We start from the raw sequence: 57095 nt of genomic DNA, 5'->3' as shown, positions 1-57095 counted from the left end.
TCGCCCCCCTCCACAAGGACGATAAGGGAACATTGCGGCTCCGGTACCCCGTGACCGGGCTGGCGGGAATGAGCATGGGTCCTGCCACCGTGCGGCTCGTTCTCGTCGTCATAGGCGCTACCACCTTCGACGGCTTCTCGCGTAGCTCCTTCTGGCTCGACATCGTCTCCAACCGATCCGGATGGGAACTGACCGCCGTGAACACCGGCGGGTTGGTCTTCGGGATCGGCGTGGTGATGGCGCTGTACCGCGTGGCCATCGCGGCCATGGCCCGGATGACCGGCGAGCCCGAACACGAGTTGGGCGACCTCTTCGGCCCCTCCCTGGTCCCGATCATGGTGGCCTACACCGTGGCCCACTACTTCAGCTTCCTGGTCTTCGAGGGTCAGAACCTGATCAGGCTGGCATCGGATCCATACGGGCTCGGATGGAACCTGTTCGGCACGGCCGGATGGCGTGTCGACTACACGATCCTGTCGACCGGCGCCATCGCATGGACCCAGACATCAGCCATCGCGGTGGGTCACATGGTGGCGGTGCTGGTGGCCCATGACCGGGCCCTGGAGAGATTCCCCCCGGAGATGGCGATCCGGTCCCAGTATCCGATGCTGGCGGCGATGATCGTCTTCACGATCGGGGGCCTGCTCCTACTATTGGGATGATGGAGCCGTGGTCCGGCATCCGTCCGGGCTAGTGGCCGGCCGGATCGGTGATGACGTACTCCAGTGCGTGGTCGGCAGGATCGCCGGCTTCCTCCTCATGACCGTCGCCCGAGACCGCGGCGGCGATCAGCGCCAGCATCGTCAGGACCACCCCGACCCCGGCCGCCGCCACCAAGAACTCTCCCTTGGTGACCCGGAGGTTGGGACGGGACGACATCAGCGCCGCGAACCCGATCGTCCCGATGGAAACGAGGATGGCTATCAGCGGGGCGAACCCGGAATAGCGAAGGAGCAGGGACCCGAAGGAGACGACGATCACCGCGATGACCAGCGTCGCGAGCACCGGCATGGCCAACCCGTCGGTGAGGCGCTTCCGGACCTCGCGGGCCTCCTCCGCCTCGGTACCGACCAGGGCGGCCGGCTGCGCCATGGCCTGGCCGAGCCCGCCGATCAGCGCGCCCAGCACCGTCCAGCCCAACCAGATCCACATGATCGAGAGAGGGCTGACGGCGAGTAGTTGCGTCCCCGACAGGGAGGCCTCGCCGGTGGCATACAGAACGCCCCCGAAGGCGGCGCCGACCACCAGACCCACGAAACCCCCCGAGAACACCGAACCGACCCAACTGGTCTCCGTGTCGTAGGCCGGCGACCTGAACCGGCCCATCCCCCGTGAGGCCACGTTGATTATGGCGCCCGCCACGAGCCAGACCACGCCGGTGGCGGCTACGTAGGTCCAGGTGACCTCACCGGCCGGGGCGCCGTCCGCGGTGGCCTCCGACAGTCGGGGCAGCATCAGCGGAGCCATCGCCACGAACGACACCAAGCCGAGGACTGCGCCGAAAGCAGCTCCCACCTTGGCGCCCAGGCGAACCCGATCTGCCAACGGCGCCGGATCTATCGGCTCGATCTCTTCTACTTCTTCCTCGACAACTTCAAACGCCGCAACGGCTACCGGTTCGAATGCAGCCTGCGGTGCCTCTTGAGGGGTCGGATCAGCCGGCGCCGGAGGCGCTTCGGCCTCCATCGCGACCGGGTCGGATGCCGGAGGTGGAACCGCAGGGGCCAATGCCGCCCCACCGGACCAGGCACTCAGCACCTCGTCGACCGTTGTCCCCTGTGCCGCCGCGCGAGCCTCCGCCGATCGCTCCACCAGATGGTCGGGAGCGCCTCCGAGTATCTCGCCGATAGCGGCCACACGTGCGTCGGACATCGGCGGGGATGTTAGTGGCCTGTCTGCGAAACAACCGGGTGCTCTGGCGGCCAGCGGCGCCCCGTCGCTGCGTTCCGCTTCCTCAACGTACCGCTGCGGGTACGCCTTCGTCAGCGGGCCTGGCGAGAAACACCGCTGCCGACGCCACACCACACCGCCAATCCGCAGACAGACCACAGTGGCCTGTCTGCTAAGCAACCATGTGCGTGCTAGTCCGCCGGTGGCCGGGACCCGCCGGTGGCCGGTTGACGATCCGGAGGCGCGGGTCGGCGGTCCTCGTCCTGGCGCCGCGCCCTTGCCCTCCTCTCGGCCCACATGATCAGGACTATCCCCACGAGCGCGATCGAAAAGCCCAGAACGGTGTCGTAGGGGTGGTGGGCCAGCAAGGTCACGAGGGGCACGATCACAACGCTCTCGAATCGATCTCCGCTGAGCCTGAGGGGGTCGCACGCGGCCCCATTAGCTCCTCCCGGTCGTCTGTCTGCCAAACAACCAGGCGTGCTCTAACGCCGTTACATAGACAGACGCGAAAGTGGTCTGTCTGCCAAACAACCAGCCGTTACGTAGACAGACCACTAGCGTAGAATACCCAGACGGCGTCTTACGGCGAGGACAGCAAGACCCATGAAAGCGCACTCGAGGATCGCGATCCTTGTACTGGTCGGGGCCATGCTGCTGGCCGCGTGCGGCGGGGGCGATCCCGACATCACCGTCTACCGGGACGCGGAGAATCGGTCCCTCTTCGAATTGCCCAGGAATTGGAACCTCTACCGGGCCGACGAGTTGTCCCAGATCGCTCCGGTGCCGTTCGTGCCGGACATCGGTGGTTACCGGCCGATCAGCTTCGTGGCGTTCGACGGCGCCGCAGGACGCGACCTGAACAACCTGTCCCTCGATGCGGCAACCTCCCCGTTCCCGGTGGGAGCCCAGATAATCCGCCAGATCAGCCCGGAGGAGAAGGACCTGCTCTCACGCCGCTTGATGGCGGTCTCGGCCTACGACGTCACCAACCCGGGCCAGGGAGTGGAGATCGACACGTGGGACTTCACGTTCGGGAGGGATTTCGAGGGCATCGGCGCCACGGTAGGGCTCACCGCCCAGGACGGGCAGAGCCAGGGGCTCGTCTACGTGCTGGCAGTCACCAATCCGCAGGCCACCGAGCTGTACTCGATGGCAGCGGGCTGCTCCCTGGAGTGCTTCGCCCGGGAGGGTGAGCACATCGTGGCGGCGGTCGAGTCGTGGATCGTGAACACCCGGCGATAAGGAAGCCGATTATGAAGACAGACGTCCGCAGGCGCTCCCCTACGTGGGATCGCATCAAGTTCGTGGTGCTGATCCTGTTCTTCCTCGGCATCCTGATCAGCGCCAAGGTCACCGCCCCGTTCACCACTTTCGGCCAGGCCTTCGGGGACACCTGGAACGAGACATTCGGTCGGGTGCTGATGATCGCCCTGCCCATCGAGTTGCTCCGCCAGATCCACTACTACGTCTCGGAGAAGTGGGCCCGCTACAACCGGTTCTGGGCCCAAGGGTTCTTCGGGGGGATAGAACGCCAGGCTCACCGACGCTTCAAGCCGTGGACCCGCTTCCGGCTCGGCCGCTACGTCCGGATCCTGATCTTCCTGCTGATCCTGGGATCGGTGGTGGACTACTTCGTGGCCGACGTGAACGGACCGGTCGAGGCGGTGATCCAACTCCCCCGCATCCTGGCCCGCAACCTGCAGCAGTTCATCATGTTCCTGTTCTATCCCCTCTTCCTGATCATGCAATTCGCCGCCCTCTTCTGGTTCCTGTCCCGAGGGGGCGTCGACACGATCATGCCGGAAGAGATAGAGACCCGGTACTCCGATGTCTGGGGTCAGGACCATGTGCTCGAGTTGGTCCGGGAGAACGTCGGGTTCCTCGAGAAGCCGGATGAGATCGAGGCCAAGGGTGGCTATGTGCCCGGCGGAATCCTGCTGTGGGGCCCCCCGGGAACAGGGAAGACGCTCATCGCCGAGGCCACCTCGGGTGAGGTCGGCCTCCCCTTCGTCTTCGTCGATCCCGGCGCCTTCCAAGCCATGTTCATGGGGGTCGGCATCCTGAAGGTGAAGGGTCTGTTCCGGAAGCTCCGCAAGCTGGCCCTGCGCCATGGGGGCGTGGTGGTCTTCTTCGACGAGGCCGACGCCCTCGGTAACCGGGGCGCCCTCGCCCAGGGAGGAGGACCGCCACAACCCACCACACCGCTCAGCGCCGGGATGGGCTGCAACGCTTCCCTTTACCTGAGCCCGCAGTCCCTCAGCATCATCGAAGGGGATACGGCCCGGACGAGTCCGGCTTCCGGCGAAGCGGAAGGCCTTCCCGGAACGTGGATCAACCGGGTGATGATGATGGGCGGCGGAGGCGGCGGTATGGGCACCCTCCAAGCCCTCCTGACCGAGATATCCGGGCTGAAGAAGCCTCGCGGGATCACCAACAAGGCCCGCAAGGCGCTCGGGATAAAGCCCAAGCCTCCACCCAAGTACCGCATCTTCATCATGATGGCCACCAACCTGCCCAGCGTGCTCGACCCGGCGCTGCTACGTCCGGGACGGATCGACCGGATCTACAAGGTCGGATTCCCGACCAAGGAGGGCCGTGCTCGCACGTTCGAGGGCTATCTGGCCAAGGTCAGCCACGACATCACCGACGAACAGATCGAGGAGCTCGCTGCCAAGACCCCGTACTACTCCGGCGCCAAGATCAAGGACCTGGTCAATGAGGCCCTCATCCTGGCCCAGCGAGCTGACCGCGACATCATCGGGTGGGATGACATCTGGAAGGCCAAGACCCTCAAGGAAATGGGCCCGGCCGAAGGTTTCGAGTACGTGGAGCGCGAAGAGTTCGCCGTCGCCATCCACGAGTCCAGCCACGCGGTGGCCGCCCACCTTCTCAAGTCCCACGCCAACGTCGATGTCGCCACCATCGAGCGCCGCGGTGATGTCGGCGGCTTCGTCTCATACATCTCCCTCGAGGACCGGTTCGTCCAATGGAAGACCGAGTTGGAGGTGGACATAAAGGTGTCGCTGGCCAGCCTGGCCGGAGAGCGCATGTTCTTCAAGGGCGACAACTCGATGGGGGTAGGGGGTGATCTCCGGAACGCAACCACTATCGAGAGCCGCATGATCGGGGTCTGGGGAATGGGCGACAATATCGCTTCGAGCGCCGGTATGCCCCGCCATGCACTCGACCAGCCGCCCGACCCGAGTGGCGAGATAGCCAAGACCATGGCCTCCCAGGTGGAGCGGAGGCTTCAGCGGCTCTACGACGAAGTCTACGAGATGCTCGAACAGCACAAGGCGGCGGTGTTCAACGTGGCAGTCCGTCTCCAGGAGAAGAAGACCATCTCGGGTGACGAGGTTGCCGAGATCATCGGCCTCGAAGCGGGGGTGATAACCAAGGAGAATCCCGTCGGGTTCGCGGCGGTGACCGTGGACGATCATCGCTCCGCCCTCGGTCTGGCAGCTCCGGAGGTTGTGGAAGGCAACGGAGGCCTCCCGGCCACAGCCCCGGAACCCGAGACCGTAGACGCCGAGAAAACCGAGTAGCCCGGTCACCGACTAGTGGTCTGTCTGTGTAATGGCGGTGTGGTATGGCGTCGGCAGCGGTGTTCCTCGCAAGGCCCGCTGACGAAGGCGTACCCGCAGCGGTACGTTGAGGAAGCGGAACGCAGCGACGGGACACCGATGGCAGCCAGAACACACCTGGCTGTTGCGGAGACAGACCACTAGCCCAGGCTCCTGCCTTCCACAGGCTCGTGCCGGCATCCCCGGGAAATCAGGCGGGTGAGCTCGGGACGGTCCACGTCAACCAGGAACACCTCGCCGTCACGCACCTCCACAATGTGCTCTCCGTCCCCTACCGGAAGGGCCGTGCGCAGACTGAATGCCTCTTCAGCCGAATAGGCCCTCAGCAGGGTGTGCTCGCCGGTGCCCAACGACCACAGGACTATCTGAGGAACCTCGACGTCGACCAGGTAGATGAGAGAGTCGTCGTCGTACCAGCCGGTCACCCCGTCGGTGGGGAAGAACTGATCGATGCCGGGAGGACCCACCGTCCCCTCGCCCTCCTCGTCCACCAGGTAGTAATTGAACAGCTCTAACCCGCTGCCGCCTTCCTCGTCATACTCGGCCAGCGCAACCAACGCACGATCACCGGACGGGCTCCGGTAGGCATCAACGGCAGCCAACTGATTCCCCTCATCCGACAGGCCCAAGGGGCGGATCCATTCCACCGTCGCCTTCACCGGATCGACCGCGTGGACCGCCGCGGCGGTGTCTCCCGGCCCGGCCTCCGCCTCCCCGGCTATGAGCAGCAACCCTCCCACCGATCCCACGACCTCGTCGAATCCGGAAGCCACCACCTCGAGCGGACCTACCGGCGTCTCGTAAACGACCGGCCCGGGATCGATGGCGATGGGCTCCTCGTCCCCCACCCGGACCAGGGAGAGAGGCTCCACGGCTGCCACGGCGTAGATGTCGGAGCCCAACTCCGCCATATGCTCGGCGGGAGTCCCCGGATAGGGTGTCCAGACAGCGCCCAGCGGCACGTACCGGTAGATCCAGCCGTCCACGATGACCGGACGGGCCAACTGATCGTCGACCACGGCTTCGGAGAGGCTCGTGGGCCGAACGGCCTCCAGCTTGGTCTCGGTGATGACGCCGAGGATGGCCCGTCCCGTCTGACCGCGAACCGGAGAGAGGGCAATCGAAGCGCTGAACGGGGCTCCGACTCGAGTTCCCTCCACGACCACTCGCTCCCCTACCCGCCGGTCCTCGAGCACCTGGAGCAGTATCTCCCGGGAGCTGACCGGTGTGCCATCAACCGAGGTCATGATGTCACCGGGCCGCAGCGCATCCGAGGCACCCGTACCGTCCACCACGTCCAGCACTCGCACGCCGCTTCCAACCGCCAGCAGGCAACCGCGACCGAGCGGGAACATCCTGTCGACATCAGACGGGTTGACGAGGTCAGGAACGACCTCGGCGGGGACATCGACCGGTGGAAGCTCTGGCGAACGCTGGGAGCAGGCCGAGACCACCAAGGCCAGTGCGATGACCGGGACGGCTACACGGAGACGCATCACGCTCAGGAGGGGGCCGACAGGTCGTCCACCGCGAATACGTATTCGTCGACTGTTCGGCCCCCCACCAGATGCTCGTGGACGATCCGGTCGAGAACCTCGCCGGCCACCGAGTGATACCACACCCCGTCCGGATAGATCACCGCGATCGGTCCCCGCTCGCAGATGCGCAGGCAGTCCACCTTGGATCTGAGGATCGTCCCTTTGCCCGGCTCCACCGGCGTCGGCGGCCGCGAGAAGTTGGCCTGCCACTTCGGCGGCGCCGAGGCGATGTCGAGGGCCTTGGTGGTCCGTTTCAGCTGCGTCCACGCTGCCTTGCTCTCCTCGTAGGTCGAGCAGCGGGGCGTCGACTGCTGGGCGCACAGAAACATGTGGCGTTGCAGACCCCCGATCGACAGGCCGGAGGCGATCATCCGGAGACGCTGCAGGCCATCCGCCCCGTCGGTCATACCACCTCGATCACGGGTTCTCCGCCGGCGGTCGTGAACTCGCCTATGACCGTAGCCGCGGGCGCAACCCGCCGGAGCTCCTCGAGAAGCCGGCCCGACCGGAGCGCGGGAACCGCCATCAGCAGGCCTCCGCTGGTCTGGGCATCCGCCAGGATCTTCTGTTCCGTCCTGCTCCGAGAAGTCCTGAGGGAGGCTTGCACGGTCTCCAGGTTCCGCAGGATACCGCCCGGATACACCCCCGCCTCGATCAGATCCGCTACCCCTGCCAGCACCGGAACCGAATCCATGTCGAGCCGCGCCGACACCCCGGAGACGGCCGTTACCTCCCTGAGGTGACCCACCAGCCCGTAGCCCGTTATGTCGGTGGCGCACGTCACACCCGCCTCCACCATCACCGCGGAGGCCGGCCCGTTGAGAGCAACCATGGTCTCCACCGCGGCGCTCCGCATGGCAGGATCGGCCAACCCGGCCATGAGGGCGGAAGCAGCGACACCGGTTCCGAGGGGTTTGGTGATCACTACGAGGTCGCCCGGTCGGGCGGTGCCGTTGGTCACGACCCGGCCCGGAGATACCGTTCCGGTGACCGCGAACCCGTACACAGGTGCCTCGTTGTCGATCGAGTGCCCACCCGTGATCGTGACCCCGGCCTCCGCCATCACGTCGGCCCCGCCGGCCATGACCTCGCTCAATGCCTCGAGCGGCAGCGCTGACCGGGGCCATCCCACCAGTTGGAGGGCCGTAAGCGGCCGCCCGCCCATCGCGTAGATGTCCGACAGTGCGTTGGCGGCCGCGATCCGTCCCCAGTCGTAGGGCTCGTCCACGATCGGGGTGAAGAAGTCCACCGTCTGGACCAGCGCGCGGTCGTCGTCCAGGCGGAATACGCCCGCATCGTCGGAAGTGGCGATTCCCACCAGGAGGTCGGAATGGGACGTCGCATGGTGAGTTCTTAGAGGGCGCAAGACCTGCGCCAGCTCGTCAGCGCCGAGCTTGGACGCTCAACCGCCGCCCGGCGAGAAGGACGTAAGTCGGATCTCGGACATGTCTCACCTCCTTGTCACATGTTTCTCGCCGGACCATTCCACCGGTGTAGGAGTTTGGCACGATGCGGGCAGAACCCGGCCTTCGTCTCCCGTCGGTCGACCGCCCGGCCGACGATGCCATCCCAACGGGTATCCTGGCCGCATGAGCACCCCTGAGACCTGGCTGACCCCTGCCGCGTACCGGAAACTAGAAGAAGAATACGGCATGCTCACCACCGTGGGGCGTACCCAGATCGCCGAGCGCCTGGCCGAGGCGAGGTCACACGGGGACATCCGGGAAAACGCCGACTATGACGCCGCCAAGACCGAGCAGGGCCTCATGGAAGCGCGGATCCGAAAGCTCCGGCATCTACTCGACAATTCCACCGTCGGCGAGGCCTCGAGCGACGGCACCGTGCAGATCGGATCGATCGTCACGCTGGTGGACGAAGACGGGTACGAGGAGGACTATCTGGTAGCCATTCCCGAAAACCGGGTTCCCGGCTTCCTGCTGGCTTCGCCCGAGGGTCCCCTGGGTACCGCCTTGGTGGGTGCAGTAGCGGGCGATGACGTCGCCTACGAAGCGCCAGGCGGCAAGTTCAAAGTCACGGTGCTCGCGGTCCGACCCTACGAGGGCTGACCCGGGGAGTGTACTGAATGATGTCCAGTTCACCCGACGGCCTCAAATGAACCCCCCGGTCAAGGGATCGCGGGCCAACCAATCCCCGCCTCTTCCAGCACCCTCCTAGCGGTCCCCATCATGCTCCGGCAGCAGGATCCGACCCCGGTGGAGACAAGCTGATGCGAATAAAGCTGCCCCGGCCAAGGGAACTCGCCCAGCGGTTGCGGAGCACGGCCCGGGTCCAGCCGGACGAGGTCGAGCAGTACCTGGATACCCATACCGCCGAGTGGCAGGAACTGGCCGGCGCCGACCCCCATGACGCGGCAGACATCCTCGAGGAACTGGACACCGACGCGGCTACCGACCTGCTCTCCGACCTCGATGTCGCTGACGCAGCCGGAATCCTCAACGAGATGCGCCCCGAGTTGGGCGTTGATGTTCTCGAAGGGCTCAACCCGGCCCGAACTTCGGATCTCGTCGCGGCCATGGATGCCGACATGGCGGCCGACCTGCTCGGCCAGCTGGACGAGAAGAACCGGGAGCAGGTACTGGCCGGCCTCGATCCCGGGATCTCCCACGAGTTGCTCGCTCTCCTCCAGCACGCTCCTGACTCGGCGGGCGGGCTGATGACGACTGACTTGGCATTCCTGCAGGTGGGGATGACCGCGGGGGAAGCCATCGAGCGTCTCCGCCAGCTCCACGACCAGATCGAGGACCTCTCCTATGTCTACGTGGTCGATCATCGGCGCCTGCTGGTCGGCGTGGTGTCGTTCCGGGACCTGGTGTTCGCGCGGCCCGGGGTGGGACTCGACGAGACCATGGTGCACCAACCGGTCGCCGTACGTCCTGACACAGATCGGGAAGAGGTCTCCGAGCTGGCGCAGCGCTACGGCCTGTTCGGACTGCCGGTGGTCGATCACTCGGGCGTCCTGCTGGGCATGGTCACCCACGAGGCAGTAGTGGAGTCGGTCCAGGCCGAGGCCTCGGAGGACTTCGCCGCCGCGATGGGCGCCGGGCCCGAGGAGACGGTCTTCACGCCCGTAGCACGAGCGGCCGGCATGCGCCTTCCGTGGATGTTGGTGAATCTTGCCATGGCCCTGGTGGTGGCGCTGGTCATCGAGCGGCAGTCCGCGGTGATCGACGACATCGGCCCGGTACTGGCCGCGCTCATGCCGGTGGTGGCGCTGATGGGCGGCAACGCCGGGGCACAAAGCCTGGCCGTGGTTATCCGGTCGATGGCGATTGACGGCGTCACGCCGAGTCGGGCAGGGCGCGTGCTGATGAATCAGGTTGCCATCGGCGTGATCAACTCCATACCGGTCGGTCTGCTCGCCGGAACTGTCGGGCTGGTGTTCGGCGGAACGGTGAACTTCGCCGTCACCATGGGAATAGCAACTGTCGTCAACCTTGTCATAGGAACGTTGTCCGGCACGGGTATCCCTCTGTTGCTTCGCAAGTTGGGACTGGACCCGGCACTGGCCTCGAACATCTTCCTGACGCTGGTCACCGATGTAGTCGGGTTCGGCGGGTTCCTCATGGTCGCCACCCTACTGCTTCGCTAGTTTCTCGTCTCTAGTTTCTAGTTGTTACATAAGTTATAACTAGCAACTAGCAACTAGCAACTAGCAACTAGCAACTAGAATTAGCTGCCGACTGTCATGCCGCCGGCATCGGCATAAGGACCGTGGAACGTCACGTCCACTCCGTTCTCGATCCTCAGGAACGTCCGGGCGTCGAGGGTCGACTGCTCCTCGGGGGTGAGATCGTCCTTGATGGCCAAATCGGCGGCCGCCCGGTCGTCCACGACGATGGCAGTGTTGGGGGAATACGTGTCCACCACGTCGTAGACCAGGTTCTCCAACTGGACGGTGGTATAAGCGCCGGGCTCGACCAGGATCACGAGGGTGGTGCGATCATTCGCTATGAGACGGTGTATCACCTCGTACGGTGGAATGGCCGGTGGCAGGGTGGTGTCCGCCCCCTCCTTTTGCGAATCTCCATCACCCTCGGGCTCGACAGCGTCCTCTGCTATAGAGGCAGCGGTAGCCGAGGTGTCGGCGCCAGACTCCACCATTTCGATTACCGCGGTACTGGTGGTGGTAGGAGATGCGCCGGTCGGAGCCGATGTGGTCTCGGACGTCGAGTCATCCCCGCCGCATGCCGCGAGCGCCAGGACAACCGCGATAAACGGTACGGCCCTTCGAGCAGCCATCATCGCATCAGTCCTTGATCGCCTTCCGCCCAAAGGCTAACCCCGTCCGGCGCGGTATTGACACACTCCGGTGACTCGAACTCCCCGGACCCTGCCACACCGGGCAAGGACCTGGTCAACCACCCCGCCATCCGTTGGTGATCGGTAGGCGACGGTCACGCCCGAACGCCTTGGGGGTTATCTTCACTCCCGGTGGGGATTGGCGCCGCTTGTACTCGTTGCGATCCACCATGGCCGCGACCCGGGTGACGATGTCCCGGTCGAACCCGGCATCCACTATGGCGTCGATGGAGCGGTCCTCCTCGATGTAGGCGGCGAGCACCTGATCGAGCACCTCATAAGGCGGAAGGCTATCGGTGTCGAGTTGGCCGGGCCTCAGTTCGGCGGACGGCGGTTTCCGGATTGTCTCCTCCGGGATCACCTCTTCGGCGCGGTTGCGCCAATCGGCCAACTCGTAGACGGTGGTCTTGAGGACGTCTTTGAGCACCGCGTAGCCGCCGGCCATGTCGCCGTACAGCGTCGCATAGCCCACCGCCATCTCGGACTTGTTCCCGGTTGCGATGACCATCTCGTGGTGCTTGTTGGATATTCCCATCAGCAGGGTGCCGCGGATCCGGGGCTGGAGGTTCTCCTCCGCGATCCCGAACTCGCTACTGTCGAACACGGCTTCGAGCGCGTCCCGGTATTCGTCGAACAGGTCACCGATGGCAATGCGATCAAGGCGAATGCCCAGCCGGCGCGCCAGCTCCTCGGAGTCGCGTATCGATCCCTGGGAGCTGAACGCGGAGGGCATGGTGACGCCCCGGACCGAATCCCGGCCGAGCGCATCGACGGCGATCACCGCCGTCAGCGCCGAGTCGATGCCCCCGGAGAGACCCACCACCACCTTCGAGAAACCGTTCTTCCTCACGTAGTCGCCAAGTCCGAGCACGAGCGCTCGGTAGATGAGCTCGATGGGTTCCGCGGCGGGAGCAGGGCTGGGAGAACGAAGTTTGGAAGGGAGGGTCGAAGGCTCCACCCGCGCGACGGTCGCCGCCTCCCGGTTGCCGGCCGGCTCGCCCACCTCGATATCGACCACGAACAGGTCCTCTTCGAAGCGCGGGGCCCGGTACTGGATGGAACCCTCCCGGTCCATGACGATCGACCCACCGTCGAAGACCAGCTCATCCTGCCCGCCCACCAGGTTGAGATAGACCACGGGCACCCGGGCATTGACCGCTTCCCGCTCGATGTGGCGAACCCGCTCCGCGTCCTTCGAGACGTGGAAGGGCGATCCGTTGATGTTGAGAAGTACCTGAGCTCCAGCGGCGACCTGAGCAGAAGGTGGTCCATCGGGAACCCATATGTCCTCGCATATGGAGACTCCCACCACCACGCCTCCGACATTCCAGACCGCCCCCGGTACGGAACCCGCCACGAAGTAGCGTTGTTCGTCGAACACGCCGTAGTTGGGCAAGAGGACCTTGTTGTAGATGCCTCTGATCTGACCCTGGTGGAGTAGGGCTGCCGCGTTCGCCACCGGAAAGGAATCACGACCGTCGGTCGCCGAACCGCCGGGCCGTACCCGATTAACGACCCCCACCACGGTGACCGTCGACCCGGCATGGCCGGCAAGCTCGTCCAGCACGCCCAGGTTGGCATCCACGAAGCCTCTTCGGATCACCAGGTCCTCTGGCGGATAGCCGGGAATGGCCAACTCGGGAAGGAGAAGGACGTCAGCGCCCTCTGCCTCCGCCCAAGCCACAGCGTCTCGAATCCGGGCTTCGTTATAAGCGAGGTCGCCGACCCGGAGGTTGATCTGCGCCCCGGCCACCCGGATGGTCTCCATAGTCCGCGGAGTCTAGGAGGCGCTACGGAGCCGGAGCTTCTGCGTCGTTGGTCGGCAGGTTTCCGGCAGCGGCTTCGCGGTATCCCAGAGCTGTGCTCATCAAAGACATGATTCTGTAAATCATATAACGATCAAGAAATGTATCGGTCTGTTTATATCACACCCATATTTTAGCATATGAACAAATGTACGGATATGTACTCAACTTCGCAGACCACTCGTGGGAGCTCGGATATGCCGCCGATAGTTAGAGACGCGATCCGAGTGGTCAAGCGCGATGGTTGGTACCTCGTGCGGACCCGCGGAAGTCACCGCCAGTACAACCACCCGGACAAGCCAGGCACCGTTACGATTGCCGGGCACATGGGCAAAGACCTCTCGCCGGACATGAGAGCCAGCATCGTCAAGCAAGCCGGCCTCGAGAAAGGGTCCCTATGACGAGCTACATCGCGGTCATCGAACGAACCGGCAACGGCTACGGCGCATACGTTCCGGACCTGCCGGGATGCATCGCCGCCGGCGACACCTTGGAGGAAACGGAATCCCTGATCCGTGAAGCCGTCGGCTATCACATCGAGATGCTCCGGGCGAATGGAGACCTCGTCCCGGAACCCCAAGCCACGGCCCATCTCGTCTCCACCTGAGGGGCTACCCGACCTCATTCAACCCAACCACTCCCAGGACTTCTGGAACGCACCGAGGAAAGCCATGCCCGAGGCCGCTAGCCGCGCAAGGCCTCGAACAGGCCCGCCGAGAACTGCCGCTGTGAACGGACCAGAGCCACCTTCGTTTGCCTTGGGCCGACTACTCCAGCGAGAAGTCCGCCTCCAGCAACGCGGCGCGTAGCACGTCCGCCTCCGCCGGTCGTACTGACAGCGTGAGAATGCCGCCTCCCCCGTGGAGGGCGTGGCGCAGCTGGAGGTCGCGGACATCCACACCGCTGTGCTCGAGTGCCCGTCCTACCTTGGCGATCTCGCCCGGGCGGTCCTGGAGCACCACACCTACCCTCACCACCGGGGGCGCCATGGCCTGCCGCCTGCTCCTGGCCTCTTCGATCCGAGCGGTCAGCGGGCCGGAATCACCATGCGCCACCTCCTGACGAACCTCTTCGAGCAGTCTCATCAGCCGCTCGATGGAGTCGCTGACGTTGGCCTCGTTGGCGGCCAGGACCTCCGGCCACCAGCGCGGCTCGGAGGCAGCCACCCGGGTCAGGTCGCGGAAGGAGCCTGCCACCAGGCGCGCGGCGGCCGGATCCCGGCGCGTGATCAGGTTGATCAACGAGATGGCGAGTACCTGGGGGAGGTGCGAGATGTCGGCCACCACCCGATCGTGCTCGGCAGCCGGAAGCCGGTACGGTATTGCGCCCACCGATTCGACTATCGATTCGAGCGTCTCGACATCGGCCGCATCAGCCTTGTCGGGACAGATGACCCAGGCGGCGCCCTTGAAGAGAGAGGGCGAGGCGGCTGCCGGACCGGCCTGCTCGAGACCCGCCATCGGATGCCCGGCCACCATTCGCATGCCTGCCGGCCGTGCGTCGACCACGGGTCGCTTCACCCCGGCCACATCCGTCACCAGGGCGTCGGTACGCAAGCCCGGCAGGGTCTCGAGGGTGGCGGTGAGAGGTCCGGCCAGGACCACCAGGTCCGAGCCCGGAAGCGCGTCCTCACGGCTACCGCACGCGTCATCCACCGCGCCCCGCTCCGTCGCCACTTCCAGCGCCGTCGGGTCGGGGTCCCACCCGGCAACCGTCCAGCCGACCCGCCGGAGGGCCATGCCGAGGGACGCCCCGATCAACCCCGTGCCGAAGATTGCGGCTCGACGCATCCGGACTGCTGGTCAGCTATATGGTGACGTCGAGAGCTGCGGCCAGGTTTCGCATCTGGTCCATCAACTCGGCGAATTCGGCCGGTAGCAAGGCTTGGTCGCCGTCGACCTGGGCGGTCTCGGGGGCGGGATGCACGTCCACGATGAAGCCATCGGCGCCCACCGCGATGGCGGCTCGAGCCAGGGGGGCGACCAGATGGCGACGGCCTGACGAATGGGAGGGATCGATGATCACCGGTAGGTGGGACATGTGCTTGATCACCGGCGCCGCCGATATGTCGAGCGTGTTCCGGGTGGCCGTCTCGAAGGTCCGGATCCCCCGTTCCACCAGGACGACCTCGTGATTCCCTTCCTTGTATATGTACTCGGCGGCATTGAGCCACTCATCGATGGTGGCTGTGAAGCCTCGTTTGAGCTGCACCGGCTTGTGAACCCGGCCCACCTCTGAGAGCAGCCCGTAGTTCGCCATGTTCCTGGTGCCGATCCGCAACATGTCCGCGTAGCCGGCGACCAGGTCCACATCCCGCGGATCGAGGACCTCGGCGACGAACGGAAGGCCGAACTCCTCGCGCGCCTCGGCCATGAGCTGGAGGCCGTCCTCGGCCAAGCCCTGGAAGGAGAAAGGGCTCGTCCTGGGCTTGAAGGCATCCCCTCGCAGGATGGTGGCGCCCGCTTCGAGCACCGCCTCGGCCGTGCGAAACAGCTGGTCCCGGGTCTCGACCGCGCACGGACCGGCGATCGGGGCGAAGACGCCGCCTCCGACCTGGGCATTTCTCACCTTTATGACCGTGTCCTCAGGCTGGAACTCACGGGACACGAACTTGTACGGCTTCAGCACCGGTACCGCCCGCTCCACTCCGGGCATGGCCAGCCACGGCTGTTGCTGGATCACCTCCCGGTCCCCGATAGCACCGATAACAGTGCGGACCTGTCCCACCGAGATGTGGGCTTCGGAGCCGATCGCGGCCAGGCGCCGCACCACCTTGTCGATGTGCTCTTGTGTAGCCCCCGACTTCATGACGATGATCATCAAGCATCCTCCACGCGTTACTCAGAGAGGATAGACCCGATCGGAGTCATCGAGATCGCTGACCCCCACTCAGGAGGCCGAACTCCACCCCACTCCGTCTCCAAAGCCCTGTCCATGAGGAGTCGAGGCCAACCCGATCGAGCACATCGTGACGTGTCCGGCTGTCAGGATCTGTCCAGGCGGCGGAGATCCTCGGGCGTGTCGACGTCTCCGGGCGGCATGGCGTCCACGAGCACCTCCTCCACCCAATCCGGATGGGCCAGGAAGAGATTTCGAGCCCCCCGGTCACCGCTCAGCCCGGTAATCAGGGTCGGCCACAGGGATCGATGGATCAGCACCGGGTGTCCGCGGGTCAAGCGGTACCGGGGGATGACCACCGGTCGCCGTGACCGCTTCCGCGCCTCGAGAAGCCGGGGCACGACGTCGCCGGGCACGTTCGGTTGGTCCCCGAGCACCACCAGGGCCTGATCGACCGAGCGCTCGCCCACCAGGAAGTCCAGCCCGACCCGTAGCGAGGAACCCATCCCTTCCCGCCACTCCAGGTTCTCAATGACCGCGGCATCGCCGAGATCGACTGCTTCCATGATCTGTTCGGCACGGGCACCCAGCACCACGTAGACCGCGCCCACCTCCGGCCAACCCTTCACCCGGGCCACCACGTGCGCCAGAAGCGGCTTCCCTCTCCACTCGGCGAGCTGTTTGGAACTGCCGAAGCGCTCCGACTCACCTCCGGCCAGGACGAGCGCCGCAGTCATCATGACCGGGCGAACGAGCGTTGACGGTTGGACGGAACCCGACCAGGAACGGTCATAGGTCTCCGGCATCCTCCGTGCGTTGAAGGTGGACCCGGCCCCTCCGCCCGACGAGAGACTCCCCGGTACCCGACCCGTACCGGACCTGGATCATCTCCGCCAGGATGGATATGGCCACCTCGCCGGGTTGCTCGGCGCCGATGTCGAGCCCGACCGGGCCGCGGATCCTGGCGATCTGGTCCTCGGGGAACCCGGCCTTGCGCAGCCGTTCCACCCGCTTCCGGTGGGTGCGGCGGCTTCCCATCACCCCGATGTACTTGACTTCACTGGGTAGTACGAGGGGCAGCATCGGATCCTCGAAACGGGCGTCATGGCTGAGCATCACCACATAGGTCCGGCGGTCGATGTCCAGCTGGTCCTCGATCTCTCCCGGCCACCCGACGATCACCTGATGGGCCTCGGGAAAGCGCTCGGGCGTGGTGAAGAACGGACGGGAGTCGGTGACGACCACCCTGAAGCCCAGGCCATGAGCAATCCGGCATAGCTCCTGCGCGATGTGAACGGCCCCGATGATCAGGAGCCGTGGTTGGGGCGCCACCGTTTCGATGTACACCTCGTGCTCCCCGTATCCGAGGGTACGGCTCTGCTCACGGTCCATGAGGCTGGCCGCGTCGGCCTGCACGGCGTCGAGTATCTCGCCGGGGATCGTCCCGGCCACCAGCCCGTCCACCCGATCCAGCACCGCCTTGGCGCCGGTGGCGGGGCCTTCGACCACCGTGGTGACGGCCCCGAGGCGCTCCTCCTCGACGAGGCTACGAACCGCCTCCAGCTGGGTTCTTACCATTTCTCGACCAGCACCTGGATGGTCCCTCCGCAGGCCAGGCCCACCTCGAAGGCGTCTTCGTCGGCGATGCCGTAGGTCACCAGGCGAGGTTCTCCCGTTGCGAGCACCTCCTGGGCGTGGAGGAACACGTCGTTCTCTACGCAGCCACCGCTCACCGAGCCCTCCATGTCACCTTCGGATGACACCAGGAACTTGGCACCCTCGGGGCGGGGAGCCGAGCCCTTGACCCGCACCACCGTCGCCACCGCGACCTGCTTCCCTTCTTCGATCCATCGGTTGTAGACACTCAGCGCATCCTTCATGATGCCCGGGCTCCTCGTCTAGGTGATCCTCTCGTGGCCTGGTTCGGGTGGGGAGGTATCGACTCCAACAGCCGGATGACTCCACCCAGATCCACCAGCCGGGCGGCGGGCAGGAAGTCGTCCACGTACGGCAACGCCGCCTTAAGCCCTCGGGTCTCCGGCGAATACCCCTTGCGGCCCGCCAGGGGATTCAGCCAGATGGTTCGATGGACGGAGCGCGAGAACCGCGCCATCTCCTGGCTCAGCAGTTCCGGATCTCCGCGGTCCCATCCGTCGCTGATGATAATTCCGATCGGACCACCTCTGGCCACCCGTCGACTCCAGTGCCGATTGTAGGTTGCCAGAGCTTCTCCGATCCGCGTCCCACCCGACCAGTCGTGGACGCGGCCTGCCACCAGGCGGAGCGCCATGGCCGGATCCCGGCGACGGAGCTCGTGGGTGATGCGGGTTAGCCGGGTGGAGAACACGAAGGACTCGACCCGGCCCATCCGCGCCGGGGCCGAGTGGGCGAAGTACAGCAGCAATTCCACGTACTTCTCCATCGATCCGCTCACGTCAGCGATGATCACCAGCGGGCGCCGGCGCGGCCGGCGGGATCGGAACTCCATCTCCAGCAGCTCGCCGCGGGGACCGACCGCATTCCGGAGGGTCCTCCGCATGTCGGGGCGGCTTCCCATCGAGTCGGGCATCCAGCGGCGACTCAGCGCCTCGGCCGGTCTCCACACCATGCGAGAAATCAGCCTCCGCACCTCGGCGATCTCGTCGGCTGTCAGTTCGCCGAAGTCGCGGGTACCGAGACGCTCGGCGTGAGAAGCCCCCATCTGCTCGCTGCTGTCCTCCGTGTCCTCCTCGTCGAGCTGGCCGGCCGAGGTCAGCACGGGGAGGTACGACTGCACCATCCGATCGGACTCCGCCTCCACGGGGGTCCGCTTCCGCCCTCCCGACCCGAAGAACAGGTCGAACGCATCCTCGAACACCGGCAGCTGGTCGGGACGGGTTACCACCAGCGACCGGAACCCGCACCTGATGTCCCGAACATCCTCCAGACCCAACACATGGGCCGAGGTGAGCAATTCCATGCCGGTGCGCGGATCGACTTCGAGGCCCTTGGCGCGCAGGTAGCGCGCGAAGTGGATCACGTTCTGGACGAAAACACCAGTGGCCATCAGGGATCAACCGGCTACGAGCAGGCCCCCGACCCCTGCCGTGCGCACCCGCTCGATGTCCTCCTCGTACTTCAGGATCACCCCCAGCGTGTCGCCGGCCGCCTCGGGCGACAGCACCTGCGCGCCCAGGACGTTCAGGGCGGCCGCCCAGTCCAGCGTCTCGGCAATCCCGGGGGGCTTGAACAGATCCAGGTTCCGCAACTTCTCCATCGCCCGGGCCAGATCGGCGGCCAGGGCCTGGTCGATACCGGGCACCTTGGCCGTGACGATCTCCATCTCCCGCTCGAAGCTGGGATAGTCGATCCAGTGGTACAGGCAGCGGCGTTTCAGGGCGTCGTGGATCTCGCGGGTGCGGTTGGAGGTAATGACCACCACAGGGGGCTCTTCGGCAGCAACCGTTCCGACCTCCGGAATGGTCACCTGGAAGTCCGACAGCAGCTCCAGAAGGTAGGCCTCGAACTCCTCATCGGCCCGATCGAGCTCGTCGATCAGCAGGACCGGCCGGGAACCGCCGGCAGCCATCTCCACAGCCTCGAGCAGCGGCCTTGCGATCAGGTACTCGCGGCTCATGATGTCGGAGATAGCCGCCCCTCCACCCTCGCCACGAGCTTCGATCAGCCGGATGGCCAGCATCTGGCGTGCATAGTCCCACTCGTAGAGGGCATGCCCGGCGTCAAGGCCCTCGTAGCACTGGAGCCGGATGAGCGGCTGATCGAGGATGCCGGCCAGCACCTTGGCGACCTCGGTCTTGCCCACCCCGGCCTCGCCCTCGAGGAACAGCGGACGGCCCATCTGCAGGGCGAGATGGATCGTGACCGCCAGCGAGCGGTCGGCGATGTATCGCTGGCCGGCGAGCGCGTCGGCGACCTCTCGGACCGTGGCGGGAATCATCGCGAGGAGGATACACGTCCCCACCTGAGGCGACGCACCCTCCTACGCCCAGAGAGTGCTGATCGGCGCCGCGACGATCCGGTCACCGATCAAGTAAGGCCAGGGCCCGGTGTGCAGGACCACCCCTCCGACGAACTCCTCGCCCAGCCGATCGCGCAGCCAGATCAGATGCTGGGCGTCGCCGCGGTCCGGCGCGGACGTCGCCTTGATCTCGATGCCGAGGACCCGCCAGGCGTCCATCTCTACGATCAGATCGATCTCGTGCCGCCCGTCCCCCGACCGTAGATGATGCAGGACCGGCTTGCGCCCGACCGCGGTCGCCTCGGCCCGTATCTGCGCCACCACGAAGGTCTCGAGGACCCGACCGAGCAGGTCGCCGTGGCGCAGCACGCCTTCCGAATCGGCGCCCATAGCGGCGGCCAGTAGGCCCGAATCGGTGAGATACCGCTTGGGGGACCGGCCCAACCGCTTCAGCCGGTTCGTGGACCAGGCCGGTAGCTCGTCGGCCACCATCAGGTTCAGGAGGTGCTGCCGGTGGGCTTGTGCGGTCCGGTGGTTGATCCGGGCCGAATCGCGGAGCTTCTGATCGGTGACCACTCCGGCGGAGTTGGCCGCGTAGACGTTGAAGAAGTTGCGGAACAGGGCCGGATTGCGACCACCCAACACATCCCGGACCATCAATCCGTCGATATACCCGTCCAGCCAGGCCCTCCGCTCGGATTCGGCCACGACCAGCGACACCTCGGGAAAGCCGCCCAGAACGGCGAGATCCACGTAGTCGCGGATGTCCAACCCCGGATCGGCGGGTCTCAAGTCGTCTCCATCGACTACGCGCTCGATCAGCGGCTTGGTAGCCGTCGCCTGCTGTTCGGACACCGTGAACGGCCAGATCTCCAGGCTCACGACCCGGCCCACCCCGGGCCAGCCGCCGGGAGTGCCGAGGGTCCTGTGTAGCGATCCGGCCAGGATGAACCGCCCGGGTCGGGAGTCCCGGTCGACAGCCCGCTTCACGGCCCCCAGCACCTCGGGCACCATCTGCCACTCGTCGAGCAGCACGGGTTCGGGAAGGTCACGGCCGAGCGCGGCGTCCGGGTCGGCCTGGAACACCGCTGCCTCGGCAGGCCGGTCCATCCGCACCACCGTCCGGGCATGTCTGACCGCGGTCGTCGTCTTACCCGTTGCCCTGGGCCCTACCAGCATAACCGCAGGTAGAGCGGCCATTCGCTGTGCCAGAACCCCGTCGATCAGACGCTTCCGATACTCAACCATCTCACCACAATACAACTATTTCGCAGCTTTGAGTACAACTTTTTCGTCGTTCGGAGTACAACTATTTCACGGCTTCTAGTACAACTTTTCACCCTGGCCTATCCCGGAAACGCCGGGAGAACTCCACGTGGAAGGGTGAGGGCAGACGAAACCGGCCGCCCCGGGGTCTGGTGGGGCGGCCGGTTGGGTCGGGTTGTGTTGTCTTTCGGCTGTGCCGGCGGGCTACCCGGCCGCGGCCAGGGCTGCCTTCACGGCCCGGGCTGCGAACAGCTGGGCGAGGTGGGTCTTGTAGGCCACCGACCCGTACAGGTCCTCCAGCACGTCGATCCCGCACGTCGCATGGGCGGCCGCGGCCTCGACGGCGGCGTCGGAACCATCGGAACCGACCAGCGCGTCGGCAACCTCGTCCACCAGAACGGGGCGGCTGCCCACACCGGTCACCGCGACGGTGGCCGCGCTGACCGAACCGTTGGAACGGGTCACCGAAGCGGCCACGCCGGCCACCGCATAGTCCGTGTGACCACCACGGCGGCCCAGCTTGTCATAAGCCGAACCCGTGCCGGCGCCGACCTTGGGAATCCGCATCTCGGTCAGGATCTCGCCGGGCTCCAACGCGGACATCAAGGTGTCCACGAAGAAGTCGGCGGCCGCGATCTCACGCGTGCCTCCCGACGACGCCACCACCATCGTGGCGCCCAGAGCGAGCGCCGCAACCGGCTGGTCGGCCGCCACATCGGCGTGCGCCATCGACCCGCAACACGTACCACGGTTGCGGACCTGGCGATCACCCGTCCAGGAAGCAGCCGTGGCCAGCGCCGCGCCGTGGTCCTGGACCAGGCCGCTGGCCGCAACCTCGGCATGGGTCACCAGCGCACCGATCGAGATGGAATCACCGTTGTCGGTGATGTCGCCCAACCCGCCGATCCGGCCGATGTCCACCACCATCTCGGGCGACAGCAGCCGCATCTTCATCATCGGCAGCAGGCTCATGCCACCGGCCAGCACCTTGGCTCCCGGATTCGCATCGAGAGCAGCCAGCGCCTCATCCAGGCTGGAGGGCGCTACGTAGTCGAACTGTCGTGGATACATGGGCTCCTCCTCCCTACGCCTGGGCGTCCTGGATCGCCTGCCACACCCGCTGAGGACGTAACGGCATGTCGATATGGGTCACACCCAACGACTCCAAGGCGTCCACCACCGCGTTGACAACCGTCTGCGCGGCGCCGATGGTGCCCGCCTCGCCGATGCCCTTCACCCCGAGCGGGTTGATGTCGGTGGGCGTCACCGTGCGGCCCAACTCGAACGAAGGCAGGTCGACCGCGGTAGGCAGTATGTAGTCCACCAGCGAGGCCGACAGCAGGTTCCCGTCCATGTCGTAGACCGCATCCTCGAACATGGCCTGGCCGACACCCTGGGCAATGCCACCGTGGATCTGACCGTCCACGATCATCGGACTGATCACATTGCCGCAGTCGTCCATCCCGATGTATCGCAACAGCCTCACGTCCCCGGTAGCGGCATCGACCTCCACCATGGCGATGTGGGTCCCGAACGGCCACGTGGCGTTGCCCGGGCTGAAGATGGCATGCGCCTCCAAGCCCCCCTCCATGCCTTCCGGCAGGACGTGAGGCTGGTAGGCCGCCTTGGCGATCTCGTCCCAACCGACCGAGCTGTCGGTACCGGCCACATGGGCGCCGCCGTCGGCGAACTCGATGTCATCCTCGGACGCTTCGAGCAGGTGGGCCGCGATCCTGGCGGCCTTGGCCTGGACCTTCTGGGTGGCCTCGTAGCAAGCGGAGCCATCCACCGCTGCGGACCTGGACCCGAAGGTGCCGATGCTGGGCGGGGCCTCCTCGGTGTCGCCGTGGATCACCCGGATCCGGTCGACATCCATTCCGAGGCCGTCGCCGACGATCTGCGCCCACGTCGTCTGGTGGCCCTGGCCGGAGGGTCCGGTGCCGATCGACACGGTGGCCGATCCGTCAGGATGCACCCTCACCAGGCTCGAACCGTTGAACGCCGACGGCATCTGGTACTCGGCCCATGAGAAACCGAGGTCCACCAGGCCCGAGGGTCCGAAGCCGCATACCTCGACATAGGTGGCGATCCCGACCCCGACGTGACGTCCCTCGGCCCGGGCGGCGTCCCGCTCGGCCAGCAGGCCGGACCAACCGGCCGACTCGAGGGCGGCATCCAGGTTGGCCTCGTAGTCACCCGTGTCCATAGGGAATCCCATCGGCGAAACCGCCCCGGGGAACTCGCTCGCCGAGATGTAGTTCTTGCGGCGCACCTCGGCCGGGTCCACCCCGATCTTCCTCGCGTACATGTCGAGGATCCGCTCCAGGTAGTAGGCGGCCTCCGGTCGGCCGGCGCCCCGGTAGGCGTCGGTCGTCATCGTGTGGGTAGTGACGCAGTCCATCTTCCAGTGCGTGGGGAAGGAGTACTGGCCCGACCCGACGAACACCCCGAGGAACGGGATGGCGACGGTGAAGTTCTGGGAGTATGCGCCCATGTCGGCGATGCCGTCCAACTCGAATCCGAGGATCTCACCGTCCGTCGTGCCGGTCATGGTGGCGGTGGCTATCCAGCCGCGGCCCTGGATGGTCGAGTTGGCCGCCTCGCGGCGGGTCTCGGTCCACTTGACCGGGCAGCCCAGTTGCTTCGAGGCGAAGGCCACGAGCACCTCGTCGTTGTAGACGTTGAGCTTGCAGCCGAACCCGCCGCCCACCTCCATCGCCTTGACGGTCACCTGGTTTAGGGCCATACCGAAGTACTTGCCGATGGCCCCGGCCAGCGCCGACGGGATCTGGGTGGACGAGTAGACGTCGAAGCGCCCGTAGCCGATCTGGTAGTCGGCCAGCACCGAACGGGGCTCGATGGGAACCGGGATGAGCCGTTGGTTGATCATCTCCTGGGAGACCACCACCACGTCGTCCCTGGACTTCTGCTCATCGATACCCGCCTTGACAGCAGCCAGGGCATCGGCGTCCGCGCCGAACGGGCCCGTCCAGGAAATCAGGGTGTTCGACTCCATGTCGCCATGGACGAGCATCTCGTCACTGAGCGAGTGCTTCAGGTCCACGACCGCCGGCAGGGCGTCGTAGTCGACATCGACCGCATCGGCGGCGTCGCGGGCCACGTACGGATCCACTGCGACCACCATCGCCACCGCTTCGCCGACGTGCTTCACGGTTCCGTTGTTGAGCAGCGGACGAAGGGCCCCGACCGGCACCTGCGCCACCAGCGGCCCCAGGTGCTCCACGTCGGCGGCGGTGTAGACGGCCAGAACACCGTCCATCGCCTCGGCGGCGGACGTGTCGACCGACAGGACGTTGGCATGAGCGAACGGGCTCCGGACGAAGGCCGCATGGGCGGTGCCCGCCAGCTTCACATCGTCGGTGTAGCGACCGCCGCCCTGGATCAGGGCCGGATCCTCCCGGCGCCTTACGACGCCGCCCAGCACACTTGTCGAGCTCATGCGTCCTCCCATTCTGCCGGGGCGGGCTCTTCGCCGCGCATCTTGGCGCCCGCGTATTCGATTGCCCGCACGATGTTGTGGTACCCGGTGCAGCGGCAGAGGTTGCCTTCGATGCCGCGCCGGATCTCCTCTTCTGACGGGTTGTCGTTCTCATCGAGGAGCGTTACGGCCGACATGATCATCCCCGGTGTGCAGAAGCCGCACTGGAGGCCGTGGCGCTCCCAGAATCCCTCCTGGACCGGATGCAGCTCACCGTTGCGGGCCAGACCCTCGACGGTGGTGACTTCCGCACCATCGGCCTGGGCGGCCAGCATGGTGCAGGAGAGCACGGCCTGGCCGTCGAGGCTGATGGTGCAGGCACCGCAATAGGACGATTCGCATCCCACGTGCGTGCCCGTCAACCCCAGGTTCTCCCGTAGGAAGTGAACCAGCAGCGTACGTGGTTCGGCTTCCCCGGAGACCTGCCTTCCATTGACTGACATGGACACCTTCATCAAGCGTCTTCCTTTCGGAGCGGCTGGCTACCCAAACGGTATCAAAAGCGCCGGATTCTTGTCGAGATTTGCCCGGTGTTTCGGCCCCGTTGCCGGGGTGGATCGGCTCCCCGCCAAGCAAGAGTCGGGGAACGGCGCTTACGGGCTCTGGAGAACCTCGGCGGCGATGTCCGCCGCATTGTCCAGTTGGTCGGCCCGGGGCTGATCGAAGATGAACTCGTTCACACCGACCTCCGCGTAGCGGCCCACCACCTCCGCGAACGCCTCCGGGCCGGTCCACGGATCGGGCATGTCCAAGGTGGTCAGGTTGGGTATCCACCCGTAGAAGGACCTGATGATCTCACCCGGGTCCCGCCCGATCTCCAGGCAGGCCTCGTCGAGAATGCGGTTGCGCTCGGCCATCTCGTCGAGCGTCCCGTACGAGTTCCAGCGATCGGCGAACCTGGCGCAAATCCGCAACATGCGGGGCCGGTGGGCGCCCATGGTCAACGGCGGCCGCGGCCTTTGCACAGGTTGAGGACGCAGGCGCGCCCCTTGGAGCTGGTAGTGCCGGCCCTCGTAGGTAGTGGCCTCGCCTCGAAGCAGGGAATCGACCACTTCGACCGCCTCGTGGAACCTGGCAACCAGTTCGCCGGGCTCGCCGAACGGTATCCCGAAGCGCTCGTGCTCCTCCACGAACCACCCGGCTCCGATCCCGAACTCCAGCCGGCCATCGGAAACGTGGTCGATGGTGATGGCCTGCTGGGCCAGCAAGGCCGGATGGCGGAAGGTGTTGCTGGCGACCAGGCAACCGACCCGGACCCGGCTGGTGACCGCCGCCATCGCGGTCAGGAGCGTCCAACCCTCGAAATAGTCGTTGGTGGGATCGCTGGGTCGGATGAAATGGTCGCAATCCCAGATGCTGTCGAAGCCCAGCTCCTCGTAGTACTGCCACCGGTCCACGAGGGTGCGATAGGGCAGCGACTGATCGGTGCAGATCCCGTAACGAATGGCGCTGCTGGTCACCGGTACCTCCCGAGGCGAATACGGACAACCAACGATCCTAGATGACGTGGGAACTAGGGCTCGATCCGCCTTGCCAGCGCCCGAATCAGATCGTCCTGGTAGCCGGTCAGGTAGCGGAGGAGCAACGCGACCGGATCGGACGTTCGCCTCTCGTCGGACCCCCAGCCATCCTCCACGATCCCCAACCGGGCGCCGAGGGCCAGCCGAGCCTCGTTGAGCACCATCAACAGCGCCTCCGCCTCCGGAGGGGTGAGGTCCACGCTCCCGCTCTCGGCCGCCTTGAGCACGGAAGCCACCGCGTCCCGGTCCATCCGGCGCTGGCGATCCAACTCCGGGTTCATGAGGCGTTCGAACTCGGATTGAGCGTCCCCGTCATCCGGATATGCAGCCACCGACAGCCGCTCGACCGCCGGGTCGTCGGGCTCCTCACCCAGCGACGCGAGCATCTCCTGCATGAGGGAGAGGGCCATCAGGTCGTCTCCCACGGGACGCATCTCGATGCGATCCGCCAAGACCTTGAACCGTGGCATCACGCCCGTTCGATGGTCGCCCACAAGGCGTAGCGATGCAGGGTGTAGCAATCGATCTCCGCCTTCTCGCGCGGTGCGGTGCTGACGATCGAGCGGCCCTCGTGGTGCACCTCGAGCATCAGCCGGGTCGCCTTCTCCTCCGAGTACCCGAAGATCCGGCGGAACACCAGCACCACGCAGGACATGAGGTTGACAGGGTCGTTCCAGACCACCACGTTCCAGCCACGATCATGACCGGCTCGATCCTCCACCTCCGGGACATCGGTCCGCTCGGGCGCGATGGTGGCGGCCGGGGACCCCGCGGTCCTGGTCCTGATCGGGTTCATGTTCTCAGGATATCCGGGCGCCGGTCATGGTTACGGATGCGCCGGAGACATGGGTCTTGAAACCCGGCCCGACAGCGGACACGCTTATGTCATGAGCACCACACATGACCAAGACCTCCCAACCCGTACCCCACCGCTGCGGCGGACCCTCAGGGACTCCCTGATCGAGGCTGAACAGCTCCGTTACCCGGTGCGCCTCCGCACCACCGGCGGCAGGTCCTTCACCGGCGTGCTGACCGAGGTGGGGGTCGATTTCGCCGAGATACAGACCGGCGCCGGGCCGATCGATGTCGCCCTCTTCTACATCGAGAGCGTCGGCCTCCACGAGACTGCCGGCCAGGCCTGATCCCATCGACTCAAGGGCGGCAAGGTCGGCCCTTGGTGGAATCCCTACGTCGGGCCTGCGATCAGGGAACCTCGGCCGCCGGGTAGGTACCCAGTACGCGCGACGCAGCCAGGGTGGCCGGACGGGGCTCCAGGATGTCCTTGACTCCTCGCGGACCGGGGTCATGGATCATGTCGGCGTAGAACCGGTACTTCCAGGCCTCGTCCGCGGGCCGTGACTGCAAGTGCGTCAGGTTGGCGCCGCGCAGGCCGAGCTCGGTCAGGGCAAGCGCCAGCGCGCCGGGTGAGTGAGCCGTCTCGAACACCATGGAGGTCTTGTTGGCGTCGTCGCTCACCTCCCATCCGTCCGCGGCCAGGATCACGAACCGGGTGGTGTTGTGGTCCCGATCCAGGAACTCCTCCTGGAGTACCTGCGCACCATGCCGCCGGGCGGTGTGCCGAGGGGCCAGAGCAGCCACCGAGGGATCGCCCCTCTCGACAACAGCCCGCACCGCGCCGGCCGTGTCGTAGAAAGGAATCGGGTTCCATCCTGCCTGCTCGATGCGGTCATCCGCCTGTGCGAGGGCTTGGGGATGCGACCAGACCTCTTTGATACCGTCGATGGTCGATCCGGGAAGGCCGATCAGGGCATGGCGCACCTCGATGAGGTGCTCGCCGATGATCGAGACCGGGTGACGGGCCAGACGGTCGAGAACCGGCAAGATGCTCCCGACGGTGGAGTTCTCGATCGGCAGCACCAGCCGATCAACATCACCGTGCCCGAGCGCCAGGAAGGCTCGGGCGAAGCTGCCGAAACCGACCCGCTGCGCATCCGGGAAGAGTCGGATCGCCACCTGGTCCGAGTACGAGAGGCCTTCGCCTTGATAACCGATCTTCATGGACCGGAGGGTACTCGCTACGGATGTCCATCCGGGAAGGCGAGGACGGGTGTGTAAATCCTGTGAACGGGGTCCGTTCGGTGCTACCTTCGCGGTCTAGGCCGTGGTAATTTGCGGGCGTACGCGTCAGGTAGCTCCGCTGATCCGGCGCGTGTTCGAGAGGCTGATTCTTCGCGAATACAGGGCTCGCGAGCCGGGCCACCACTCCCGAACCGCCCTACCACGCAGTTAATCGGGCTTCATGGAGACCTGACACGTTCAATAGTCTCGGACAAGCATGACACGCCGAAACACTTCGACACCAATCGACAGTATGGCCTCGGCCGAGGCCGCCCTTCGCGATTGTGAAGAAACGCTGAGGGTGAGGGCCGAGACCGCCCTGTCCGAAGGGCGGTACGACGACGCGGTCCACCTGGCCTCCTTCGCCAGAGCGGTCAAGGAGACCGCCACACGCGCCGAGAGCGTGCGGCTCTCCAAGGCATCCGGCAACCACCAGGCCCCCTCGTACGGTCAGTTCGAGGACCCGTGGCTGACCTCATACCTGTCGAGAAGCACCGGACGACCGGCCTACTACACCCGGGACCGCGACATCCTCGTCAAGACCGTGACTTCGAAGAAGAGTGGGAACCGTTACACAGTGCGGGCGTCCCGGCAGCAGGTGGAGGCCATCGTCCGCTACCTGGCCGCCAACGGAGGGCCCGACAACCCGATCCCCACCCGGCGCATCTTCACGGCCCTCTCCGTGGACGGCGCGACGCCTCCTGCCTACCAGGGTCATGTCGTGCTGGGCTGGCTGAGGCAGGTGGGAGCCATCGTCAAGCGCCGCGGTGACGCCGGATACGTGGCGCCCGAGGCCGATCTCCTGGACAAGCAGCTCGACAACCTCTGGCAGTCACTCCCACCGCATGTCTAGTTGCTAGTAACAACTAGAAACTAATCTTCAAAAACGGAGTCGGCCAGGATCATGGAGATGTCCCGGACGGCCACCGATTCCTCCTGGCCGAGCTCGCGGACGCCGTCATCGAGCATCACGAAGCAGAAGGGGCATGCCACCGCTACCTCGTCCGCTCCGGTTGCCACCGCCTCCTCGGCCCGGTCGATGTTGACCTTCTTGCCGACCCGTTCCTCCATCCACATCTGCGAACCGCCGGCCCCGCAACAGAACGAGCGGGTCCCGGAGCGGCCCATCTCCACCACGTTGATCCCGCCGATGGAGGCCACCACTCCCCGGGGGGCCATGTACACGCCGTTGTGGCGCCCGAGGTAGCAAGAATCGTGGTAGGTGACCGTCTTGGACTGCCCGTTCCTCGTCCGGAGCAGGCCCTGGCTCACCAGGTCGGACAGGACTTGGCTGTGGTGGATCACCTCGTAGTCGCCACCGAACTGCGGGTACTCGTTCTTCAGGGTGTTGAAGCAATGCGGGCACTGGGTGATGACCTTACGGACCCCGCGGTCCTCGAGCGTCTCGACATTCTGAATGGCAAGCATCTGGAAGACGAACTCGTTTCCCGACCGCCGGGCCGGATCACCGGTGCATAGCTCGGCGGGACCCAGGATGGCGAAGCTGACCCCGGCCTCATGGAGGAGGCGGGCAGTCGCCACCGTCACCTTCCGGTTACGGTCATCGAACGAGCCGGCACAACCCACCCAGTAGAGATACTCGGCCGTCTCCACGTCCTGGCCGAGGATCGGCACCTCGAAGTCCAGTTCGGCGGTCCACGCCGCTCGGTCCGCCTGGGCCATACCGTACGGATTGGAGGAGTTCTCCATCGACAGGTAGGCCTTACCCAGCTCGGCCGGGAAGTCCGCTTCCATCAACGCCAGGTAGCGGCGCATGTCGAGGATCTTGTCCAGGATCTCGATGTCGACCGGGCAGATCTCGTCGCATGCCTTGCACGATGTGCAGGCCCAGAGCTCCTCGGGGGTGATCCGCTCGAACACGTTGTCGGCGGACACGGTTATGGCCTCGTCCACCGAGACCGGGGGCGTCACGGCCGGGTCGGCGGTCCGGGCCGCCACCTCACCGAGCTTGAGCACGATCTCGCGCGGATCCAGCGGTTTGCCCGTGGCGGTGGCAGGGCACACGGATGTGCACCGCCCGCACACCGTGCATGCGTCGGTGTCGAGCAGCTGTTTCCAGGTGAACTCCCCCACGAGCGACGCGCCCACGGTCTCGATGTCGTCAACCTCCATCAGGTTGGGCATCTCACGCATGGCGCCGGGTGGCCGCTCCTTGGGACCGAGGAACATGTTGACCGGCGAGGTGACCATGTGCCGGAGCTTGGTAGTGGGCAGCACGACCAGGAACGCCAGGAAGGAGGCCACGTGGATCACCCAGATGACCTGATGGATCCCCGCTGCCGGCCCTTGCGGCACCAAGAGTGAAAGCGGATAGCCCACGAACGACCACACCTCGTAGGACGGCCGGTTCTCGACCGCGATCCGGGCCGCTTCGGTGGCCAGCCCGCTGACGCCGATCAGGGCCAGGGTGACGAGGATCCAGAAGTCCTCGGGTCGGGTCTTGGACCGCAGGCGCCACGGGGCCTGTCCATACCTTCTCACGAAGGCCCAGGCCAAGCCCCCGAGGAACACCAGCGCCGCCGCATCCAGGATGAAGGAGTAGGCCCGGTATACGTCGTCCTGGAGGAACTTGAGACCGGCCGGCAGCAGATGGTCGATCTCCAGGGTCACGGTACCCAGGAACAGCACCAGGAACCCATAGTAGACCATGGAGTGCATGAGGCCGGCGCCGCGGTCGCGCATGAGCGTCTGCATCCGGAGTCCGGCGCCCATGGCCTCCAGCCGCTCCCTCCAGTGACCGGTGCGCCGGTCGGGCGCGCCCCGCTGCCAGTTCTTGGCGCGGAGCGAGAACAGGTAGAAGGTCAGGAAGAGGAAGCCCGCCACCGCCACGTAGAACATGCCTTCCACCGCGGCCGGGACGTTGACGAACACCTTGCGGGATACGGGGCTCTCGGCGTGGCCCGGAAACTGTCCGGCAAACCAACTCGCCAGGGTTCCGACCACCGCCAGCACTCCCAGGAACACCAGTATCTCGGCGGCGGTGAACTTGCGGCGCATCCGGGCTCCCTCCGTGTTTCGGACGGTCGCCCGAGTGTAGAGCGCAGCCTTGCCGGACTTGTCGACCAAAAGGTTACGAGCCGGCGGCGATCTCTCCGAGCTCTATGGAGCGGTCCGTCGCGGCGGCTACCGCCTCACGGACCACGTCCACGAAACCGCGCCGGTCCATGACCGCCAGGGCCTCGGCGGTGGTGCCGCCCGGGGACGCCACCCGTTGGCGCAGCACGGATGGGTCGTCATCGGAGGTCTCCATCATCGTCCCTGCACCCCTGATGGTCCGGGCCGTCAGCCGCAGCGCTGTCGCCGGATCGAGTCCCTGGCGGATTCCCTCGGCAACCATCGCCTCGGCGAGCAGGTAGGCATAGGCCGGTCCGCTCCCCGACACCGCGGTCACCGCATCCATCAGGGCCTCGTCTACCTCCTCGACCAGGCCCACGGCCGACAGTACGGTCCGGGCCATGGCCAGGTGATCGGTGGTGGCGTGGGCGCCGGCCGCACACGCGGTGATCCCCTCACCTACCAGTGCGGGCGTGTTGGGCATGGTCCGGATCACCGGCACCTCGCCGAGAGCCCGCTCGTACACGCTGATCGGAACCCCGGCCACCAGCGCCACGAGTACTTGATCCGAGGTCAACACCTCAGCCAGTTGAAGCAGGGCGCCGTGGATGTCCTGGGGCTTGACCGCCAGGACCACGATGTCCTGGCCGTCGATGCCATCGGACGGCACGGTCACGGTGCGGCAGCCGGTGGCTTCCCGCAACTCCGCGGCCCGAGGCTCGTAGGCCTCGACCAGTGTCAGGTCGGCGGGAGTCCAGCCGGCCTCGAGCAGCCCGGAGAGCAGGGCCCCGCCCATGGCGCCGACCCCGACGATCGCGATGGAAGACCGATCCATGGTCGGAGTATATGGCGCCCGGCAGGACCGCTCCGGTTCCGCCAGGACGTCGTCCCAGGGAGACTATCGACGGTCGAGTACCTCGCGGATCACGGCCACCAGCGCGCCGACCGCCTGGCGGTTGTATCCCTCGGGAATGACCAGGTCGGCGTGCCGCTTCGAGGGCTCCACGAACCGCTCGTGCATGGGCTTCACGGTGCCCTGGTACTGGGCGACTACCGATTCGAGCGATCGCCCCCTCTCCCGCATGTCCCGCCCCACCCGGCGCAGCACCCTCAAGTCGGCGTCTGTGTCCACGAAGACCCGAAGGTCCAGCATCTCCCGCAGGTCGGGCTCCACCAGCGTCAGTATGCCCTCGATCAGGATCACCGGCCGCGGCGGGATGGGCAGGGTCCGGGACCGGCGCAGGTGGCGGGTGAAGTCGTACAGCGGGTGCTGGATCGTCTGCCCCGCCGCCAGGCTCTCCAGGTGGGTCAGGAGCAACTCGGTCTCCAGCGAGTCGGGATGGTCATAGTTGACCTTGGTCCGCTCCTCGTAGGAGATCTCGGGCCGGTGCCGGTAGTAGGCATCATGGGCGATCAGCGCCACGTGCTCGGTGCCGATCCGCTCGACGATCGCTTCGCAGATCGTGCTCTTGCCCGAGCCCGACCCGCCCGCTACACCGACTACGAAGGGGCGCCCCTCCGACCGGTCCTGGTTCCCCTCCCCGACCCGGACCCCGCCGGACGTCCTCACCGCCTGCCCTTGGCCGCCTTCTGCTCCGCCTTCATCCGCGCCTTGGCCTGGCGCAGAGCGTCGATCTGGTCGAACTCGGCGATGTCGGCGATGGAGGGCCAGTTGGCGGCCACCTCCTCCCAGCCCGGAGGGCCCTCGCCGAGCCGCTTGCCGACGATTCCCGCAAAGATGCGGGCCTTGGCGTCGCCGAATCCGGGGAGCTTCTTGAGCCGCCTCAGCAGCTCGCGGCCATCCGCGGCAGTCCTCCAGATGGCGGCCGCGTCGCCGTCGTACTGGTCGGAGAGCGCCTGGCACAGCGCCTGCGTGCGCCGAGCCATGGCGTTGGGAAACCGGTGGAGGGCCGGCGGTCCCCGGAAGATCGTCTCCAGTTCGTCCCCGTCGACTGCGGCGATGCGGGCCGCGTCCAGCGGCTGCCCCAACCGTTCCTGAAGGGCGTGAGGGGAATGGAAGGCCACCTCCATCCTCACCTGCTGGTCCAGCAGCATCCCGATCATGAGAGCCAGCGGGCTGGTGGCAAGAAGCCGGTTGGCATCCTCCGAAGAGGTCCACGGAAGCACCTCGGGCATTTGAATCCTCCCTTCTTAAGAGCGAGCGCCCGGTTTCGCCGGATCGATTCAGGTCGTCCAGGTAGGGCCCGAAGCGGTGCGCGCGCTTCGAGCCAATAGGGTAACGGTCCCGACAATCTGGTTGACTTGTCCCGTGGCGATCATGCTGAACCCTTATTCGGAGCGGGCCGAGTGGTTGGAGATGCTGACTCGGGAACTGCCGGACATGAGTATCCAGTTCTACCCCGACATCTACGACCCTGACTCCGTCGAGTACGCCGTCTTCTGGGTCCATGACACGGAAGACATGCGCCGCTACCCGAACCTGCGCGCCATCCTGGCGGTGACGGCGGGGGTGGAGCAGTTCGCCGGCGGCGACTACCCCGACGTTCCCATCGTGCGGCTGGCCGACGAGGCGATGGCGGGGGAAATGGCCGCCTACGCTGCTCACTGGGTGGTGCACTTCCATCGCAAGCTGGACGCCTACCTCGACCAGCAGGCCGCGAAGGTGTGGCGGCCGATCCGGACCGCCGCCACAGGTGACTTTCCGGTCGGCATCCTCGGCTTCGGCGCCATCGGTCGGCACATCGGGAAGTGCCTGGCCGGGCTCGGCTACCCGATCAACGCCTGGACCCGATCCGGAGGCGAAGAGGAGGGCATCACCCACTACCGGGGCCGCGACGGTCTCAAGCGAATGGTGTCCACCTCCAGAGCAGTCGTCAACGTCCTGCCCGACACGCCCGAGACCCGAGGGCTGATCGATGCGGGGGTCCTGGCGCACTTCGCGCCCGGTTCGGTCTACGTCTCCCTGGGTCGAGGCGCGACGACCGTCGAACCCGACCTCGTATCAGCCCTCGACGACGGCATCCTGTCCGCCGCGGTGCTGGACGTCACGGAGACCGAGCCCCTCCCCCCCGGATCGCCGCTCTGGGAACACCCTCGGGTCCGAATCACTCCCCACACCAGCGGCTTCACGAGAGCATCTACGGCGGCGCCCCTGATCGCGGCCAACATCCGGCGCATCCAGCGCGGGGAGCAGCCCTTCCCCCTCTACGACCCGCGCCGGGGCTACTGAGGCCCCGGATTGGGCGTCCCGGCCATCGACCTGCGAGGCGTGACGGTCAAGAAGGCCGGCAAGCAACTCGTCTCGGGCATCGACTGGAGGGTCGGGACCGGTGAGCGCTGGGTGCTGTTCGGACCCAACGGCGCCGGGAAGACCACCCTCCTCCAGGTCATATCGACCTACCAGTTCCCGACCGGCGGCACCGCCACCATCCTGGGCGAACGTATGGGACGCACCGACGTCCGCCGGCTCCGGCCCCGGATCGGATACGTGGGACCCGCCCCGTCCGCGCTGGTACGGCGCTACCTGCCGTGCCGGGACGTGGTCCTGACCGGACTCCACGCCGCCTTCGTGGACACCAGATGGCACTCCTACACACCGAAGGACCGGTGCTACGCCGAGCAGCAGATGGAGGTGATGGGCGTGGCCGGCATGGCGGACCGGGAGTTCGCCACCCTCTCGGAAGGCGAGATGAAGCGCGTGCTGATCGCCCGGGCACTGATGGCGCGACCCGAACTGCTGCTGCTGGACGAGCCCGGAACCGGCCTGGATCTCGGAGCCCGGGAACGCCTGATCGCCTCCCTGGCCGCCATGGGAGAAGGAGCCGGGAGACTCACGGTCATCCTGGTGACGCACCATGCGGAGGAGATCCCGCCCGGCTTCGATGACATCCTGATCCTGGCCGGGGGGAGGGTACGGGCGTCGGGTCCGGTCCGGAAGGTACTGACGGGAGCGACCCTGACCGCCATCTACGGCATGCCCCTCGTGGTCGCGTCGTCGAACGGTCGCTATCAGGCGATGGGAGCGGGCTGAAAGCCTCCCGTTGCCGGTAGTCGGAGCCGGAGACCCAGGCGGCAGCGTGGCGGGCCAACCGATCCCGGTCTCTTCCGGCATGCTCCAGGTGTCCCTGGTCTTCGGTTCGGCGCGTTCTGTCACCCGTGGTGGGACGGTGTGGACCCCGGGGCCCGGACATGGGGGTTTAAAACGTCACAGCCCCGCCGCATACTGCCCGGCAGTCACAAACACCACCGGTTTCCAGCTATTCGACGTCGAGGGAACCGGAACCGGGATCAATTCGGGAGCGGACCCGCCGGGGGATAGCGGAACGCGTTCGGACCGAAGGAGGTGGTGGCTGGGGGATGGGCCCGCCGGGGAGGGGCGTGTCTTCGCGATTTTCGCGTTCTCGTCGTCTCGGACGTGGATGACGAGCTACCGGGTCAGGACACGAGGAGGCCGGCTGGGACCGGCCCCGGCCGGGTCAGACTTTGATGCCCCGCCGCTTGAGGTCCGCCATCACCGCCTCGATCCCCTTCTTGTCGATGGTCTTGATCCCCTTGGTGCTGACCGTGAGGGTCACGTAGCGGCGCTGCGAGGGAACCCAGTAGCGCTTCTTCTGGATGTTCGGGGTCCAGCGCCGGTTGGACCGCTTGTGGGAAAACGACACTTTCTTGCCGAAGGTCGGCTTCTTGCCGGTGACCATGCAGATTCTGGACATGTCGACTCCACGGATCGGTGCGGGTTGGGGCCACAAGTTTAGAAGGGGAAATCGCAATCGCAACACGAGAACGGCGCGCCCGCAACCCCGGCTCCAGCGCCTCCATCCTCTAAGCTCTGTGCGTCCGTTATGTCGAGGGAGGATTTCGCATGAACCTAGTTGCACAGCGGGGGCGTTCCAAGTCGAGAACCAGGATCGTGGTGGCGGGGATACTGACTCTCGGATTGCTCCTCCTGCGCCCCACCGTGGCCTCGGCTGCGGAGATGGCCGAGGGCGAGGTCGCCTTCATCCTCAACACGTTCTCATTCCTGATCTGGGGTGCCCTGGTGATGTGGATGTGCGCCGGCTTCACCATGCTCGAGTCGGGCGCGGTCCGCACCAAGAACTCTTCGATGATCTGTCTCAAGAACATCGGGATCTACTCGATCGCCTGCCTCGCCTTCTACGTGATCGGCTACAACCTCATGTACGTGAACGTGGGCGACGTAATCGGTTCGTTCCGGCTCTTCTACTCGGCTTCGCCGGCCGAGATCGATCTGGTTCTCGGTCAGGCGGACACCGTCGGCGAGGTTGTATCGAACGGCTACAGCGTCCTTTCCGACTGGTTCTTCCAGATGGTGTTCGTAGCTACCACCGCTTCCATCGTGTCGGGAGCGATCGCGGAGCGGGCCAAGCTGTGGCCCTTCTTCGGATTCACACTCGTGCTCGCCGCGTTCATCTACCCGATCGTGGGTGCATGGACATGGGGCGGAGGGTGGCTGGCCCAGATGGGGTTCGCCGACTTCGCGGGGTCGACCATCGTGCACAGTGTCGGCGGCTGGGCGGCCCTGGCCGGCGTGCTGGTCATCGGACCCCGGCTGGGCAAGTTCCGCAAGGACGGAACGGTCAAGCCCACGCCACCCTCGAACGTTCTGCTGGTGACACTCGGGGTGTTCATCCTGTGGCTGGGTTGGTTCGGGTTCAACGGCGGGTCCCAGCTGGCCCTCGGGTCGGCGCTTGACGCGGTGGCGATGAGCACCGTGCTGGTCAACACCAACCTGGCGGCGTGCGCCGGCGTGCTGGCCGCCCTGGCGGTCTCCAGACCGCTCCTGGGGCGGATCGACCTGTTCGCCGGGCTGAACGGCGCCATCGCCGGCCTCGTCTCGATCACCGCAGCCCCGACCCACAGCAATCTCTACTGGGCGGTCATCATCGGGGCCGTGGGCGGCGTCCTCTGCACGCTGGGGATCAAGCTCCTCGAGCAGCTCAAGGTCGACGATGTGGTGGGAGCGATTCCCGCCCACCTCGTCTGCGGTATCTGGGGAACCCTGGCCGCCACCATCGACAATGCCGACGCCAGCTTCGGGGTACAGCTGCTCGGGATCGTTTCGGTCGGAGCGTTCGTGTTCGCCGTCTCTTGGGCGGTCTGGACCCTCATCGCGCGGACCATCGGGCTGCGGGTATCCGTACAGGCCGAGCAGATGGGCCAGGACGTGGCCGAACTCGGTATGGAGTCCTATCCCGAGTTCGTCCTCATGCCGGAGAACTTCGACGACGAGTAGCCCTAGTTGGTAGTTGCCGGTTGCTGGTCGGGTCGTTGCTGTTGGTAACCACCCGACCAGGAGCCACCTGACCGAGGGCTACGGTCGGGTTCTCGATCGCGCTGCCAAGTAGTTGACGTGGTGGTTCTCCTCGCAGCCCAACTCGCCACTTGGTGACATGGTCTTGTCGACCTGGATGGTGATGTGGTTGATGCCGTGTCCCTTGATGATGTCGCGGAGCCGGCGAAGCAACTCGTTGGTGTCTCCTTCGTAATCCGGGTCGATCATGATGTGGCCGGAGAACGTCGTCTCATCCGAGCTGACGGCCCGGACATGGATGTCGTGGATCAGGGTGACCCCCTCGACCTCCAGATCGCTCCCCAACTTGTAGACATCGATGTCCGCCGGAACAGAATCCACCAGAACGTGGAAAACCTTGACCGACAGCGGCCAGGCGCTCCGGAGGATCAGTAGCGCGATGACCACGCTGAGGATGGGATCGATCGTGTTCCATCCGGTCGTAATGATGACGATGCCCGAAATGACCACACCTACGGACCCCAGCAGGTCGGCCATGACATGCTGGAAGGCGCCCTCTACGTTGATGCTGTCCTTGGCGGAACGATGGAGCACCCACGCCGCCGCCACATTGACCAGCAACCCCAGCACGCCCACGATGAGCATGCCGACCCCTTCCACCTCCGGGACGTCCTGTATCCGGTGATAGGCCTCGAGTAGCACCCAGAAACCGACGACCCAGAGGGTGAGGGCGTTCACCATGGCGGCGAGGGCCTCCAGACGTTGGTAGCCGTAGGTGCGTTCTACCGTGGCCTCTCGCTCCGCGAAGCGAAGGGCTACCAGGGCGAGGGCGATCGACATGGCGTCGGAGACCATATGACCGGCGTCCGACAGCAGAGCCAGGCTCTTCGTGAGAACGCCGCCGATGACCTCGGCGAACATGAAACCGGCTATGAGGATCAGCGCGATGGTCAGAGCGCGCTTGCTGACGCCTCGCAGGTCATGGGAGTGGTCATGGCCTCCGTGCCCATGGCCATGCCCGTGGTGGCCGTGGCCGTGGTGGTCATGGCCGGAATGGTCGTCGTGGTCATCATGGTCATGCCCGGAATGGTCGTCGTGATCATGGTCATGGTGATCGTGGCCGGAATGATCATGCCCCTGGTGATCGTGGCCCGAATGGTCATCATGATCATGGTGATCATGGTCGGAGTGATCGTGGCCGGAATGATCATGCCCCTGGTGATCGTGGCCCGAATGGTCATCATGATCATGGTGATCATGGTCGGAGTGATCGTGCTCGCGAGATCCGTGCGCGTCGGGGCGTGTGTCCGCCACGGCAACCACCTTTCGCTGACGTGTCTGGCTACCGATCAGGAAGTCTACCCGCGGTGGCCTAACCCGACACGGCGAACAGTGCCGAGGCCGAAGCCGTCCGCCTAGCGCAACTCCGGCGGCTATCGTGTCGGACCAGGGCCTCGATGCCGGGGCGGTGCCGATATGGTCACGGAGGTGGGCGGATGAACGTAGTCGGATCAGCTATCCGGACCCCATCGCTCGCAGCCTTGGCGATGGCCTTCCTGCTCCTCGTTGCCGCCTGCGGGAGCGACCCCGCTCCCACCACGACCGAGCCGGAACCCGAGCTCTCGCTGGAGGAAGTACTGGCGCGCACGGGAGAGAATCTGGCCAGCTTCTCGACGGCAACGTTCCGGATGATCGACGAGAACGAGACGGGATCGAAGTTCTTCGGCGCGACGTTGAAGAACGTGGACGGAGTAGTGGAGTCTCCCGACAGCGCCCGGATAGTCGTGGAGGTCGAATCCCCGGCGATGGGGTTCGCGGAGATCGAGATCGTTGCCGTCGGTGACGTCGCTTTCATGAAGTTCTCGGCGGACGCGCCCTGGAACCCGCTGCCGCTGGACCAGGTTCCCTTCAATTTCGTCGGGCTGGGCGTCACTCTGAGCAACCTGTTACCCCTGGTCCAGGACGCCGCCATCGCGGCCACGGAGTCGGTCGGGGATGGCCCGGCGCTCCGGGTTGACGGAACGCTGATGTCCGAGGACCTGTCCACCCTCATCACGTCCGCGGATACCGGTCATCCGATCGACCTGAGCCTATGGATCGGTAAGGCGGATCAGGTACTGCGGCAGATCCGCATAGCCGGCCAGATCTTCGATGACGATGGGGAGGGCACCAGCCGTCTGATAATCCTCTCCGACTACGACACACCTGTCGACATTCAACTTCCGGATACCTCCGCCTGAACGTGAACGCGGTCAGGTCTCGCGTCGTCGCGTGGGGGTCTTCCCAGACGGGGATCCTGACGATCATCTGCCTGGGGGTCTTCTCGACCGCCCTGGATCAGACGGTGGTCAACACCGCATTGCCCACCGTCATGCTGGAGTTGAAGATCCCTCTGACGGACCTGGACTCGGCCTCCTGGATCATCACCGGGTACCTGGTCAGCTACACCGTCGCCATGCCGCTGGCCGGACGCCTGTCCGACGTCCATGGCAGGGTGCGGATATTCCAGCTGGCGCTGCTCGTGTTCGCCATCGGGTCGGCATTGGTGGCGGTGGCGCCCAACTTTCCCTGGATCGTCTCCGCCAGGGTCCTACAGGCCGCCGGCGGCGGCGCCACGGTGCCGATCGCCATGGCCATGGCAGTGGCGGCCGTCCCGGCCCGCCACCGAGGGGTGACGCTCGGTCTCGTGGCCGCCGCGGCCGAGGCCGGGTCGGTCCTCGGTCCTCTTTACGGGGGCGCCATCATCGAGTGGATCGGCTGGAGGTGGATCTTCTGGTTCGACGTACCACAGAGCCTGCTGCTGATGGCGCTTCTGGCCGTCCTGCCGAACCGACCCAACCGCGAGGCCAAGATGGACTACCTGGGCGCGCTACTCCTGGGAGCGGCGCTCCTGATTATCACCGCCGCACTGTCCCAGCGGGCCATATTCTCTCTCGAGTCCATCGTCCCGTACCTGATGCTGGCCGCGGGTGTATGCCTCGTAGCCCTCCTGGTCAGGGTGGAGAAGCGGGCCGAGCAGCCGCTGGTGGCCGCGTTCCTGCACCGCTCCAAGGCGTTCGTAACCGCCAACGCCGTTCAGTTCGTGGTGGGTATAGCCCTGATCATCGGCTTGGTCGCCGTTCCCCTGATGGCCAACACCGTCATGGAGAAGCCGACCTGGGAGGCCGCCCTCCATCTGGTCCGCCTCACGGCCGCCATCCCGCCGGGAGCCTTGATAGGCGGCTACATCATGCGCTGGACAGGAGTCAGGGCCGCCACCATCGCCGGGCTGGTGCTCATCGGGGTGGGCTTGATCTTCATGGGTAACTGGGAAACCGAGGTGCAGCAGTTCGAGCTGACGGGGCCGCTCGTGACGGCGGGCCTGGGATTCGGGTTGGTCATCCCCCCCATCAGCGTCACAGCTCTCAGCGCAGCCCCCAGCCACTACTGGGGCACCGCCGCCTCGCTGATCACCGCGGCCCGGATGGTGGGCATGGCGCTGGGCCTGGCGGCCCTGTCCACCTGGGGGATAGAGCAGTTCTACAGCATGACCGCCGATGTAACGATCGGCGGGTCGTACGAAGAAACGGCGGCCCCCCTGATCGAAGCCGGCGTGACGGTGTTCCAGAGCCTGTTCAGGGTTGCGGGGATATTCTCCCTCCTGGCCATCCTGCCGGCGCTGTCGATGAAGATGGATGACACCGGGATGACGGAGAGCCGTTCCGAAGGTTGAGCTAACCGATGTCGAGGCGCATTGCAGTTGTTGGCGGGGGGATCTCCGGGCTGGGCGCTGCCTGGGGGTTGCATCAGCATCCTGACCGGTTCGACTTCAGGCTGTTCGAGGCCGGGGACCGGCTCGGGGGGAATGCGGTGACGGTAGAGATGCCCCAGGATGACGGAGCGTCGATCCCGTTCGATATCTCCGTGACCGCCTGCATCCCGTCGGTCTACCACCACATCGTGCTGCTGATGGAGCGATTCGGGATCGAGTTGGTCGATACCAGGTTCAGCTACAGCGTGAGATACCGTGGCGATGTCTACGCCCACGATTTCGACTCCGACATCAGACGGCAGCTCGGATCCGAGATCGAGAAGTTCCAACGGATCCTGAGGCGCCTGCATCGCTTCGGCCGCCTGAGCCGTTCCCGGTCGAAGTTGGCGAACGCTCTCAACCCGTTCAACTACATCAGCATGGGGACGGTGCTGAATATGGGTGGGTTCTCCGGGGACTTCCGGTACAAGATACTGAAGCCCATGTTCGTCAATTTCCTGATGGCGACCAATGTGTTCGATATGCCTGCGGCCCTGTTCTCGAGGTACCTCGAGTTCTTCGACATCGAATCGGCGACTCCCATGCAGACATGGGACCGAGGCACGCGACGGATCTATGAGCACCTGTCGGCCGAGTTCAGGGACAAGATCTATCTCAACCGGCCGGTCCGGAAGGTGTATCGCCAGGCATCCTGCGTCGTGATCGAGGATGAGGACGGTGTGAAAGAGACATTCGATGACGTGATTCTGGCGTGTAATGCCAACCAGACGATGATGATCCTCGACAAACCCACGATGCTGGAGCGCTACATCTTGTCGTCGATACGTTACGAGAGCGAACTCCACAACCACACGGTGGTGCACTCGGATTTCACGGTCCTGCCGGACAACGAAGTGAGGCCGCTGGAGACGCGGAGTAACCACATCGAACAATACGGCGCCAGGCCCGACAACTATGAAATAACGTACATCATGCACAACCAGCAGCCGTGGGCCAACCAGTCCGACAAACCCTGCCTTGTTACCTACAACCCGACCAGCCGGATCGATGAAAAGAAGATCGTAGGGAGGTGGTGGTTTCAACACATCGTGCACGACGTGCGCCAGGCCACACTGCTCATCTACCTGTTCCGCTTCATCCAGGGCAAGAGAAGAACCTGGCACTGTGGAGCCCACACGCTGATTAACAGCCAGGAGACCTGCTTCGTTAGCGGACTCGCAGCCGCGACCCAGATGGGCGCGGACTACCCCTTCGACGACCCGGAGGCAAAGCGCTCGTTCAACCACTACGGAAGCCTTATGCACGGCTGGCGATTCAAGAAGGCTAAGGGATGACACGATCGATGGCCGAGTCAGGTCACTGTTAGGATTCGTGGCGCTGACCCATGACTTCAAGGTGAATCCGGGTCTGGCTTTCAGCCCATGAAAGGGTCCGCTCTTAGGGGAAGTTGGGATGATTAGTAGCGACGTGATCCTTATTGAGCCATGAGCAAGGCACTCGATCGGCTGCGCCGGCTCGTGACCGGCTACCCATGGATCACCATCGCCGCCCTCCTCGTCGTCACCGTTGTCCTGGGCGCCGGCTCTGCACAGCGCGCGGAGCCGCCGGAGACCGCCGAGACCCTTCCCGACGGCAGCGCCGTCGCCCAGGCCTTGGACGAGATAGATGAGCTCTTCGGGGGCGAGGCCGAGGCGCACGTAGCCACGCTCATCTTCCGCGGGGAGGCGCTCACGCCCGAAGGGCTCTCCCAGATGGACAGCCTGATCGGAGAGATCGTCACCGATCCCAGCGTGAGGGACATGCTGGCGCCTCCCGATCCCGTTTTCGCGCCCTCGTTGCTGGTCAAGGCCGTGCTCCAGGTGGACGCCCTCGGGTCGGTCACGCAGGCGGAGATCGACTCCGTCCGCAACGTCCCGGGCATCGGGGAGGCACTCGACGCCATGACCGGACTGGACGCGAACGGGACTCCGATCGCCATCGCCACCATCAACCTGACTGACACCAACGACGAGCGTATCTACGCCGCCTCGCGGGTGGTCGACGAGTTGGCGGATGCGGACGAGGGCCCGCTGCGGGTGAGCAGCATCTCGCCCGTGGTCATAGAAGACGAGTACAAGAAGGCCACAGAGGAAGGGATGGCCCCGCTCGTGGGTGCGGCCTTCCTCTTGATTGCGGTGCTGATCCTGCTTTTCATGCGGACGGTCTCGGATCTCCTCCTGACGCTGGGAGGGCTCCTGCTGTCGATAATCTGGATCGTCGGCGCCGAGGGATGGCTCGGGCCCAACGCGCTGGGTCTGGTCGGTCCTCCCAATTCGCTCACCACGATGGTGCCGATCATCCTGATCGGCCTCACGGTGGACTACGCCATCCAGATCGTCTCGCACTACCGCGAGCAACGCCTCGCCGGCGAGGATGTCGCCGGGGCTGTCCAGATGGGACTGCGGCACGTCAGCCTGCCCCTCACGCTGGCCGCGGTCACCACGATCGTGAGCCTCTTAGTGAGCCTGTTCTCCCCGATCGGGATCGTCAACGACTTCGGCATCATCGCGGGGTTGGGCGTGGGGATGGCCCTCCTGGTGATGCTGACGCTTATTCCCGCCGGCCGGACGATCATCGATCGGAGGCGGGCGGCTCGCGGCAAGTTGAAGGAGCCCCGCCCGATAGCGACCGCCCTGCCCGGTGTCAGCCGGATGGCGGAGTTCCTGGGGAAAGGGGTGACCCGCAAGCCCACGCCCTACATAGTTGCCGTCATCGCGATCACGATCGGGCTCGGGTTCGCGGCCCGGGACCTCGAGTCGGAGTTCAGTATCCGCGACATCCTTCCCAGGGGTGGGGGGTTACTGGAGGATATGGAGGCGCTCGACGTGGCCATCGGCGGCTCGACGGAGATGGTCACCCTGCTCCTGAAGGCCGAGGCTACCGAGGCCCGCACGTTCATCGACCTTCATGACCTCACCACCGCCTTTGCGGACGAGACGCGCCGCCCCGGGGCAGCGGCAGGGCCGATCCAGGCGTCCTTCGACCTGATTGTGCACGACTGGATCAACGACAGCGGGCAGCCCGGCGACAAGTACGACCCGGAGCTCGCCGCCCTGTTCCAGCAGGCCTCCGCCGGAATCGAGCTCGATACGCCGCTGATGCAGGAGCTACTCGACCGGGTGGTGGCGGTCGATCCTGTCATGGGGCGCCTCCTGGTCAACAACCCGGACGGCGTCGACGCCATGCTGCTCCAGTTCCCGGCCTTCGCAGGCGACACCTCGCAGGCCAGGAACACCCAGCGGGAGATCGAGGACCTCTGGTTCGGTGACGACAGCGCGCTCACCGCCACCTCGTCCAGCATCATCTCGTTCACCGTCACCGACGCCATCACCGAGCAGCAGACGGAGGCCATCAGCACCACCATCGCGGTGGCGCTGACCGTCCTCGCCCTCTTCTTCTGGATGACGGTCCGCCAGCCCGCCCTGGGATTCGTGGCGGTGTTCCCGATAGTGCTGGTGCTCGTCTCGGTCCTGGGCACCATGGCGTTGCTGAACATCCCGTACACGCTCATCACGTCCATCATCACCGCGCTCTCGATCGGGATCGGGGTGGACTACACCATCCACATGATCCATCGCTACCGCGAGGAGTACGGGCACCACCGCAACCCTGAGAGGGCAGCCGTCCAGACGCTCTCGGTCACGGGATCGGCGCTGCTGGGCTCCGCCATGACTACGGCGCTCGGGCTCGGAGTGCTGGTGTTCTCCCCCCTGGCCGCATCCCAGCAGTTCGCCATCACGGCGGCTATCACGATCGCGTACTCGCTGATCGTCTCCATCGTGCTGGTGCCACCCGCCATGACCCTGTGGGGCGCCTACCAGAACATGCGACTCCGCTCGCGGACGCAGCGCTGGGCGGACGAACTCGACGAGGCGATCGATGCCATATACCGCCGCAACGAGGCCGCCGAGGAAACGTCCTAAACCAGCCGGCGGCCCCGGCAGTTGGCTCGCGCCTTCCTAGGCGATCCGGTTTGGTGCCCTTGCTCGCTGGACCGTGTTGTAGTGTGCCCGGTGTCTTGCTGAGAGTTGGAGAGCGTCTCGAGTGCGATGCTGCGTCGGACTCCGCTGTTCGCGGTCGATCCTGCGGAGCGAGCATGCTTGATCTGGGTGGAAGCCTGGTTGCGGTGTCGCGATGGTGAGACTGAGCGGCGGCGAAGCACTCGTTAAGTCCCTCGCGAACGAGGGTGTCGAGGTCGTGTTCGGCGTGCCGGGCATACAGATATACGGGATCGTCGCCGCGCTGCGGGACGAGCCGGGCATCCGGATGGTCACGACCCGCCACGAGCAGGCCACCACCTTCATGGCCGACGGTTATGCCCGCTCTTCGGGAAGGCCGGGGGTGGCCCTCGTGGTTCCGGGGGCGGGTCTCTACAACGCGGCGTCCGGATTGACCAACGCGTACGCGCGCTCCTCGCCGGTGCTCGTGATCGCCGGCCAGATCCCGCGCGGTGCCATCGGCAAGGGTGCCGGGGCCGTTCACGAGGTCATGGACCAGCCGGGCACGGTGCGCTCGGTTACCAAGTGGCAACGGCGGGTGCTCAGGCCCCGCGAAGTACCGGATGCGGTGTTCGAAGCGTTCAGGCAGATGCGTACGGGCCGACCGCGTCCGGTCCTGATCGAGATCCCGCCCGAGACCGGAGTGGAGCGGGAAGAGGTCCGGTTGCGGAACCCCGCCCGTATTCCCCGGATCGTGCCGAGCGCAGAAGACCTCCGGGAGGCCGCCCGTGTCATCGCCGCCTCTCGCACCCCGGTGATATTCGCCGGCGGCGGTGTGGCGCGCTCGAACGCGGAGGGCGCCCTGGCCGAGCTGGCGGAGGCCACCAACATACCGGTGGTGACATCCGGCGGAGGCAAGGGGACCATCCCGGACAGCCATGCATTGTCCTACGGCTCGTGCTTCAGCCCCAGGGGCGAGCGGCAGGAGATGAACCAGCTCTACGAGGTGATGCAGGCCGCTGACGTGGTCATAGGAATCGGCTCACGATTCTCGCTCGGCAATCCGGCCGGCGAGTCGTCCACTCTGGTGAACATCAACATCGACGACGGCGAACTCGCCAGGATCCAGTCCAATACCATCCCCCTGCACGGCGATGCCAGAGCCACCATCGATGCGCTGCTTCCTCTCCTGGTGGAGGCCGGCGCGGGCGAGCGCCCGTCACCGGCCGAGGCCGTCACGGCGGCCCGCCGCCTCATCGCCTACTACGACATCCGGCTCAAGGAACCCCAGTACGCCGTCCTGGAGGCGATGCAACGCGGCATCCCGGAGGAGGCGTTCGTGGTCTGGGACGTGACGCAGTTCGGCTTCTACGCCCGCACCCACTACCAGGTGAACCGGCCCAAGACGTACATCGACTCCGGCTACTCGTTCAACCTCGGCTACGCCTTCCCGACAGCCCTGGGCGTCAAGGTCGCGAAGCCGGACCGCCCCGTGGTGTGCGTGGCCGGAGACGGAGGCTTCATGTACAACTCCTCCGAGCTCGCCACGGCGGTCCAGTACGGTCTCGACGTGGTGGTGGTCGTCTTCAGGAACGACTCCTACGGCAACGTGGCCCGCGACTTGGAGGAGTCGTTCGGCGCAACCTACGGGACCGACCTGCACAACCCGGACTTCGTCAAGTTCGCGGAGTCATTCGGAGCGGTAGGGATGAGAGCGGACGACCCCCACGATCTCGAGACAATGATCCCGCTTGCCCTGGAACGCGAAACGCCGGTGGTCATCGACGTGCCCTTCGGCACCATGCGGATACCGGCGGCCCCGCTGGCCGCGCATGCCAGCACACTGCCCTGGACGCGGCCTCAGAAGGGTCTGATCGAGTCCTGAGCCCGGACGCCCCGACTCGTCCTCAGACTACTTTGGAGCGCACTTCGGCCAGCCACGCATCGGCCTCGTCGCGGCTCGTCTGGTCGGGCACGCCCGCCAGGACCAGGTAACCCTCATCGTCCACGTAGGAGGCATCCACGTCCTCGCGCAATGCTGGGTTGGCCGGACCGTCGACCGGGCTGACCGAGTCCGCCGGGTAGGAGCCGAGGAACTTGACGCTGGCCGCCCTCATCTGGAGGTTGCGTAGCGCATCGCCCAGCTTCTCGTCCATTACGTGACCCTCGCAGTCGATGAGGAAGCAGTAGCTCCCGAGGCTGGCCTTGGTGGGACGGCTCTGCAGGCTGGTGATGTTGATTGACCGGGCCACGAATTCGCCCAGGATCCCCACCAGCGACCCCGGTGCGTCGGCGCGCTGATACACGACCAGGCTGGTCTTGTCCCGGCCGGTCGGCGCGGGGACGGTGTCGCGGCCCACCAGCAGGAAGCGCGTCTGGTTGCCGGACCGATCCTCTATACCCGCCTCGAGAACCTCCAAGCCGTAGACCTCGGCGGCTCTCTGGGGAGCGATCACCACCGTGTCCGTGTCCCCCCGGGCGACCAGGTCACGGGCCGCGCCGGCCGTCGAGTTGGCCGCCACCATTACCGCGCCGGGTAATCGCCGTGTGATGAACCGGCTGCACTGTGCCGAGGCGAGGGGGTAGGAGAGGATGTAATTGACATTCCGCAGTTCTGTGCCGGGAAGCGCCATCAGCGCGAGGCTGACATCCATTATCACCTCGTCCTGGATCAACAGGCCGGTTCCGAAGGCCAGGGTGTCGATGCTGGAGGTGACGGCCCCCTCGATCATGTTCTCGATCGGGACGAACCCGACATCCACCACGCCGGACTCCACGGACTTCAGGACTTGCAGCATCGAGTTGAACGGTTGCCGGCGCATGGCGGCCAGGTACTTCCGGGTGACCAGCGCCTCCTCGGTGAAAGTGCCGGCGGGTCCGAGGAAGCCGAGGGAGCGTGAACTCGTGCCAGATGTTTGAATCACGGTCCGCGAACTCTACCCCGACCTCGGTAGCGTTCCGAACCTCGGGGCTACGCGTTTCCCGTGTCGGGCTCGCATTCGTCCGCCGCTACTGGCCGGGGCTCGTCGATGAGACGGGCGAGGGTCGCGCCGACGATGAGGTCGTCTACCTGGCCGAACGCGTTGAGACGGACGCGTCCGGCCCGGTCGATGGCAACCAGGCTCGGGGTTCCCCGCAGCTGGAACCGGCTCATCGTGATGGGCAGAGCCGACCCGGGATCGTGGGCATCGACACCGACCGGGAAGGTGAGGCGGTACTCGTAGAGGAACGCCTCGAGAGAGACCGGCGTCATGGCCTCGTGATGCTCGAACACGCAGTGGAGCCCGAGGAGGGTGACATCGTCGCCGAAGGCGTGCTGGATACGCTTGGCCTGTGGCAGTCCGTGGGAGACACAACCCGGACAGAGCATCTGGAACGCCTCGATGACCACGACCTCGCCCAGCAGGTCGGCCAGGGTCGGATTGGCGGCGGTATTGAACCAGCGGGTAACCGCCAACTCGGGCGCGGCGGGAAACGCCGATCGCGGGCTCACCACAGATGCCGATCAGGTCGGCCGATGACGGTGAGTACCTCCATTTGGCAACTATATAGGGGCCCTATGTCCTGGTCGGGTCCCTGAACCGCTCGGGTCCGTGAGGACGATACGTCCAGCCTGCGGCGTGGCGGAGCGACCGCTCCGGCAGGCGGTCCTCGGCGACCGGTCCATCACGCAGGACGGACTAGAATCGGAGGGGATCCGATCCGGTAGCTTCCGGGAGCCTCCTTGCAACCGCGAATTCAGGATGGCGCAGAGGGAATCCCTATTCGAATCTCGGAGCGGATCAGCCATGCCACATGTCGCCGCGGGTACACGAGCGGGCCGGGCCAGATACAGAACGGTGACGCTGGCAAGCCTGGTGGCGGCGATCGCTCAGGTCGCTCTGGGAGGGGTCGTCCGGGTGACCGGTTCCGGGGACGCATGCCCGGATTGGCCGCTCTGTCACGGGCAGATAATCCCGCCCTTCGACTACCACATCTGGCTCGAGTTCACCCACCGCCTGGCAGCGACCGCCGTGGGGGTCCTGGTGGTGGCTTCGCTCGTCCTGGCTTGGCGACACTTGCGGACGTCGAAACCCGCCATCGTGGCCACGGCCTCGAGCACGGCACTGGTGGTGGCGGCGGCGATCCTCGGTGGCCTCACCGTACTGAGCGAACTCTCCTGGTGGACGCGCCTGATCCACCTGGGGCTGGCCGAGTTGACCGTGGCCGGCCTCGCCGTCGCCTGGCTGGCCGGTCCGCCCGATGATCGATCCGATCGTCCGCGGGACCTCGATACCGCGGCTTCCAGGCGGGATCGGAGGCTGGCATGGGCCGGTTTGAGCGGCCTGCTGGCAACCATCCTCTTCGGGTCCTACATGGTGGGGATGAACTACGGCGCCGCCTGTCCGAGCTGGCCGCTCTGCGTCGGCACCAGCATCCCCGGAGGCACGCCGTTCGTCATCAACATGACCCATCGATACATGGTGGCCATCGTGGCCGTGCTCGTGATACGTACCTGCTACGTGGCTTGGAAACAGGGCGCGGCGCGGGGCCAGCTCCGCTGGCTGGCCGCCCTCACGGCCGGGTTCCTGGTGATCGAGATCGGGGTAGGGGCGCTGACGGCATGGATGGGTTCGACCCCTCTCATAGCATCCCTGCATCTGGTCTTCGCGACGATGTCCTGGGTGTCGATGGTGCTGATGGTCGCGGTCCAGTTCGATCCCGGAACCTTCCGGGTGAGGTCCCGGTACCCGGGGGGCGCCGGTTGATGCCGGCTCCGGGCACTCGCGCATCCAGGGTGGTGAGCGACTACATCGCGCTCACCAAGCCCCAGATCACGGCCCTGCTGCTGATCACGGCCGTGGGGAGCATTTTCCTGGCCGCCGAGGGCCGGCCCGATCCCCTCGTAGTCGTCTTCGTCGTCCTCTCCGGCTACCTGGCGGCCGGCGGAGCCAACGCTCTCAACCACGGCGCCGAACGCGACATAGACCAAAAGATGGTCCGTACCAGCACCCGCCCCGTAGCCGGCGGGAGGGTCTCCAAATGGCAGGCCTACGGCTTCGGAATCCTTCTCAACCTGGGCGCCTTCGTGATCCTGGCTGCCTTCGTGAACGTCCTCAGCGGCCTGCTCGCCATGGTCGGCACCCTTTTCTACCTGTTCGTGTACACCAAGGGCCTCAAGCGGACGACGCCCCAGAACATCGTCATCGGCGGCGCCGCCGGCGCGGTCCCACCCCTGGTCGGCTGGGCGGCGGTGACCGGGACGGTCGAGCTACCGGCGGTCTACCTGTTCGCCATCATCTTCCTGTGGACGCCGCCGCACTTCTGGGCCCTGGCCCTGCTGATCAAGGACGACTACGCCCGCGCCGGGATCCCGATGCTGCCGGTGGTCGCCACGCTGGCTGCGACCAAGCGCCAGATCCTGGCCTACACCGTGGTGCTGGTGGTGCTCTCCGCGACGTTCGTCGCCACGGGCGCGGTCGGTTGGCTCTACCTGGTCGGCGCCGTCGCCCTCGGCACGGGCTTCATCGTCCTGGCAGTCCGCCTGGCACGCGGTGAGGGAACCGAGGGTGCTAGAGCTCTGTACCTGTTCTCACTCCTGTATCTGGCCCTGCTCTTCGGCGCCGTAGGAGTCGATTCGCTGGTGACCCGGTGGCTCATCGTTTAGCGCGTCCATTCATGATGGCGGTCGCGGTCACGGCCCTTGCGGCGACGGTTGCCTGCGCGCCGCAGGGGTCTTCGGGATCCATCTCCGGCGAGGTGCGCTTCGCCCGCGAGGTCGAGCTGCCCGAGGGCGCGGTCATCACCGTCCGACTGCTGGACATCACGCTGGCCGATGCCCCCTCCGTGGAACTGGGGCTCGATGTCATCGAGAACGCCGACCGCCTCCCGGCCCGCTTCCGCATCGATTACGACCGCGACCTGATCGTCAGCGGCAACGAGTACTCGCTGAGCGCCGACGTCAGACTCGGCGATGACCTCTTGTACGTCAACGACACCGTCCACCTCGTGCTGACCGGGGGCGCTCCGGCGAACTCCGATGTCGTGGTCATCTCCACCAACCCCTTTGACACCTGCATCGAGCCCCTGCCGGGACAGATTCACTCCGGGCCGGCTGCTGAGGACCTGCCCCGCGATGCCATGCTCCACGTTCGGCTGATCGACGTCACCGATCCCGCAACTCCGCTCCTGGTCAGCGAGACCATCCGGGGCGACCTCGACGGGTTCCCTATCGAGTTCTCACTCCCCCACGAAGGCGTGCAGATCAGCCGCCACAGCAGGTACGAGCTGGAGGCCGAGATCGTTGCCGGCGACGAGATCCTCTACCACATCCCCGGAAGCGAGTGGCGCCGCACATGGCTCCCGCACTGCCCGAATGCCGACCTGCTGCTCGTCAACGACGTGTTCCCGGTCAGCGAGTTTCCCGAACCCGGTTCTACGCCCTGAGTCCAGCGGGGAGGGTGGTTAAACAGCGCGAGCGGCAGGGTGAACGACTACGCCGGCAAGCCGTTCTGCTAGGCGGTCTCGGGTGACCTCGAGATCGTATTGGGCCTGTAGTCCCATCCAGAAGCCCGGAGAGTTCCCGAAGAAGCACCCCAGCAGCAAGGCCGTCTCCGCGGTTATCGACCGCTGGCCGTGAACGATGGAATGAATACGCCTCGGATCCACACCTATGCACTTCGCCAGTCGATACTGAGTGATGTTCATAGGGCCGAGGAACTCCTCGTTGAGAACCTCGCCGGGGTGGATGGGCGGTAGCTTCGCCTCGGTGCTCATCGTTCCTCCACGTCAGTGGTAGTCCACTATCTCGACTTCGTATGCGTTTCCCTCACTCCAGACGAAGCAGATCCGCCACCGGTCGTTGATCCGAATGCTGTGCTGCCCATCGCGGTCTCCGGACAGTGCCTCCAACCTATCCCCCGGCGGCACCCGTAGATCGTTGATGTTGGTGGCGTTGTTCAGGATCATCAGCTTCCTCTGTGCTCGACGCTGGATATCCTCGGTAGTCTGCGGACACGCCGGCGTTCGGCAACCGCCCGTGCGTCCTTGTCCCGGTAGCTCCGAATCACCACGGGATAATAGTACGCTCCGCTATTAGTGGCGAGTGCTAACCCATAGAGTGAACGCGATCTGCAGCCCACGCGACTTCGGGAGAATCATCGGGACCAACCCGATCGATCTGGCTTCGAGTTCGCTCCCAACCTGAGTAGCGACACGACAGAGTTCCGTCAGGCAGCCGTATCTTGAGTAAGTTGAACGGTTATGGCTGCATTCCAGGCCGGGACGAAATGTTCCAACTGCCTCACACGAGTTGAGCAGATCGCGTGCCCTGCTTGTGCGAGGCTCAGTTGACCGCCGACCTGCTGTCGGTCATCGATGGTCTGGTGTTCGACGGCGTGGGTCCCGAGCCGGTCGAATGCCCGATCCATACGGAGGCGGGACGGATCGTCAGCCTGGAGGGCCCGCCTCCGGGTGGGGCCCGGGTAATCAACGCCAAGGGTCGACTGGTCACTCCCGGCCTCATCGACGCACACTTGCACGCCTACACGGTGAGCGTCGACCTGCTGGAGAACGAGGCGTTGCCGATGAGTTATGTGGCCACCAAGGCTGCTCGACGCCTCGAAGGCGCCCTGCGCCGGGGCTTCACCACCGTCCGGGACGTGGCGGGGGGTGACATCGGCCTTCGCATGGCCATCGAGGACGGACTCATCGATGGCCCCCGCTACTTCTTCACCGGTCCCGGCCTCACCCAGACCGGAGGGCACGGCGATGCCCGTCCCGGTCACCTTGCCATCGAGGTCCTTGGGCATCATGCCGGGGAGATCGTGGATGGGGTCGACAAGCTGAGACGGGTGGTGCGGGAACGGTTCCGGACCGGTGCCCACGCCATCAAGATCTTCACCTCCGGGGGCGTGGCCTCACCTACAGATCCGCTCCGTAGCAGGCAGTACTCCGCTGAAGAGGTGCGGGCCGTCTGTGACGAGGCATCCCGGCGGGACTCCTACGTAGCCGCCCACGCCTACTCCCCCGAGGCGATCGCCCACTCGGTGACGAACGGCGTGCGGACCATTGAACACGGAAACCTCCTCGACCGGCAGACAGCGGAGCTCATGGCGGAACGCGGCGCCTATCTGGTTCCCACCCTGATCGCCTACGACGCCATGGGACGCCGCGGCCCCGGCCTCGGCCTTTCTCCGGTCTCCGAGCGCAAGAACCGGGAGGTACTGGAAGCGGGCCTGTCGTCGATCGGCATCGCCCGCCGGGCCGGAGTACGCATCGGTCTCGGAACCGACCTGGTGGGCGACTTGGAGGACGAACAGCTCCTCGAATTCAGGAACCGGTGCGAAGTGGATACGGTAGGCGACGTCCTCCGCTCCGCCACCTCGGTCAACGCATCCATCCTGCGGCGACCGGACCTGGGGGTGATCCGGGAGGGCGCCGTCGCCGATCTGGTAGTCCTGGCAGGCAACCCCTTCGAGCGGACCGACGTGCTCTGGTCACCGGACCGGCTGGTCATCCGATCGGGAGAGGTAGTGGAACCATGATGCGCACCTTCATCGACCTGCCGCTCGCCGGAGGAATGACGGGAGCCCGCTTCCGGATCGCTCGCCTGGCTACCTCCCCCGGTGACAAGGCCGACCACGGCGAGGAAGGCCGGTGAGCACCAACCGCCTCGCTATCGACGTGGGGGGCACGTTCACGGACGTGGTGAGTCTCGACGGCAGCGGAGAGATCCGGTTCGAGAAGGTACCCACCACGCCGCAGGACCCGAGCCAGGGGGTCATCGACTCCATCGCCCGGGTCGACGCAGCGCTTGACCGCACATCCCTGTTCACCCACGGCACCACTCTGGCCCTTAACGCGCTCCTGACTCGCTCCGGCTCCCGAACCGCCGTGGTGGCCACCGCGGGGTTCCGGGACGTATACCTGCTGGGGCGGACCTCCCGGGAGGGGAACTACGACATCCTCTACCGGACCCCTCCCCGTCTGGTGGAACGGTGCGACACCTTCGAGGTGACGGAGCGCCTCATGTTCGACGGCTCCGTCCGCACCGAATTCGATGAAGCCGACGCCCGCCGGATCGCCGCGCTCATAAGGGACGGTGGCTACGACTCAGTGGCCGTGGCCTTCCTGCACTCCTACGCCAACCCTGCCCATGAAGTGGCGATGCGGGAGGTTCTGGCAGAGGTCGTCCCCGAAGTGGAGGTGTCGATCTCGTCGGATCTCTCCCGCGAGTACAGGGAGTACGAACGGACCAGCACGGCAGTCCTCGACGCCTACATCAAGCCGATCGTGCGGACCTACCTGTACGACCTGGGCGCAGAACTGGCGTCCGGAGGTTTCGGAGGCCGGTTCCTGATGATGCGGTCGGGCGGCGGGGCTATGACGGCGTCTTCCGCCCGGGAAAACCCTGTGAACCTGATCCTGTCGGGACCGGCCGGAGGGGTGATCGGGGCGGCGGGTTTCGCCCGGATGATCGGGGAACCCAACCTCGTCACGGTCGATATGGGGGGCACGAGCCTGGATGCGTCGCTCATTATCGATGGACAACCCGTGATGCACCAGGGCGCCGAGTTCGAGAGCCTGCCCATAAACATCTCTTCGCTTTACATCCACACGATCGGTGCCGGTGGAGGCTCGATCGCCTGGACCGACGAAGCGGGAGGGCTCCAGGTGGGACCGCACAGCGCCGGCGCAGACCCGGGGCCGGCTTCGTACGGATCCGGCGGAAGCGAAGCCACCTTCACCGACGCCGCCCTCGTAGTGGGCTATCTCGGCCAGGAGACCCCGCTGGGAGGAACCCTGACCCTCGACAAGGACCTGGCCCGGGGCGCATTGGAACCGCTCGCCGAGCGCATGGGCATAACAGTGGAGGAACTCGCCCTCGGCGTGGTCCGGATCTCGGCGGTCAAGGTCATGGGAGCGGTGCGCTCGATCACCGTCGAGTTGGGCCGCGACCCGAAGGACTTCGCCCTGCTGGCGTTCGGCGGCGCCGGTGGGATAGTGGCGGTCGACGTGGCCCGAGAGTTGGGTATGAGCACTGTCATCATCCCGCCGGGCCAGGGCGCCTTCTCCGCGCTGGGAATGCTGATGGCGGACGTCCAGCACGACTTCGCGCAGACCACCATAGTGCCGCTCGAGTCTCTCGACGCCGGTCGGCTGGAAAGCTCCTACGCCGAGATGTCGGCCCGAGCAGTAGATACGCTTCGGTCGGAGGGCTTTGCGGTCGAGAGGCAGGTGTTGGCGCGCTCGGTCGACGTCAGGTACTCCGGCCAGGAACATCCGGTGTCGATCACCCTCCCGGCCGGGACAGCGGACCCGATCGCGTACCTGGGACAGCGGTTCACCGAACTCCACCGGCGCCAGTACGGCCATACCATGACCGATCCGGTCGAGGTCACGACGCTGCGCCTGAACGCCACCGGAACGGTGGACCAACCTAGCTTCCCAACAATTCCCCGCCGGGAGGCCGGGCTGCCCGAGCCGTTTGCGACCCGGCCGGTTCTGGACGCCGGGGGTGCCCACCGGAACCCCGCCGGGGTGTACAGGAGGGAGGACCTCCGCTGTGATGACGAGATCGCCGGACCGGCGGTGATAGTCGAGCACACCGCCACCACCGTCATCCATCCGGGCGACCATCTGGTGGTGGGGGAGCATGGCGAACTCGTGATAACGCTGGGGGCTACCGATGGTTGACGCCATAACGACCGAGATCATCCGTCACGGCCTTCTCTCGGCCTGCGAGGAGATGGCCCGGAACCTCTGCCGGACGTCCTACAACACGGTCGTCTACGAAACCCACGACTACGGGGTGGGACTGCACGATGTGAACGGAGACATCGCTGCCGACGCTCCGGGCATCGCCGTGTTCACCCGCGGCAACGACTACGGCATCAAGCGGTCGATCGAGTTCCTGGGAACGGACTCGATGAAGCCCGGGGACGTGTTCATAAACAACTACCCGTACTGGTCGTCGGCCCACACGCTCGACCCGCTCGTGTTCGCTCCGATCCACGTCGACGGGCGCCTGGTCGGGTTCGCGTCCTGCCGGTGCCACGTGCTCGACCTCATGCAGAAGGATCCGGGATACGTGCTCGACTCCACTGACATGTACCAGGAGGGGATCTTCTTCCCGGTCGTCAAGCTGTACAGCGAAGGCGAGATCAACGAGGACATATTCAACATCGTGCGCTTCAACAGCCGGCTGCCCAGCCACACGATCGGGGACTTGCAGGCCCAGGTGTCGGCCGTCGTTACCGGGGTGAGACGGACCCGTGAGATCGCCGACAAGTTCGGGGCCGAGACCCTCACCGCAGCTCTGGACGCCATCAACGTCCACGGCGAGCGCCTGGCGCTGGCGGCCCTGCGGCGAATGCCCAAAGGCACGTGGAGCGCCGAGGACTACATGGACCACGACGGGGTGGATCTCGACAGACCGATAAAGATGGCCGTGACCATCACCATCACCGACGACGAGATGATCGTCGACTGGACGGGGAGCGACGAAGGGGTGCGCGGTCCGATCAACCTACCGCGGGGCTTGACCGAGGCGTTCAACTGCCTGATCTTCAAGGCTCTCACCACTCCCGAATGGCCGGTCACTGCCGGCAACTTCCGCCCGTTGCGGGTGATCACCAAGGAGGGATCGGTGATGCACGCCGTTCCACCCATGCCCACCTTCACCCTGTGGGGTGGATTGCTGGGCGGCGAGGTGATGCTGAAGGCCCTGGCACAGGGGATGCCCGACCGGGTGCCCGCCTGTTCCGGGGGCGACGTGTG

General features: G+C 65.8%; 54 protein-coding genes and 2 pseudogenes (1 of these 56 running past the window's edge). 24 read left to right on the top strand and 32 right to left on the bottom strand.

Translation table 11 applies throughout. From position 1 onward, the window contains the following. Positions 1–662: part of a hypothetical protein coding region (locus OXK16_03520; protein ID MDE0375017.1), annotated on the top strand (this coding region is incomplete at its 5' end). 146 nt of the annotated region lie to the left of the window's left edge; the window shows 662 of its 808 annotated nt. A gap of 28 nt (positions 663–690) precedes the next feature. Here the strand turns inward: OXK16_03520 and OXK16_03515 are convergent. Both OXK16_03515 and OXK16_03510 read right to left on the bottom strand, forming a co-directional pair. Then, positions 691–1872, bottom strand: coding sequence for a hypothetical protein (locus OXK16_03515; GenBank protein MDE0375016.1), 1182 nt, complete (start codon positions 1870–1872; stop codon positions 691–693). A 209-nt stretch (positions 1873–2081) separates the two neighbouring features. Continuing rightward, on the bottom strand, positions 2082–2273 hold the full coding sequence (locus OXK16_03510) for a hypothetical protein (GenBank protein ID MDE0375015.1): 192 nt from the start codon (positions 2271–2273) through the stop codon (positions 2082–2084). 223 nt (positions 2274–2496) lie between these two features. Between OXK16_03510 and OXK16_03505 the strand changes: the two genes are divergently transcribed. Next, the gene (locus OXK16_03505) at positions 2497–3135 is read left to right on the top strand and encodes a hypothetical protein (GenBank protein MDE0375014.1); all 639 of its coding nucleotides are present in this window, start codon (positions 2497–2499) and stop codon (positions 3133–3135) included. A gap of 11 nt (positions 3136–3146) precedes the next feature. Continuing rightward, the gene (locus OXK16_03500; protein ID MDE0375013.1) at positions 3147–5438 is read left to right on the top strand and encodes an AAA family ATPase; all 2292 of its coding nucleotides are present in this window, start codon (positions 3147–3149) and stop codon (positions 5436–5438) included. 179 nt (positions 5439–5617) lie between these two features. On the opposite strand, the gene OXK16_03495 is transcribed toward OXK16_03500, so the two are convergent. The 3 genes and pseudogenes from OXK16_03495 to selD form a co-directional block, all read right to left on the bottom strand. Further along, the gene (locus OXK16_03495; GenBank protein ID MDE0375012.1) at positions 5618–6973 is read right to left on the bottom strand and encodes a PDZ domain-containing protein; all 1356 of its coding nucleotides are present in this window, start codon (positions 6971–6973) and stop codon (positions 5618–5620) included. A 5-nt stretch (positions 6974–6978) separates the two neighbouring features. Next, positions 6979–7422, bottom strand: coding sequence for a (2Fe-2S) ferredoxin domain-containing protein (locus tag OXK16_03490; protein ID MDE0375011.1), 444 nt, complete (start codon positions 7420–7422; stop codon positions 6979–6981). Continuing rightward, positions 7419–8399 (bottom strand): annotated as a pseudogene (selD, locus tag OXK16_03485) (selenide, water dikinase SelD). Before selD ends, OXK16_03490 begins: the two are co-directional and overlap by 4 nt. 205 nt (positions 8400–8604) lie before the next feature. Here selD and OXK16_03480 point away from each other — a divergent pair. Both OXK16_03480 and mgtE read left to right on the top strand, forming a co-directional pair. After that, positions 8605–9081, top strand: coding sequence for a transcription elongation factor GreA (locus OXK16_03480; protein MDE0375010.1), 477 nt, complete (start codon positions 8605–8607; stop codon positions 9079–9081). 161 nt (positions 9082–9242) lie between these two features. Then, on the top strand, positions 9243–10625 hold the full coding sequence (mgtE, locus tag OXK16_03475) for a magnesium transporter (GenBank protein ID MDE0375009.1): 1383 nt from the start codon (positions 9243–9245) through the stop codon (positions 10623–10625). 80 nt (positions 10626–10705) lie between these two features. Here mgtE and OXK16_03470 read toward each other — a convergent pair whose 3' ends face one another. Together OXK16_03470 and OXK16_03465 are read right to left on the bottom strand one after the other, a co-directional pair. Continuing rightward, complete coding sequence (locus OXK16_03470; GenBank protein ID MDE0375008.1) at positions 10706–11278, bottom strand: hypothetical protein; 573 nt, start codon at positions 11276–11278, stop codon at positions 10706–10708. Positions 11279–11390: 112 nt separating this feature from the next. Continuing rightward, positions 11391–13103, bottom strand: coding sequence for an NAD+ synthase (locus OXK16_03465; protein MDE0375007.1), 1713 nt, complete (start codon positions 13101–13103; stop codon positions 11391–11393). Positions 13104–13337: 234 nt separating this feature from the next. Between OXK16_03465 and OXK16_03460 the strand changes: the two genes are divergently transcribed. Both OXK16_03460 and OXK16_03455 read left to right on the top strand, forming a co-directional pair. After that, entirely contained in the window at positions 13338–13541 is a 204-nt protein-coding gene (locus tag OXK16_03460) for a type II toxin-antitoxin system HicA family toxin (protein ID MDE0375006.1), read from the top strand. After that, complete coding sequence (locus tag OXK16_03455; GenBank protein MDE0375005.1) at positions 13538–13747, top strand: type II toxin-antitoxin system HicB family antitoxin; 210 nt, start codon at positions 13538–13540, stop codon at positions 13745–13747. Before OXK16_03460 ends, OXK16_03455 begins: the two co-directional genes overlap by 4 nt. A gap of 160 nt (positions 13748–13907) precedes the next feature. Here OXK16_03455 and OXK16_03450 read toward each other — a convergent pair whose 3' ends face one another. The 14 genes from OXK16_03450 to clpS form a co-directional block, all read right to left on the bottom strand. Then, positions 13908–14930 carry a prephenate dehydrogenase/arogenate dehydrogenase family protein gene (locus OXK16_03450; protein MDE0375004.1) on the bottom strand — a complete coding sequence of 341 codons (1023 nt, stop codon included), beginning with the start codon at positions 14928–14930 and terminating at the stop codon, positions 13908–13910. Between the two features lie 16 nt (positions 14931–14946). Next, positions 14947–15960 (bottom strand): 3-deoxy-7-phosphoheptulonate synthase, encoded by a 1014-nt coding sequence (aroF, locus tag OXK16_03445; protein ID MDE0375003.1) that lies wholly within the window; start codon positions 15958–15960, stop codon positions 14947–14949. A 164-nt stretch (positions 15961–16124) separates the two neighbouring features. Further along, positions 16125–16718 carry a nucleotidyltransferase family protein gene (locus tag OXK16_03440; protein MDE0375002.1) on the bottom strand — a complete coding sequence of 198 codons (594 nt, stop codon included), beginning with the start codon at positions 16716–16718 and terminating at the stop codon, positions 16125–16127. Positions 16719–16767: 49 nt separating this feature from the next. After that, a complete protein-coding gene (locus OXK16_03435; protein ID MDE0375001.1) occupies positions 16768–17556 on the bottom strand; it encodes an XdhC family protein in 789 nt (262 codons plus the stop codon). After that, positions 17550–17858 (bottom strand): XdhC family protein, encoded by a 309-nt coding sequence (locus tag OXK16_03430; GenBank protein ID MDE0375000.1) that lies wholly within the window; start codon positions 17856–17858, stop codon positions 17550–17552. Before OXK16_03430 ends, OXK16_03435 begins: the two co-directional genes overlap by 7 nt. Further along, positions 17855–19024, bottom strand: coding sequence for a VWA domain-containing protein (locus OXK16_03425; GenBank protein MDE0374999.1), 1170 nt, complete (start codon positions 19022–19024; stop codon positions 17855–17857). Before OXK16_03425 ends, OXK16_03430 begins: the two co-directional genes overlap by 4 nt. 6 nt (positions 19025–19030) lie before the next feature. Next, positions 19031–19915, bottom strand: coding sequence for a MoxR family ATPase (locus OXK16_03420; GenBank protein MDE0374998.1), 885 nt, complete (start codon positions 19913–19915; stop codon positions 19031–19033). A 42-nt stretch (positions 19916–19957) separates the two neighbouring features. Further along, the gene (locus OXK16_03415; GenBank protein MDE0374997.1) at positions 19958–21184 is read right to left on the bottom strand and encodes a DUF4143 domain-containing protein; all 1227 of its coding nucleotides are present in this window, start codon (positions 21182–21184) and stop codon (positions 19958–19960) included. 222 nt (positions 21185–21406) lie between these two features. Beyond that, complete coding sequence (locus OXK16_03410) at positions 21407–22273, bottom strand: xanthine dehydrogenase family protein subunit M (protein MDE0374996.1); 867 nt, start codon at positions 22271–22273, stop codon at positions 21407–21409. A gap of 13 nt (positions 22274–22286) precedes the next feature. Further along, entirely contained in the window at positions 22287–24662 is a 2376-nt protein-coding gene (locus OXK16_03405; protein ID MDE0374995.1) for a xanthine dehydrogenase family protein molybdopterin-binding subunit, read from the bottom strand. Next, the gene (locus OXK16_03400; GenBank protein ID MDE0374994.1) at positions 24659–25156 is read right to left on the bottom strand and encodes a (2Fe-2S)-binding protein; all 498 of its coding nucleotides are present in this window, start codon (positions 25154–25156) and stop codon (positions 24659–24661) included. Before OXK16_03400 ends, OXK16_03405 begins: the two co-directional genes overlap by 4 nt. 138 nt (positions 25157–25294) lie before the next feature. After that, positions 25295–26161, bottom strand: a complete 867-nt coding sequence (locus tag OXK16_03395; GenBank protein ID MDE0374993.1) for an LLM class flavin-dependent oxidoreductase — start codon at positions 26159–26161, stop codon at positions 25295–25297. A gap of 53 nt (positions 26162–26214) precedes the next feature. Then, positions 26215–26673: a DUF2017 family protein gene (locus OXK16_03390; protein MDE0374992.1), complete on the bottom strand. Its 459-nt coding sequence runs from the start codon at positions 26671–26673 to the stop codon at positions 26215–26217. 17 nt (positions 26674–26690) lie between these two features. Next, the gene (gene clpS / locus OXK16_03385; protein ID MDE0374991.1) at positions 26691–27017 is read right to left on the bottom strand and encodes an ATP-dependent Clp protease adapter ClpS; all 327 of its coding nucleotides are present in this window, start codon (positions 27015–27017) and stop codon (positions 26691–26693) included. Positions 27018–27108: 91 nt separating this feature from the next. Here clpS and OXK16_03380 point away from each other — a divergent pair, with 91 nt between their 5' ends. Beyond that, positions 27109–27363 (top strand): hypothetical protein, encoded by a 255-nt coding sequence (locus tag OXK16_03380; protein MDE0374990.1) that lies wholly within the window; start codon positions 27109–27111, stop codon positions 27361–27363. 61 nt (positions 27364–27424) lie between these two features. On the opposite strand, the gene OXK16_03375 is transcribed toward OXK16_03380, so the two are convergent. Then, positions 27425–28240, bottom strand: coding sequence for a bifunctional chorismate mutase/prephenate dehydratase (locus OXK16_03375; protein ID MDE0374989.1), 816 nt, complete (start codon positions 28238–28240; stop codon positions 27425–27427). Between the two features lie 361 nt (positions 28241–28601). On the opposite strand from OXK16_03375, the gene OXK16_03370 reads away from it, so the two are divergent. Next, entirely contained in the window at positions 28602–29153 is a 552-nt protein-coding gene (locus OXK16_03370; protein ID MDE0374988.1) for a hypothetical protein, read from the top strand. 20 nt (positions 29154–29173) lie between these two features. On the opposite strand, the gene OXK16_03365 is transcribed toward OXK16_03370, so the two are convergent. The 4 genes from OXK16_03365 to OXK16_03350 all read right to left on the bottom strand — a co-directional run bounded on the left by OXK16_03365 (position 29174) and on the right by OXK16_03350 (position 33511). Continuing rightward, positions 29174–31318: a heterodisulfide reductase-related iron-sulfur binding cluster gene (locus tag OXK16_03365; protein ID MDE0374987.1), complete on the bottom strand. Its 2145-nt coding sequence runs from the start codon at positions 31316–31318 to the stop codon at positions 29174–29176. Between the two features lie 73 nt (positions 31319–31391). Continuing rightward, on the bottom strand, positions 31392–32210 hold the full coding sequence (proC, locus tag OXK16_03360; protein ID MDE0374986.1) for a pyrroline-5-carboxylate reductase: 819 nt from the start codon (positions 32208–32210) through the stop codon (positions 31392–31394). Between the two features lie 63 nt (positions 32211–32273). Continuing rightward, a complete protein-coding gene (gene udk, locus OXK16_03355) occupies positions 32274–32945 on the bottom strand; it encodes a uridine kinase (GenBank protein ID MDE0374985.1) in 672 nt (223 codons plus the stop codon). Next, on the bottom strand, positions 32942–33511 hold the full coding sequence (locus OXK16_03350) for a Fe-S cluster assembly protein HesB (protein MDE0374984.1): 570 nt from the start codon (positions 33509–33511) through the stop codon (positions 32942–32944). Before OXK16_03350 ends, udk begins: the two co-directional genes overlap by 4 nt. 142 nt (positions 33512–33653) lie before the next feature. On the opposite strand from OXK16_03350, the gene OXK16_03345 reads away from it, so the two are divergent. Both OXK16_03345 and OXK16_03340 read left to right on the top strand, forming a co-directional pair. Continuing rightward, positions 33654–34565, top strand: coding sequence for a glyoxylate/hydroxypyruvate reductase A (locus tag OXK16_03345; GenBank protein MDE0374983.1), 912 nt, complete (start codon positions 33654–33656; stop codon positions 34563–34565). A gap of 9 nt (positions 34566–34574) precedes the next feature. Continuing rightward, the gene (locus OXK16_03340) at positions 34575–35366 is read left to right on the top strand and encodes an ATP-binding cassette domain-containing protein (protein ID MDE0374982.1); all 792 of its coding nucleotides are present in this window, start codon (positions 34575–34577) and stop codon (positions 35364–35366) included. A gap of 445 nt (positions 35367–35811) precedes the next feature. Here OXK16_03340 and rpmB read toward each other — a convergent pair whose 3' ends face one another. After that, positions 35812–36048 (bottom strand): 50S ribosomal protein L28, encoded by a 237-nt coding sequence (gene rpmB, locus OXK16_03335; protein ID MDE0374981.1) that lies wholly within the window; start codon positions 36046–36048, stop codon positions 35812–35814. Between the two features lie 149 nt (positions 36049–36197). On the opposite strand from rpmB, the gene OXK16_03330 reads away from it, so the two are divergent. Then, on the top strand, positions 36198–37589 hold the full coding sequence (locus tag OXK16_03330) for an ammonium transporter (protein MDE0374980.1): 1392 nt from the start codon (positions 36198–36200) through the stop codon (positions 37587–37589). Positions 37590–37667: 78 nt separating this feature from the next. Here the strand turns inward: OXK16_03330 and OXK16_03325 are convergent, their stop codons facing one another. Next, entirely contained in the window at positions 37668–38528 is an 861-nt protein-coding gene (locus OXK16_03325; GenBank protein ID MDE0374979.1) for a cation diffusion facilitator family transporter, read from the bottom strand. On the opposite strand from OXK16_03325, the gene OXK16_03320 reads away from it, so the two are divergent. The 6 genes from OXK16_03320 to OXK16_03295 all read left to right on the top strand — a co-directional run bounded on the left by OXK16_03320 (position 38463) and on the right by OXK16_03295 (position 47220). Further along, the gene (locus OXK16_03320; GenBank protein ID MDE0374978.1) at positions 38463–39026 is read left to right on the top strand and encodes a hypothetical protein; all 564 of its coding nucleotides are present in this window, start codon (positions 38463–38465) and stop codon (positions 39024–39026) included. The two genes, OXK16_03325 and OXK16_03320, sit on opposite strands and share 66 nt — an antisense overlap. A gap of 77 nt (positions 39027–39103) precedes the next feature. Next, positions 39104–39847 (top strand): LppX_LprAFG lipoprotein, encoded by a 744-nt coding sequence (locus tag OXK16_03315; GenBank protein MDE0374977.1) that lies wholly within the window; start codon positions 39104–39106, stop codon positions 39845–39847. A 2-nt stretch (positions 39848–39849) separates the two neighbouring features. After that, positions 39850–41319 carry an MFS transporter gene (locus tag OXK16_03310; protein MDE0374976.1) on the top strand — a complete coding sequence of 490 codons (1470 nt, stop codon included), beginning with the start codon at positions 39850–39852 and terminating at the stop codon, positions 41317–41319. Between the two features lie 8 nt (positions 41320–41327). Next, entirely contained in the window at positions 41328–42692 is a 1365-nt protein-coding gene (locus OXK16_03305; GenBank protein MDE0374975.1) for an FAD-dependent oxidoreductase, read from the top strand. Positions 42693–42842: 150 nt separating this feature from the next. Next, on the top strand, positions 42843–45320 hold the full coding sequence (locus OXK16_03300; GenBank protein ID MDE0374974.1) for an MMPL family transporter: 2478 nt from the start codon (positions 42843–42845) through the stop codon (positions 45318–45320). Positions 45321–45531: 211 nt separating this feature from the next. Beyond that, complete coding sequence (locus tag OXK16_03295; GenBank protein MDE0374973.1) at positions 45532–47220, top strand: thiamine pyrophosphate-binding protein; 1689 nt, start codon at positions 45532–45534, stop codon at positions 47218–47220. Positions 47221–47242: 22 nt separating this feature from the next. On the opposite strand, the gene pheA is transcribed toward OXK16_03295, so the two are convergent. Both pheA and OXK16_03285 read right to left on the bottom strand, forming a co-directional pair. Next, entirely contained in the window at positions 47243–48259 is a 1017-nt protein-coding gene (pheA, locus tag OXK16_03290; protein MDE0374972.1) for a prephenate dehydratase, read from the bottom strand. 47 nt (positions 48260–48306) lie between these two features. After that, positions 48307–48828, bottom strand: coding sequence for a TlpA family protein disulfide reductase (locus tag OXK16_03285; GenBank protein ID MDE0374971.1), 522 nt, complete (start codon positions 48826–48828; stop codon positions 48307–48309). A gap of 295 nt (positions 48829–49123) precedes the next feature. On the opposite strand from OXK16_03285, the gene OXK16_03280 reads away from it, so the two are divergent. Genes OXK16_03280 through OXK16_03270 form a run of 3 tightly spaced genes read left to right on the top strand, consistent with a single transcriptional unit; the run spans position 49124 to position 51761 of the window. Beyond that, complete coding sequence (locus tag OXK16_03280) at positions 49124–50083, top strand: COX15/CtaA family protein (protein MDE0374970.1); 960 nt, start codon at positions 49124–49126, stop codon at positions 50081–50083. Continuing rightward, positions 50083–50982: a heme o synthase gene (locus tag OXK16_03275; GenBank protein MDE0374969.1), complete on the top strand. Its 900-nt coding sequence runs from the start codon at positions 50083–50085 to the stop codon at positions 50980–50982. Before OXK16_03280 ends, OXK16_03275 begins: the two co-directional genes overlap by 1 nt. A gap of 11 nt (positions 50983–50993) precedes the next feature. Next, entirely contained in the window at positions 50994–51761 is a 768-nt protein-coding gene (locus OXK16_03270) for a YbaY family lipoprotein (protein MDE0374968.1), read from the top strand. 18 nt (positions 51762–51779) lie between these two features. On the opposite strand, the gene OXK16_03265 is transcribed toward OXK16_03270, so the two are convergent. Together OXK16_03265 and OXK16_03260 are read right to left on the bottom strand one after the other, a co-directional pair. Further along, positions 51780–52091, bottom strand: coding sequence for a HigA family addiction module antitoxin (locus OXK16_03265; GenBank protein MDE0374967.1), 312 nt, complete (start codon positions 52089–52091; stop codon positions 51780–51782). Positions 52092–52103: 12 nt separating this feature from the next. Continuing rightward, positions 52104–52313 (bottom strand): annotated as a pseudogene (locus tag OXK16_03260) (type II toxin-antitoxin system RelE/ParE family toxin). Between the two features lie 350 nt (positions 52314–52663). Here OXK16_03260 and OXK16_03255 point away from each other — a divergent pair. The 3 genes from OXK16_03255 to OXK16_03245 form a co-directional block, all read left to right on the top strand. After that, entirely contained in the window at positions 52664–53860 is a 1197-nt protein-coding gene (locus OXK16_03255; protein MDE0374966.1) for an amidohydrolase family protein, read from the top strand. A gap of 112 nt (positions 53861–53972) precedes the next feature. Further along, entirely contained in the window at positions 53973–56012 is a 2040-nt protein-coding gene (locus OXK16_03250; protein MDE0374965.1) for a hydantoinase/oxoprolinase family protein, read from the top strand. Then, positions 56005–57095: hydantoinase B/oxoprolinase family protein (locus OXK16_03245; protein MDE0374964.1), on the top strand; the 1091-nt coding region annotated here is incomplete at its 3' end. The genes OXK16_03250 and OXK16_03245, both read left to right, overlap by 8 nt.

Source organism: bacterium, from assembly GCA_028821235.1.
Classification (GTDB): Bacteria; Actinomycetota; Acidimicrobiia; order Spongiisociales; family Spongiisociaceae; genus Spongiisocius.
The sequence above is the reverse complement of the archived record's forward strand: the minus strand, read 5'-3'. Positions and strand labels throughout refer to the sequence as shown.

What these genes read in the sequence shown, in the direction of transcription:
- OXK16_03515 (MDE0375016.1), bottom strand. Translation starts at nt 1,872, where the DNA reads ATGTCCGACGCACGTGTGGCCGCTATCGGCGAGATACTCGGAGGCGCT.
- OXK16_03505 (MDE0375014.1), top strand. Translation starts at nt 2,497, where the DNA reads ATGAAAGCGCACTCGAGGATCGCGATCCTTGTACTGGTCGGGGCCATG.
- OXK16_03500 (MDE0375013.1), top strand. Translation starts at nt 3,147, where the DNA reads ATGAAGACAGACGTCCGCAGGCGCTCCCCTACGTGGGATCGCATCAAG.
- OXK16_03495 (MDE0375012.1), bottom strand. Translation starts at nt 6,973, where the DNA reads ATGCGTCTCCGTGTAGCCGTCCCGGTCATCGCACTGGCCTTGGTGGTC.
- OXK16_03490 (MDE0375011.1), bottom strand. Translation starts at nt 7,422, where the DNA reads ATGACCGACGGGGCGGATGGCCTGCAGCGTCTCCGGATGATCGCCTCC.
- OXK16_03480 (MDE0375010.1), top strand. Translation starts at nt 8,605, where the DNA reads ATGAGCACCCCTGAGACCTGGCTGACCCCTGCCGCGTACCGGAAACTA.
- mgtE (MDE0375009.1), top strand. Translation starts at nt 9,243, where the DNA reads ATGCGAATAAAGCTGCCCCGGCCAAGGGAACTCGCCCAGCGGTTGCGG.
- OXK16_03470 (MDE0375008.1), bottom strand. Translation starts at nt 11,278, where the DNA reads ATGATGGCTGCTCGAAGGGCCGTACCGTTTATCGCGGTTGTCCTGGCG.
- OXK16_03465 (MDE0375007.1), bottom strand. Translation starts at nt 13,103, where the DNA reads ATGGAGACCATCCGGGTGGCCGGGGCGCAGATCAACCTCCGGGTCGGC.
- OXK16_03460 (MDE0375006.1), top strand. Translation starts at nt 13,338, where the DNA reads ATGCCGCCGATAGTTAGAGACGCGATCCGAGTGGTCAAGCGCGATGGT.
- OXK16_03455 (MDE0375005.1), top strand. Translation starts at nt 13,538, where the DNA reads ATGACGAGCTACATCGCGGTCATCGAACGAACCGGCAACGGCTACGGC.
- OXK16_03450 (MDE0375004.1), bottom strand. Translation starts at nt 14,930, where the DNA reads ATGCGTCGAGCCGCAATCTTCGGCACGGGGTTGATCGGGGCGTCCCTC.
- aroF (MDE0375003.1), bottom strand. Translation starts at nt 15,960, where the DNA reads ATGATCATCGTCATGAAGTCGGGGGCTACACAAGAGCACATCGACAAG.
- OXK16_03440 (MDE0375002.1), bottom strand. Translation starts at nt 16,718, where the DNA reads ATGATGACTGCGGCGCTCGTCCTGGCCGGAGGTGAGTCGGAGCGCTTC.
- OXK16_03435 (MDE0375001.1), bottom strand. Translation starts at nt 17,556, where the DNA reads ATGGTAAGAACCCAGCTGGAGGCGGTTCGTAGCCTCGTCGAGGAGGAG.
- OXK16_03430 (MDE0375000.1), bottom strand. Translation starts at nt 17,858, where the DNA reads ATGAAGGATGCGCTGAGTGTCTACAACCGATGGATCGAAGAAGGGAAG.
- OXK16_03425 (MDE0374999.1), bottom strand. Translation starts at nt 19,024, where the DNA reads ATGGCCACTGGTGTTTTCGTCCAGAACGTGATCCACTTCGCGCGCTAC.
- OXK16_03420 (MDE0374998.1), bottom strand. Translation starts at nt 19,915, where the DNA reads ATGATTCCCGCCACGGTCCGAGAGGTCGCCGACGCGCTCGCCGGCCAG.
- OXK16_03415 (MDE0374997.1), bottom strand. Translation starts at nt 21,184, where the DNA reads ATGGTTGAGTATCGGAAGCGTCTGATCGACGGGGTTCTGGCACAGCGA.
- OXK16_03410 (MDE0374996.1), bottom strand. Translation starts at nt 22,273, where the DNA reads ATGTATCCACGACAGTTCGACTACGTAGCGCCCTCCAGCCTGGATGAG.
- OXK16_03405 (MDE0374995.1), bottom strand. Translation starts at nt 24,662, where the DNA reads ATGAGCTCGACAAGTGTGCTGGGCGGCGTCGTAAGGCGCCGGGAGGAT.
- OXK16_03400 (MDE0374994.1), bottom strand. Translation starts at nt 25,156, where the DNA reads ATGAAGGTGTCCATGTCAGTCAATGGAAGGCAGGTCTCCGGGGAAGCC.
- clpS (MDE0374991.1), bottom strand. Translation starts at nt 27,017, where the DNA reads ATGAACCCGATCAGGACCAGGACCGCGGGGTCCCCGGCCGCCACCATC.
- OXK16_03380 (MDE0374990.1), top strand. Translation starts at nt 27,109, where the DNA reads ATGAGCACCACACATGACCAAGACCTCCCAACCCGTACCCCACCGCTG.
- OXK16_03375 (MDE0374989.1), bottom strand. Translation starts at nt 28,240, where the DNA reads ATGAAGATCGGTTATCAAGGCGAAGGCCTCTCGTACTCGGACCAGGTG.
- OXK16_03365 (MDE0374987.1), bottom strand. Translation starts at nt 31,318, where the DNA reads ATGCGCCGCAAGTTCACCGCCGCCGAGATACTGGTGTTCCTGGGAGTG.
- proC (MDE0374986.1), bottom strand. Translation starts at nt 32,210, where the DNA reads ATGGATCGGTCTTCCATCGCGATCGTCGGGGTCGGCGCCATGGGCGGG.
- OXK16_03350 (MDE0374984.1), bottom strand. Translation starts at nt 33,511, where the DNA reads ATGCCCGAGGTGCTTCCGTGGACCTCTTCGGAGGATGCCAACCGGCTT.
- OXK16_03345 (MDE0374983.1), top strand. Translation starts at nt 33,654, where the DNA reads ATGCTGAACCCTTATTCGGAGCGGGCCGAGTGGTTGGAGATGCTGACT.
- rpmB (MDE0374981.1), bottom strand. Translation starts at nt 36,048, where the DNA reads ATGTCCAGAATCTGCATGGTCACCGGCAAGAAGCCGACCTTCGGCAAG.
- OXK16_03330 (MDE0374980.1), top strand. Translation starts at nt 36,198, where the DNA reads ATGAACCTAGTTGCACAGCGGGGGCGTTCCAAGTCGAGAACCAGGATC.
- OXK16_03320 (MDE0374978.1), top strand. Translation starts at nt 38,463, where the DNA reads ATGACCGGCGTCCGACAGCAGAGCCAGGCTCTTCGTGAGAACGCCGCC.
- OXK16_03325 (MDE0374979.1), bottom strand. Translation starts at nt 38,528, where the DNA reads ATGTTCGCCGAGGTCATCGGCGGCGTTCTCACGAAGAGCCTGGCTCTG.
- OXK16_03315 (MDE0374977.1), top strand. Translation starts at nt 39,104, where the DNA reads ATGAACGTAGTCGGATCAGCTATCCGGACCCCATCGCTCGCAGCCTTG.
- OXK16_03305 (MDE0374975.1), top strand. Translation starts at nt 41,328, where the DNA reads ATGTCGAGGCGCATTGCAGTTGTTGGCGGGGGGATCTCCGGGCTGGGC.
- OXK16_03300 (MDE0374974.1), top strand. Translation starts at nt 42,843, where the DNA reads ATGAGCAAGGCACTCGATCGGCTGCGCCGGCTCGTGACCGGCTACCCA.
- OXK16_03295 (MDE0374973.1), top strand. Translation starts at nt 45,532, where the DNA reads ATGGTGAGACTGAGCGGCGGCGAAGCACTCGTTAAGTCCCTCGCGAAC.
- OXK16_03280 (MDE0374970.1), top strand. Translation starts at nt 49,124, where the DNA reads ATGCCACATGTCGCCGCGGGTACACGAGCGGGCCGGGCCAGATACAGA.
- OXK16_03275 (MDE0374969.1), top strand. Translation starts at nt 50,083, where the DNA reads ATGCCGGCTCCGGGCACTCGCGCATCCAGGGTGGTGAGCGACTACATC.
- OXK16_03270 (MDE0374968.1), top strand. Translation starts at nt 50,994, where the DNA reads ATGATGGCGGTCGCGGTCACGGCCCTTGCGGCGACGGTTGCCTGCGCG.
- OXK16_03265 (MDE0374967.1), bottom strand. Translation starts at nt 52,091, where the DNA reads ATGAGCACCGAGGCGAAGCTACCGCCCATCCACCCCGGCGAGGTTCTC.